This is a genomic window from Cyanobium sp. ATX 6A2, assembly GCF_024346355.1.
Classification (GTDB): Bacteria; Cyanobacteriota; Cyanobacteriia; order PCC-6307; family Cyanobiaceae; genus NIES-981.
Map to the genome: position 1 here is coordinate 1 of NZ_JAGQCU010000014.1, position 54,451 is coordinate 54,451.

Annotated in this window: 61 protein-coding genes and 1 pseudogene (1 of these 62 cut by a window edge); 38 read left to right on the forward strand and 24 right to left on the reverse strand. The window is 67.6% G+C overall.

Annotation, left to right across the window (positions count from 1 at the left end; all coding sequences use genetic code 11):
- Positions 1-568: pseudogene (locus tag KBY96_RS11985) on the reverse strand (photosystem II D2 protein (photosystem q(a) protein)); the annotation flags it as partial.
- A 176-nt stretch (positions 569-744) separates the two neighbouring features.
- On the opposite strand from KBY96_RS11985, the gene KBY96_RS11990 reads away from it, so the two are divergent.
- Together KBY96_RS11990 and KBY96_RS11995 are read left to right on the forward strand one after the other, a co-directional pair.
- Positions 745-1,296 (forward strand): photosystem I assembly protein Ycf4, encoded by a 552-nt coding sequence (locus tag KBY96_RS11990; RefSeq protein WP_254979650.1) that lies wholly within the window; start codon positions 745-747, stop codon positions 1,294-1,296.
- Positions 1,297-1,298: 2 nt separating this feature from the next.
- Positions 1,299-1,976, forward strand: coding sequence for a peptidylprolyl isomerase (locus KBY96_RS11995; protein ID WP_396122321.1), 678 nt, complete (start codon positions 1,299-1,301; stop codon positions 1,974-1,976).
- A gap of 13 nt (positions 1,977-1,989) precedes the next feature.
- Here the strand turns inward: KBY96_RS11995 and ilvN are convergent, their stop codons facing one another.
- Positions 1,990-2,520, reverse strand: coding sequence for an acetolactate synthase small subunit (gene ilvN, locus KBY96_RS12000; RefSeq protein ID WP_254979652.1), 531 nt, complete (start codon positions 2,518-2,520; stop codon positions 1,990-1,992).
- Positions 2,521-2,543: 23 nt separating this feature from the next.
- Complete coding sequence (locus KBY96_RS12005; protein ID WP_396122322.1) at positions 2,544-3,536, reverse strand: alpha/beta fold hydrolase; 993 nt, start codon at positions 3,534-3,536, stop codon at positions 2,544-2,546.
- A gap of 58 nt (positions 3,537-3,594) precedes the next feature.
- Here KBY96_RS12005 and KBY96_RS12010 point away from each other — a divergent pair, with 58 nt between their 5' ends.
- From KBY96_RS12010 to KBY96_RS12025, 4 genes are all read left to right on the forward strand, one after another.
- A complete protein-coding gene (locus KBY96_RS12010) occupies positions 3,595-4,767 on the forward strand; it encodes a N2,N2-dimethylguanosine tRNA methyltransferase (protein ID WP_254979653.1) in 1,173 nt (390 codons plus the stop codon).
- 23 nt (positions 4,768-4,790) lie between these two features.
- Positions 4,791-4,892 carry a cytochrome b6-f complex subunit PetM gene (gene petM / locus KBY96_RS12015; RefSeq protein WP_254979654.1) on the forward strand — a complete coding sequence of 34 codons (102 nt, stop codon included), beginning with the start codon at positions 4,791-4,793 and terminating at the stop codon, positions 4,890-4,892.
- 73 nt (positions 4,893-4,965) lie between these two features.
- A complete protein-coding gene (locus KBY96_RS12020) occupies positions 4,966-5,928 on the forward strand; it encodes an NAD(P)H-binding protein (RefSeq protein ID WP_254979655.1) in 963 nt (320 codons plus the stop codon).
- 46 nt (positions 5,929-5,974) lie between these two features.
- The gene (locus KBY96_RS12025) at positions 5,975-6,190 is read left to right on the forward strand and encodes a hypothetical protein (RefSeq protein ID WP_254979656.1); all 216 of its coding nucleotides are present in this window, start codon (positions 5,975-5,977) and stop codon (positions 6,188-6,190) included.
- A 24-nt stretch (positions 6,191-6,214) separates the two neighbouring features.
- Here the strand turns inward: KBY96_RS12025 and KBY96_RS12030 are convergent, their stop codons facing one another.
- Both KBY96_RS12030 and KBY96_RS12035 read right to left on the reverse strand, forming a co-directional pair.
- Positions 6,215-6,397 carry a hypothetical protein gene (locus tag KBY96_RS12030; RefSeq protein WP_254979657.1) on the reverse strand — a complete coding sequence of 61 codons (183 nt, stop codon included), beginning with the start codon at positions 6,395-6,397 and terminating at the stop codon, positions 6,215-6,217.
- 107 nt (positions 6,398-6,504) lie between these two features.
- Positions 6,505-7,200, reverse strand: a complete 696-nt coding sequence (locus tag KBY96_RS12035) for a pseudouridine synthase (protein WP_254979658.1) — start codon at positions 7,198-7,200, stop codon at positions 6,505-6,507.
- Positions 7,201-7,387: 187 nt separating this feature from the next.
- Here KBY96_RS12035 and infA point away from each other — a divergent pair, with 187 nt between their 5' ends.
- The gene (infA, locus tag KBY96_RS12040; RefSeq protein ID WP_254979659.1) at positions 7,388-7,654 is read left to right on the forward strand and encodes a translation initiation factor IF-1; all 267 of its coding nucleotides are present in this window, start codon (positions 7,388-7,390) and stop codon (positions 7,652-7,654) included.
- A 12-nt stretch (positions 7,655-7,666) separates the two neighbouring features.
- Here the strand turns inward: infA and trxB are convergent, their stop codons facing one another.
- The 3 genes from trxB to KBY96_RS12055 form a co-directional block, all read right to left on the reverse strand.
- Entirely contained in the window at positions 7,667-9,046 is a 1,380-nt protein-coding gene (trxB, locus tag KBY96_RS12045) for a thioredoxin-disulfide reductase (protein WP_254979660.1), read from the reverse strand.
- Between the two features lie 83 nt (positions 9,047-9,129).
- The gene (locus KBY96_RS12050; protein ID WP_254979661.1) at positions 9,130-9,393 is read right to left on the reverse strand and encodes a hypothetical protein; all 264 of its coding nucleotides are present in this window, start codon (positions 9,391-9,393) and stop codon (positions 9,130-9,132) included.
- Between the two features lie 126 nt (positions 9,394-9,519).
- Positions 9,520-11,052, reverse strand: coding sequence for a DEAD/DEAH box helicase (locus KBY96_RS12055; protein ID WP_254979743.1), 1,533 nt, complete (start codon positions 11,050-11,052; stop codon positions 9,520-9,522).
- A gap of 145 nt (positions 11,053-11,197) precedes the next feature.
- Between KBY96_RS12055 and KBY96_RS12060 the strand changes: the two genes are divergently transcribed.
- The 3 genes from KBY96_RS12060 to KBY96_RS12070 are packed head-to-tail and all read left to right on the forward strand — an operon-like array spanning position 11,198 to position 14,149.
- Complete coding sequence (locus KBY96_RS12060) at positions 11,198-12,376, forward strand: NAD(P) transhydrogenase subunit alpha (protein ID WP_254979662.1); 1,179 nt, start codon at positions 11,198-11,200, stop codon at positions 12,374-12,376.
- On the forward strand, positions 12,373-12,690 hold the full coding sequence (locus tag KBY96_RS12065; protein ID WP_254979664.1) for an NAD(P) transhydrogenase subunit alpha: 318 nt from the start codon (positions 12,373-12,375) through the stop codon (positions 12,688-12,690). Before KBY96_RS12060 ends, KBY96_RS12065 begins: the two co-directional genes overlap by 4 nt.
- A 1-nt stretch (position 12,691) precedes the next feature.
- Positions 12,692-14,149, forward strand: a complete 1,458-nt coding sequence (locus tag KBY96_RS12070; protein ID WP_254979665.1) for an NAD(P)(+) transhydrogenase (Re/Si-specific) subunit beta — start codon at positions 12,692-12,694, stop codon at positions 14,147-14,149.
- Between the two features lie 104 nt (positions 14,150-14,253).
- On the opposite strand, the gene KBY96_RS12075 is transcribed toward KBY96_RS12070, so the two are convergent.
- Positions 14,254-14,949 carry a hypothetical protein gene (locus KBY96_RS12075; RefSeq protein WP_254979666.1) on the reverse strand — a complete coding sequence of 232 codons (696 nt, stop codon included), beginning with the start codon at positions 14,947-14,949 and terminating at the stop codon, positions 14,254-14,256.
- A 48-nt stretch (positions 14,950-14,997) separates the two neighbouring features.
- Between KBY96_RS12075 and KBY96_RS12080 the strand changes: the two genes are divergently transcribed.
- Both KBY96_RS12080 and KBY96_RS12085 read left to right on the forward strand, forming a co-directional pair.
- On the forward strand, positions 14,998-15,189 hold the full coding sequence (locus KBY96_RS12080) for an AI-2E family transporter (protein WP_254979667.1): 192 nt from the start codon (positions 14,998-15,000) through the stop codon (positions 15,187-15,189).
- Positions 15,189-16,244, forward strand: a complete 1,056-nt coding sequence (locus tag KBY96_RS12085) for an alpha/beta fold hydrolase (RefSeq protein ID WP_254979669.1) — start codon at positions 15,189-15,191, stop codon at positions 16,242-16,244. Before KBY96_RS12080 ends, KBY96_RS12085 begins: the two co-directional genes overlap by 1 nt.
- Here the strand turns inward: KBY96_RS12085 and KBY96_RS12090 are convergent.
- On the reverse strand, positions 16,208-16,576 hold the full coding sequence (locus KBY96_RS12090) for a ferredoxin (protein WP_254979672.1): 369 nt from the start codon (positions 16,574-16,576) through the stop codon (positions 16,208-16,210). The two genes, KBY96_RS12085 and KBY96_RS12090, sit on opposite strands and share 37 nt — an antisense overlap.
- 6 nt (positions 16,577-16,582) lie before the next feature.
- Entirely contained in the window at positions 16,583-17,833 is a 1,251-nt protein-coding gene (locus tag KBY96_RS12095; RefSeq protein ID WP_254979673.1) for a 1-deoxy-D-xylulose-5-phosphate reductoisomerase, read from the reverse strand.
- A 321-nt stretch (positions 17,834-18,154) separates the two neighbouring features.
- On the opposite strand from KBY96_RS12095, the gene KBY96_RS12100 reads away from it, so the two are divergent.
- The 3 genes from KBY96_RS12100 (at position 18,155) to KBY96_RS12110 (ending at position 20,805) form a co-directional block, all read left to right on the forward strand.
- Entirely contained in the window at positions 18,155-19,111 is a 957-nt protein-coding gene (locus KBY96_RS12100) for a DUF368 domain-containing protein (protein WP_254979674.1), read from the forward strand.
- A gap of 78 nt (positions 19,112-19,189) precedes the next feature.
- A complete protein-coding gene (locus KBY96_RS12105) occupies positions 19,190-20,560 on the forward strand; it encodes a sodium-dependent transporter (RefSeq protein ID WP_254979675.1) in 1,371 nt (456 codons plus the stop codon).
- 14 nt (positions 20,561-20,574) lie between these two features.
- A complete protein-coding gene (locus tag KBY96_RS12110) occupies positions 20,575-20,805 on the forward strand; it encodes a hypothetical protein (RefSeq protein WP_254979677.1) in 231 nt (76 codons plus the stop codon).
- A 197-nt stretch (positions 20,806-21,002) separates the two neighbouring features.
- On the opposite strand, the gene cysS is transcribed toward KBY96_RS12110, so the two are convergent.
- From cysS to KBY96_RS12125, 3 genes are all read right to left on the reverse strand, one after another.
- Positions 21,003-22,487 (reverse strand): cysteine--tRNA ligase, encoded by a 1,485-nt coding sequence (gene cysS / locus KBY96_RS12115; RefSeq protein ID WP_254979678.1) that lies wholly within the window; start codon positions 22,485-22,487, stop codon positions 21,003-21,005.
- Positions 22,488-22,562: 75 nt separating this feature from the next.
- Positions 22,563-23,348, reverse strand: a complete 786-nt coding sequence (locus KBY96_RS12120) for a hypothetical protein (RefSeq protein ID WP_254979679.1) — start codon at positions 23,346-23,348, stop codon at positions 22,563-22,565.
- Between the two features lie 86 nt (positions 23,349-23,434).
- Positions 23,435-24,574, reverse strand: a complete 1,140-nt coding sequence (locus tag KBY96_RS12125; RefSeq protein ID WP_254979680.1) for a hypothetical protein — start codon at positions 24,572-24,574, stop codon at positions 23,435-23,437.
- A gap of 135 nt (positions 24,575-24,709) precedes the next feature.
- Here KBY96_RS12125 and KBY96_RS12130 point away from each other — a divergent pair, with 135 nt between their 5' ends.
- The 4 genes from KBY96_RS12130 (at position 24,710) to KBY96_RS12145 (ending at position 28,810) form a co-directional block, all read left to right on the forward strand.
- Positions 24,710-25,876, forward strand: a complete 1,167-nt coding sequence (locus KBY96_RS12130; RefSeq protein ID WP_254979684.1) for an SLBB domain-containing protein — start codon at positions 24,710-24,712, stop codon at positions 25,874-25,876.
- Positions 25,876-26,979: a GDP-mannose 4,6-dehydratase gene (gene gmd / locus KBY96_RS12135; RefSeq protein WP_254979686.1), complete on the forward strand. Its 1,104-nt coding sequence runs from the start codon at positions 25,876-25,878 to the stop codon at positions 26,977-26,979. The genes KBY96_RS12130 and gmd overlap by 1 nt, the downstream gene beginning before the upstream one ends.
- Positions 26,980-26,995: 16 nt before the next feature.
- Entirely contained in the window at positions 26,996-28,018 is a 1,023-nt protein-coding gene (locus KBY96_RS12140; protein WP_254979744.1) for a GDP-L-fucose synthase, read from the forward strand.
- Positions 28,019-28,327: 309 nt separating this feature from the next.
- Complete coding sequence (locus KBY96_RS12145) at positions 28,328-28,810, forward strand: hypothetical protein (protein ID WP_254979687.1); 483 nt, start codon at positions 28,328-28,330, stop codon at positions 28,808-28,810.
- Positions 28,811-29,162: 352 nt separating this feature from the next.
- Here KBY96_RS12145 and KBY96_RS12150 read toward each other — a convergent pair whose 3' ends face one another.
- On the reverse strand, positions 29,163-30,452 hold the full coding sequence (locus tag KBY96_RS12150) for a hypothetical protein (RefSeq protein WP_254979688.1): 1,290 nt from the start codon (positions 30,450-30,452) through the stop codon (positions 29,163-29,165).
- 451 nt (positions 30,453-30,903) lie between these two features.
- Here KBY96_RS12150 and KBY96_RS12155 point away from each other — a divergent pair, with 451 nt between their 5' ends.
- From KBY96_RS12155 to KBY96_RS12165, 3 genes are all read left to right on the forward strand, one after another.
- Positions 30,904-31,137, forward strand: a complete 234-nt coding sequence (locus KBY96_RS12155; protein WP_254979689.1) for a FitA-like ribbon-helix-helix domain-containing protein — start codon at positions 30,904-30,906, stop codon at positions 31,135-31,137.
- A 28-nt stretch (positions 31,138-31,165) separates the two neighbouring features.
- Complete coding sequence (locus KBY96_RS12160; protein ID WP_254979690.1) at positions 31,166-31,585, forward strand: PIN domain-containing protein; 420 nt, start codon at positions 31,166-31,168, stop codon at positions 31,583-31,585.
- Positions 31,586-31,714: 129 nt separating this feature from the next.
- Entirely contained in the window at positions 31,715-33,523 is a 1,809-nt protein-coding gene (locus KBY96_RS12165) for an SLC13 family permease (protein ID WP_254979691.1), read from the forward strand.
- Between the two features lie 336 nt (positions 33,524-33,859).
- Here KBY96_RS12165 and KBY96_RS12170 read toward each other — a convergent pair whose 3' ends face one another.
- Positions 33,860-34,231 carry a hypothetical protein gene (locus KBY96_RS12170; protein ID WP_254979692.1) on the reverse strand — a complete coding sequence of 124 codons (372 nt, stop codon included), beginning with the start codon at positions 34,229-34,231 and terminating at the stop codon, positions 33,860-33,862.
- Between the two features lie 56 nt (positions 34,232-34,287).
- On the opposite strand from KBY96_RS12170, the gene KBY96_RS12175 reads away from it, so the two are divergent.
- Positions 34,288-34,620 (forward strand): DUF1778 domain-containing protein, encoded by a 333-nt coding sequence (locus tag KBY96_RS12175; protein WP_254979693.1) that lies wholly within the window; start codon positions 34,288-34,290, stop codon positions 34,618-34,620.
- A complete protein-coding gene (locus tag KBY96_RS12180; protein ID WP_254979694.1) occupies positions 34,617-35,180 on the forward strand; it encodes a hypothetical protein in 564 nt (187 codons plus the stop codon). Before KBY96_RS12175 ends, KBY96_RS12180 begins: the two co-directional genes overlap by 4 nt.
- Before the next feature lie 135 nt (positions 35,181-35,315).
- Here the strand turns inward: KBY96_RS12180 and KBY96_RS12185 are convergent, their stop codons facing one another.
- The gene (locus tag KBY96_RS12185) at positions 35,316-36,233 is read right to left on the reverse strand and encodes an N-acetylmuramoyl-L-alanine amidase (protein WP_254979695.1); all 918 of its coding nucleotides are present in this window, start codon (positions 36,231-36,233) and stop codon (positions 35,316-35,318) included.
- 258 nt (positions 36,234-36,491) lie between these two features.
- On the opposite strand from KBY96_RS12185, the gene KBY96_RS12190 reads away from it, so the two are divergent.
- From KBY96_RS12190 to KBY96_RS16300, 8 genes are all read left to right on the forward strand, one after another.
- Complete coding sequence (locus KBY96_RS12190) at positions 36,492-36,875, forward strand: hypothetical protein (protein WP_254979696.1); 384 nt, start codon at positions 36,492-36,494, stop codon at positions 36,873-36,875.
- Positions 36,876-36,931: 56 nt separating this feature from the next.
- Positions 36,932-37,252, forward strand: coding sequence for a hypothetical protein (locus tag KBY96_RS12195; protein WP_254979697.1), 321 nt, complete (start codon positions 36,932-36,934; stop codon positions 37,250-37,252).
- 86 nt (positions 37,253-37,338) lie between these two features.
- Entirely contained in the window at positions 37,339-37,560 is a 222-nt protein-coding gene (locus tag KBY96_RS12200; RefSeq protein ID WP_254979700.1) for a ribbon-helix-helix protein, CopG family, read from the forward strand.
- A gap of 206 nt (positions 37,561-37,766) precedes the next feature.
- The gene (locus KBY96_RS12205; RefSeq protein WP_254979701.1) at positions 37,767-38,240 is read left to right on the forward strand and encodes a hypothetical protein; all 474 of its coding nucleotides are present in this window, start codon (positions 37,767-37,769) and stop codon (positions 38,238-38,240) included.
- 281 nt (positions 38,241-38,521) lie between these two features.
- On the forward strand, positions 38,522-38,833 hold the full coding sequence (locus tag KBY96_RS12210) for an AbrB/MazE/SpoVT family DNA-binding domain-containing protein (RefSeq protein ID WP_254979702.1): 312 nt from the start codon (positions 38,522-38,524) through the stop codon (positions 38,831-38,833).
- Positions 38,830-39,039 carry a hypothetical protein gene (locus tag KBY96_RS12215; protein WP_254979703.1) on the forward strand — a complete coding sequence of 70 codons (210 nt, stop codon included), beginning with the start codon at positions 38,830-38,832 and terminating at the stop codon, positions 39,037-39,039. Before KBY96_RS12210 ends, KBY96_RS12215 begins: the two co-directional genes overlap by 4 nt.
- Positions 39,036-39,164, forward strand: coding sequence for a hypothetical protein (locus KBY96_RS12220; protein WP_254979704.1), 129 nt, complete (start codon positions 39,036-39,038; stop codon positions 39,162-39,164). The genes KBY96_RS12215 and KBY96_RS12220 overlap by 4 nt, the downstream gene beginning before the upstream one ends.
- A 90-nt stretch (positions 39,165-39,254) precedes the next feature.
- Positions 39,255-40,940 carry an ATP-binding cassette domain-containing protein gene (locus KBY96_RS16300; RefSeq protein WP_261358410.1) on the forward strand — a complete coding sequence of 562 codons (1,686 nt, stop codon included), beginning with the start codon at positions 39,255-39,257 and terminating at the stop codon, positions 40,938-40,940.
- Between the two features lie 105 nt (positions 40,941-41,045).
- On the opposite strand, the gene KBY96_RS12235 is transcribed toward KBY96_RS16300, so the two are convergent.
- From KBY96_RS12235 to KBY96_RS12260, 6 genes are all read right to left on the reverse strand, one after another.
- Positions 41,046-41,813: a hypothetical protein gene (locus tag KBY96_RS12235; RefSeq protein ID WP_254979706.1), complete on the reverse strand. Its 768-nt coding sequence runs from the start codon at positions 41,811-41,813 to the stop codon at positions 41,046-41,048.
- A 31-nt stretch (positions 41,814-41,844) separates the two neighbouring features.
- A complete protein-coding gene (locus KBY96_RS12240; RefSeq protein WP_254979707.1) occupies positions 41,845-42,711 on the reverse strand; it encodes a hypothetical protein in 867 nt (288 codons plus the stop codon).
- A complete protein-coding gene (locus tag KBY96_RS12245) occupies positions 42,711-43,829 on the reverse strand; it encodes a 50S ribosomal protein L11 methyltransferase (protein WP_254979708.1) in 1,119 nt (372 codons plus the stop codon). The genes KBY96_RS12240 and KBY96_RS12245 overlap by 1 nt, the downstream gene beginning before the upstream one ends.
- 29 nt (positions 43,830-43,858) lie before the next feature.
- On the reverse strand, positions 43,859-44,281 hold the full coding sequence (locus KBY96_RS12250; protein WP_254979709.1) for a tail fiber domain-containing protein: 423 nt from the start codon (positions 44,279-44,281) through the stop codon (positions 43,859-43,861).
- Positions 44,282-44,365: 84 nt separating this feature from the next.
- Positions 44,366-46,291: an asparagine synthase-related protein gene (locus KBY96_RS12255; protein ID WP_254979711.1), complete on the reverse strand. Its 1,926-nt coding sequence runs from the start codon at positions 46,289-46,291 to the stop codon at positions 44,366-44,368.
- Positions 46,288-46,776, reverse strand: a complete 489-nt coding sequence (locus KBY96_RS12260) for a lasso peptide biosynthesis B2 protein (protein ID WP_254979713.1) — start codon at positions 46,774-46,776, stop codon at positions 46,288-46,290. The genes KBY96_RS12255 and KBY96_RS12260 overlap by 4 nt, the downstream gene beginning before the upstream one ends.
- Positions 46,777-46,818: 42 nt before the next feature.
- Here KBY96_RS12260 and KBY96_RS12265 point away from each other — a divergent pair, with 42 nt between their 5' ends.
- Positions 46,819-47,157: a PqqD family protein gene (locus KBY96_RS12265; protein ID WP_254979714.1), complete on the forward strand. Its 339-nt coding sequence runs from the start codon at positions 46,819-46,821 to the stop codon at positions 47,155-47,157.
- Between the two features lie 10 nt (positions 47,158-47,167).
- Here KBY96_RS12265 and KBY96_RS12270 read toward each other — a convergent pair whose 3' ends face one another.
- Positions 47,168-48,253 carry a nucleotidyltransferase family protein gene (locus KBY96_RS12270; RefSeq protein ID WP_254979715.1) on the reverse strand — a complete coding sequence of 362 codons (1,086 nt, stop codon included), beginning with the start codon at positions 48,251-48,253 and terminating at the stop codon, positions 47,168-47,170.
- Between the two features lie 365 nt (positions 48,254-48,618).
- Between KBY96_RS12270 and KBY96_RS12275 the strand changes: the two genes are divergently transcribed.
- The 5 genes from KBY96_RS12275 to KBY96_RS12295 form a co-directional block, all read left to right on the forward strand.
- On the forward strand, positions 48,619-50,520 hold the full coding sequence (locus KBY96_RS12275; RefSeq protein ID WP_254979745.1) for an ABC transporter ATP-binding protein: 1,902 nt from the start codon (positions 48,619-48,621) through the stop codon (positions 50,518-50,520).
- A gap of 23 nt (positions 50,521-50,543) precedes the next feature.
- Positions 50,544-51,605, forward strand: coding sequence for an NAD-dependent epimerase/dehydratase family protein (locus tag KBY96_RS12280; protein ID WP_254979716.1), 1,062 nt, complete (start codon positions 50,544-50,546; stop codon positions 51,603-51,605).
- A complete protein-coding gene (locus KBY96_RS12285) occupies positions 51,605-52,675 on the forward strand; it encodes an NAD-dependent epimerase/dehydratase family protein (RefSeq protein ID WP_254979717.1) in 1,071 nt (356 codons plus the stop codon). The genes KBY96_RS12280 and KBY96_RS12285 overlap by 1 nt, the downstream gene beginning before the upstream one ends.
- Positions 52,676-53,198: 523 nt before the next feature.
- A complete protein-coding gene (locus KBY96_RS12290) occupies positions 53,199-54,182 on the forward strand; it encodes a hypothetical protein (RefSeq protein WP_254979718.1) in 984 nt (327 codons plus the stop codon).
- 165 nt (positions 54,183-54,347) lie between these two features.
- Positions 54,348-54,451: the start of a hypothetical protein gene (locus KBY96_RS12295; RefSeq protein WP_254979720.1), read on the forward strand. Its footprint extends 1,072 nt past the window's final position; 104 of the gene's 1,176 nt are visible here — the first part of the coding sequence; the start codon lies at positions 54,348-54,350; its stop codon lies beyond the right edge, outside the window.

The window sequence follows — 54,451 nt, forward strand, 5'->3', positions numbered from 1 at the left end:
TGTGGAAGCCCTGCAGGAACAGCAGGAAGCGGAAGATGGCGGCCACCCCGAAGCTGGGGGCGAAGAACCAGCTGCTCTGACCCAGGGGGTACATCAGGAAGACGCTGACGAACACCGCGATCGGGCCGGAGAAGGCGATGGCGTTGTAGGGGCGGATGCCCACCAGCCGGGCGATCTCGAACTGGCGGAGCATGAAGCCGATCAAGCCGAAGGCACCGTGCAGGGCCACGAACGGCCAGAGGCCGCCGAGCTGGCACCAGCGCACGAAGTCACCCTGGGCTTCCGGACCCCAGAGCAGCAACAGGCTGTGGCCCATGGCGTCAGCAGGGGTGCTGACGGCGGCGGTGAGGAAGTTGCAGCCCTCCAGGTAGGAGCTGGCAATGCCGTGGGTGTACCAAGAGGTGACGAAGGTGGTGCCGGTGAGCCAGCCGCCCAGCGCCAGGTAGGCGCAGGGGAACAGGAGCAGCCCGGACCAGCCGACAAAAACGAAACGGTCGCGCTTGAGCCAGTCGTCGAGGACGTCGAACCATCCCCGGCCCGCTGGCGCGCGCCCTACTGCGATCGTCATGGAGAGAGCAGAACACCGTCTGATCGTAACAACGTTCCGCCGCACTGCGAGGCACTCTGCAATGGGCTGACATCCCTTGCTGGAACTGGCTTCTGCCAGCTCCCCCCACCCTGGCTGCCGTCCCCCGCGCCAAGATGGCGCCACTTCACTCCGTCCTGAGGGACGTTTCCACCAACGTGACAGACGCGACCTCCGCGATCGATGTGCTCGAGCAGTCGGTGCTGGGATCCCGCCGCCCCTCCAATGTGGCGGTGGCCGTGGTGGTGAGCCTGGGCGGGGTGGGCTTCTTTCTCACCAGCCTCTCGAGCTTTCTGCACCGCGACCTCCTGCCCGTGGGCCATCCCTCCGACCTGGTGTGGGTGCCCCAGGGCCTGGTGATGGGCTTCTACGGCGTGGCGGCCGTGCTGCTGGCCATCTATCTCTGGTCGGTGATCGGCATGGATGTGGGCGGCGGCAGCAACCGCTTTGATCGCGGCGCCGGCACGGCCACGATCACCCGGCAGGGCTTCCGCCAGCTGATCGACGTGCAGATCCCCCTGCGCGACATCCAGGCCGTGAAGGTGGAGGTGCGGGATGGTCTCAACCCCCGGCGCCGCCTGGCGCTGCGGGTGCAGGGCCGCCGTGACATGCCCCTCACCCGGGTGGGTGAGCCCATGCCCCTGGCCGACCTGGAGCTTGCCGGCGCCCAGCTGGCCCGCTTCCTCGGTGTGCCCCTGGAGGGGGTATGAGGATGGGTGCCCAAGTCGCCGCCATCGCCCTGGCCACGGCGCTGCTGCTGGGGGGCTGTGCCAGCGGCGGCGAGGGTGCTGCCGAGTTCGGCTGCGCCACCGCCGCCGCCCCCTGCCTGAGCGGCACCGCCTCGGTGGCGCTCACCACCAGCAAGGGTGAGGTGCGCCTCGACCTCGATGGGGATGCCGCCCCACTCACCGCCGGCAACTTTGTGGATCTGGTGCGACGGGGTGTGTACAACGGCACCGCCTTCCACCGGGTGGTGCGAGAGCCCACCCCCTTCGTGGTGCAAGGCGGCGACCCCCTGTCGGCCAATCCGATGACGCCCACCAGTCAGCTGGGCAGCGGCAACTTCATCGATGCCGACAGCGGCCAGGTGCGCCTGATTCCCCTGGAGCTGAAGCTCACGGCTGAGGACACCCCCCGCTACGGGGAGGTGCTCACCAGCCCCGCCGTGACCCGCCAGCTGGCCCTGGCCCACCAGCGCGGCGCCGTGGCCATGGCCCGCTCCTCCGACCCCAACTCCGCCAGTGCCCAGTTCTATGTGGCGCTTCAGGCCCTGCCCGAGCTGGATGGCCGCTACGCCGTGTTCGCTCGGGTGAGCGAGGGGATGGATGTGATCGACCGCATCCAGCAGGGCGACCGCATCATCCGGGCGACCGTGGTGGACACCGACTAGGCGGGTACCCGCTTCAGGCCGGTACCCGCTTCTCAGAGGCGGTGATCTTGAGGAGTTCGGTGTTCACGCCGGAGGCCCGCTCCAAGGCGACCTTGCCGGTGCGGGCGATCTCGAGGATGCCGTAGGGCTCCAGCAGCTGTTCGAGGGCCACCAGCTTGCCGGGATCTCCCACCACCTCCAGGGTGAGGGCGTCATCGGCCACGTCCACCACGCGGGCACGGAACACCTGCACCAGCTCGAGGATCTCACCGCGCTGGCGCACCGGGGCGGCCACCTTGAGCAGCATCAGTTCACGCTCCACCGCCGGAATCGTGGACAGGTCGATCACGCCCAGCACGTTGATCAGCTTGTCGAGCTGTTTGGTCATCTGCTGGAGGGTGCGGTCGTCGCCCTCCACCACCATCGTGAGGCGCGACATGCCGCTGTTTTCAGCCGGCCCCACCGCCAGGCTCTCGATGTTGAAACCGCGGCGGGCGAACAGTCCCGAAATCCGGCTCAAGGCTCCGGATTCGTCCTCCACCAGCACCGAAAGGGTGTGCTTCATCGCCTGCACCTGTGCTTGCCAAGCTACCGCTCCGGCAGCTGGCTGAGGTCTACCGCCGGCAAGCGGCCCAGCCAGCCCAGCAGGGCCCCGTTGAACTGGTCCGGTGTCTCGTCGTGGGGGCAATGGCCGCAGTGCTCCAGCACCTCCAGAGGCAGCCCGGGCCGCAGCGAGAGCACCTGCACGGCCACGCGCACCGGCACCAGCTGGTCGCGCTGGCCCCAGAGCAGCAGCATCGGCTGACGCAGCCGCCCCAGCAGGGCCGGTGCCGTGGCGCCGTGGGGCCGCAGGGCCATGGCGATGCTCATCGCCCGCAGGGCCCGCACCGCCCCCGGTCGCCGGGCGGGTCGGGCGATCAGGCGGCGCAGTTCGCCATCGCCGATCACCGGGCTGGCATAGGCCGACTGGATGCCCAGATCCAGCAGCGGCGAGTTGGTGAGCAGGGGCACCAGCAACTCGAGGGGCAGCAGCCGGCAGAGGGCGATCACCAGCCAGCGCTTCAGTCGCCGCCGCCAGGGGGCTCGCCGCGGCGGCCGCGCCTGGGGGGCGCTGAGCAGGGTGGGGTCGGGCAGCGGCACCGCCGCCACAGCCCGCACCCAGGCGGGAAAGAACACGGCGCAGCTGAGGGCCACCAGACCGCCGAGGGAATGGCCCACCAGCACGGCCGGCTTGCCCACCACCTCGGCCAGGAAGGCCTGCAGCTGCCGGGCCCAGAGGCGGTTGTCGAGGCGCAGGGCGGGTTGGCTGGAGGCCCCGAAGCCGATCAGGTCGATTCCATACACCTGCCAACCGGCGGCCGCCAGGGCGGCGGCGTTGCGGCGCCAGTGGCCGCTGGCGGCCCCGAAGCCGTGCACCAGCAGCAGCGGCGGGTGGCTGGGCTCGCCCAGCACGCGCCAGTGGCAGCTCTGGCCGCGCCACATCCAGCGGCTGTGCCGGCCCCAGTCGGCGTCACCGCTGTCGCTGGCAGAGCCATGGCCGCTGGTGGGGGCCCGCTTGGCAGGCTGGGGCTTGGCTCTCACGGCAGCTGATCCCCTGACATCCCACGCTGATGATCACTATTGCGAAGCTGCGGCGTGGGTGCGGCTCGGCGGCGGCTTCTTCCGGCCCCAGTCGCGCCCCAGTCGCGATCTGGGGGTGCTGCTGGCCCGCGCGCTGACCGCCAGCGGACCGCTGGCGGGCCGGCCGCTGCGGGTGCTCGATGCCATGGCCGGCTGCGGCATCCGCGGCCTGAGGCTGGGTCTTGAGGCCGGTGCGGCCGCCGTGTGGGCCAACGACGCCGACCCCGATCGCCTGCCGCTGCTGCGCGCCAACCTGGCGCCCCTGCTGACCGCCGGCTGCGAGCTGTGCACCACGGCCCTCACCGCCCAGCAGCTGCTGGCCGGGTGCCTGGAGCGTCGCCAGCGCTTCGAGCTGGTGGACCTGGACGCCTTTGGTTGCCCCACCGCCCTGCTGCCCCTGGCCCTGGAGGCGGTGGCCCTCGATGGGGCGCTCGTGCTGGCCAGCACCGATGGCCGCTCCGCCACCGGCCACGACCGCCCTGCCGCCTTGCGGCGCTTCGGGGCGGCGGCCCGGGCCCATCCCGCCAGCTGGGAGCTGGCCCTGCGCCTGCAGATCGGCAGCGTGGCGCGCTGCGCCTGGGCCCTGGGGCGGGGGGTGGAGCCGCTGCTGGCCTTCAGCGAGGGGCGCACCTTCCGCACCGCCGTGCGCCTGTGCCGCCATCCCGCCCGCAGCGAGGAGGGCCAGCTTGGCTTGATAGCGCTCTGTCACGGCTGCGGTGACCAGCAGGTGCAGCCCCTGCTCAGCCTGCGCCAGTGGCAACCCTGCCGCTGCGCGCCGGGCAGTGCGCCGCCGCTGGCGATCAGCGGTCCGCTCTGGATCGGGCCCCTGCAGCACCTGGCCACCCTGGAGGCGATGGCCCGCCAGGCGGCAGCCGTGCCCCAGAGCGCGGCGCCCGCCACCCTGAAGCTGCTGAGCGCGCTGGGGGCCGATGCGGGCTGGCCTGCCCGCTGCTGGCCCCTGGCGGAGATCGCCCGGCGCCTGGGCCGTGGCGGGCCACCGAAGCTGGCGGCCCTGGTGGATGCGGTGCGCCAGCGGGGGCACAGAGCCACGGCCAGCGGCGTGATGGCGGCTCAGCTGCGCAGCGACGCCCCCTGGCCCCTGATCCTGGAGCTGGCGGCCCAGCTCACCCGGGCCCGCGCGGAACCCGGCGGCGGTGCTGCGGGAGCCGCTGCTGAAGGCGCTGCTAAATAAGACCGATCAACGCTGCTTCGGCCATGGCCTCCGAGATCTTCGGCATCGCTGCTCTGTTCTGGGTGCTGATCCCCGTGGGTCTGGTGGGCGGCGTCCTGCTCCTGCGCGTCGCCGACAAGGACTGATCGGCCCGGGGCGCAGGGCTTCTCTCGCCGCGCAGGGCGCACCCCTAGGCTCAGGCCCGCTTGCGCGTCGTATATGCAGCTCCTGGTTGTCGGCGGAACGGGGACCCTCGGTCGGCAGATCGCTCGTCAGGCCCTCGATGCCGGCCACAGGGTGCGCTGCATGGTGCGCTCCCCCCGCCGGGCGGCGTTTCTGCAGGAGTGGGGCTGCGAGCTCACCCGTGGTGACCTGCTCGAACCCGACAGCCTCGACTACGCCCTCGAGGACCAGGACGCGGTGATCGATGCCGCCACCGCCCGCGCCACCGACTCCTGCAGCCCCTACGAGATCGACTGGAGCGGCAACCAGAATCTCTTCGCCGCCTGCCAGCGCGCGGGGGTGAAGCGGCTGGTGTTCATCTCGCTGCTGGAAGCGGCCCGGCACCGTGATGTGCCGCTGATGGACATCAAGGCCTGCACCGAGGAGTGGCTCGAAGCCTCGGATTTCGACTACACGATCCTGCAGGGTGCGGCGTTCATGCAGGGGCTGATCAGCCAGTTCGCGATTCCGGTGCTCGAGGGCCAGACGGTGTGGGTGAGCGGCACGGCCACGCCGATCGCCTACATGAACACCCAGGACATGGCCCGCTTTGCCGTGGCGGCCCTCGACCATCTCGAAACGGTGCGCCGCTCCTTCCCGGTGGTGGGGCCGCGGGCCTGGACCACCGGAGAGATCACCCAGCTGTGCGAACGCAACACGGGCAAGGACGCCCGGGTGTTCCGGGTGCCGCCCTTTCTGCTGGGGATGATGCGGGCGGTGACGGCCTTCTTCGAGGCCAGCCTCAACGTGGCCGAGCGCCTCAGATTCGAGACGGTGACCGGTGGCGGGGCCCGGCTGGATGCACCGATGGAGGAGAGCTACGCGGCCTTCGGCGTGGATCCGGCCTCCATCACCAGCCTGGAGGATTACCTCAACGAGTACTACGACAGGATCCTCAAGCGCCTGCGGGAGATGGAGGCCGACCTGGACAAGGACGCCAAGAAGAAGCTGCCGTTCTGAGGCGGCTGGTTCATCTGTACTATGGCCTCAGTGACGCCTGCCGCCCATGTCGGTTGCCCAGATCAAGAACCTGCAGCGCCGCCTGGCCAACCTGGAAAGCGAGGCCGTTGAGGCCCTCAACCAGGCCTGCGGCCATGAGCTCTGGCAGAGCTTGGGCTTCGATGCCTTCGACAGCCTCGAGGATCCCGACCGCCGCGCCCGCGCCAACTACTACTACGGCCAACTGCAGACGGTGCGCGAGCTCAAGGACGTGGTGGGCTGAGGGAGGCAAGCCGGGTTGCTCAACTCAGGGCGTGGCGGCCAGAGTTGCTGACTGTGTCACCGAAGCGTGCTGCTCAACCGCCTGAACCAGGGTTGGCTTGATCGCCTTCGAGATGATGAGCGTGTGGATCGCCGAAGCGGCCACCACCACCAGAGGGAAGCCCAGCCAGACGCCCACCAGAACCCGTTTGATGCTGAAGTCGTTCACCGACCCATCCCAATCCCTCTCGGCTCGAATCTTCGCGCCGTTGTTGGGCTGAAGGTGTCGTCACGACTACCTGCCGGGGATAACTCCTTGCCCGCTGGCAAGCCGCCCTATCCACCACCGCCGGCCCGGCCGGACTTTCCGCCGCCGGCCCGGCCGCCGCGCCCCGGGGAGAGCCGCTTGAGCCCATCCAGCCGCTGCTGCTCGGCGGCGCTGGGTGCGCGCCACTGGCCTGGCGCCAGGCCCTCCAGGCTCAGGGGGGGCTGGCCGTCCATCAGATCGATCGCCACCCGCAGCAGCCGCAGGGTGGGGTAGCCCACCGCGGCGGTCATGCGCCGCACCTGCCGGTTGCGGCCCTCGCGCAGCTCCAGCTGCAGCCAGCTGGTGGGGATGGCGCGGCGCCGGCGGATGGGCGGATCGCGCTCGGGGATCGTTGCCGCCTCCAGCTCCTCGGCCGGCAGGATCCGGGTCCGGGCCGGCAGGGTGCGGCGGCCCTGCACGCTCACACCTTCCGCGAGGCGCTCCAGGGCCTGGGGGTCGGCAGCGATGTTGCCCTCCACCTGCACCCAATACCGGCGCCAGTGCCCATGGGCCGGGTCGGTGAGCCGCCGCTGCAGCTGGCCATCACCGGTGAGCAGCAGCAGGCCTTCGCTGTCTGCGTCCAGTCGGCCGGCCGCATAGACGCCCGGCACAGGGATGAAGCTGGCCAGGCACTGCCAGGAGCTGCCGGGTTCCGGCGTGAACTGGCTCAGCACCCCGTAGGGCTTGTGGAACAGCAGCGTGCGCCCTTCAGGAGCGGCGGGCATTCCAGATGTTCACCAGACCGATCGAGATCAGCAGCATGCCCAGATCCAGCGACAGGGGTGGGAAAACCATGGCGGAGGGGAATCCGGGGATGGGAGGTGGGAGGCCCGACCCTACCGCCGCTGCAGGGGCGGCGAGGGCGACACCTAAGCTGGTGACAGCTATTTCCTGGAATGGGCGCACCGCCGCATGATTGAGACCTCTGGCGTGATCGAGAAGGAGCAGGGCAACGGGTTCTACCTGGTGACCCTGGAGCAGCCCGCCGGTCACCAGTGCCTCTGTCGCGCCGCGGGCAAGCTCACCAAGTTCCGTATCAAGCTGCTGGCCGGCGACAAGGTGCTGGTGGAGATCAGCCCCTACGACCTCACCCGCGGCCGCATCACCTACCGGGAGCGCAATGCCAACGCCGGCCCACGCCCCGGCGGCAACCGCCCCGGCGGGCCGAGGCGACGCTGAGCGCACCAGCCCTCAGGCGTGCACGCCGAGCAGGGCCTCGATGGCGTCCTTGAATGCGCTGCGCTGCTTCACCCCCTTGAACTGCTGCTTGAGTTCCTTGCGGAAGAACAGCTGCACGGTGGGTGTGCCGGTGACGCCGGCCTGCTGGGCGATCTCCTGATCGGCCTCGATGTCGATCTCCACGCCCTGGGCGGCGCCTCCGAGTTCGTCGAGCACCCGCTTGAGCTGGGGCTTGAGCACGTGGCAGGGACCACAGGTGGGTGAGGTGTACACCACCAGCAGCGGCTTGTCGCTGTCGTGGTACAGCTTGCGAAGGGCGTAACCGCCTTTCTGCCAGAGGGTTTCGGCGTTGAAGTTGGCCTCATCGCTTTCAGCGGTGCGCTGGGGCTCGCCCACCTGCTCGGGTTCCACGGCCTTGCGCTTCACCTCCACCGCCAGGTTGTGGTGGCTGAGCCAGCGCTCGGCCGCCAGGGCCGCCTGGCAGCCGCTGCCGGCGGCGGTGACACCCTGGCGCCACTCGGCATCGGCCACATCACCGGCGGCGAACACGCCCTCGATGCTGGTTTCCGGCCGGCCGGGGCGGGTGACGAGGTAGCCGTGGGGGTCGACCTCCAGCTGGTTGCGCACCAGGCGGGTGTTGGGGGTGTGGCCGATGGCATAGAAGAGCCCCTTCACGGCCAGCTCTTCGCTGGCGCCGCTGGTGACATCGCGCAGGGTGATCGCCTCCAGCCAGTCGCTGCCGCTGCAGTCGGCCACCTGGCGGTGCCAGTGCACGGTGATGGCGGGGTTGGCCAGCACCCGGTCGGCCATGGCCTTGCTGGCGCGCAGCTGGCCGGAGCGCACGATCAGGTGCACGTGGTCGCCGTATTTGGTGAGGTACACGGCCTCCTCGCAGGCGGAGTCGCCGCCGCCCACCACGGCCACGGCCTGGTTACGGAACTGGGGGGTGGCGCCGTCGCAGATGGCGCAGGCACTGATGCCGCTGCTCCAGAACCGCTCCTCCTGGGGCAGGCCGAGCCGATTGGCGCTGGCGCCGGTGGCCAGGATCACGCTGTGGGCCGCGTAGGTGGTGCCGTCGGCGCTGATCTGAAAGGGCCGCTGCGACAGGTCGATCGCGGTGGCGTCGGCGAGCACCAGGGTGGTGCCCCAGCGCTCGGCCTGGGCCTTCATCCTGTCCATCAGATCCGGACCCAGGATGCCGTCGGGAAAGCCCGGGAAGTTCTCCACGTGGGTGGTGGTCATCAACTGGCCACCGGGGATGCCACCGTCCTGGAAGCCGGTGATCATCAGGGGATTGAGATTGGCGCGGGCGGCGTAGATGGCGGCGGTGTAACCGGCGGGCCCCGAGCCCACGATCACCAGGTTTTCAACGTCCGGACGGGCAACACCCACGGCTTAAGCGGATTGAGTATGAGTTGAGCCTAGGGGATGGGGCGCCCTCTCTGCCGCCCCCGCCCCGGCGGCCCGGCTGAGGCTCAGATCTCCAGCAGCCCGTCGGTTTCCAGATCGCTGCCGGATTCCAGAGCCTCGCCCCCCCTGGTTCTGCCGAGGTTGCGGGGCACCATCAGCACGCTGTCGGCGATCAGTTCGGGATGCTCATCGAGGCAGAGCAGCCATTCCCGGAATTCCTCGGTGAGGGCGTAGCTCTCCTCAAAATGCTCCAGGCAATCGAGGGTGGCCTGGCGGGCCAGGGCCCAGCTCACGGCAACGGTGAGTCGGCGATTCCCGATGGGGTCCATGGTCCGCGTCTCCGCGAGTGGCACCACGTTGCCTGGCCGTCTGCCGAACTGGGGTAGTGGTTGACACAACGTTGTTAACGCTTGAGCGGATTCCGGTCGCGCCTTTGTTTGCCCGGTCGTTTTGTGCTATGCGCTGCGCTGGGCGCCGGGTAGGAATGGGGGCAGCTCCGGTCCCCGCACCCGCAGCAGGCTGCCGGCCCGCTCGTCGATCGCTTGCAGTGGCAGCCGGCCGCTCCTGGCCGCGCCCGCTTCCGCCTCCTCGGCGGCGCTGGCCGGGCGCGGCCGCAGCAGGTAGGGCTCGCTCAGCGACCAGCTGCGGGCGTAGGCGATCAGCAGCGGGTCGGCGGGGGCATACACGTAGGAGGGCTGGCGGGGGATCGCCTCCAGCGCCGCCCGTTCGCCATCCATGCGCACCGCCCGGGTGATCGCCTGCACGAAGCGGCTGCGGGTGACCACGGTGGTGAGGTAGGCCACCACCCGCACCCGCGGCGCATCGAAGCCCTCGGCGGCCATGTCCACGCTCACCAGCCAGTCGGCTTCGCCGCCGCGGTAGGCCGCCAGTCGGGCGGCCGCCTCGGCATCCTGCGAGTGCACCAGCAGCACCTGGTCGCCCTGCTCCTCCAGCAGCCCACTGAGGGTGCGGGCGTGGGCGATGTCGCGGGCGATCACCAGGCCGCCCGCCCGCCCATGGGCCCCCTGCAGTCGCTCCAGTCGCTGCCGGGCGCCCAGCAACACCCGCAGGGCGATGCTGCCGCCATCCCCCAGGCGGATGGCCCGCCGCAGGTTGCGGGCCCGCCAGCTCTCGCGGCTTTCGGCCGAGAGCGGTGAGGTCTCGGTGGCCCCGCTGCCCTCCCCATCGCCGCCCGGACGCCCGTGGTCCACCCAGCCGTCCTGGAAGCGGAACTCCAGCGGCCGCACATCGCCGGCGGCGATCAGCTGGCGCGGTTCCACGCTGAGATCGGCAACGATGTGCTCCACCACCTGATCCCCATCGCGCACCGCCTGGCGGCGGGCGGCGCAGAAGGCCAGGTTGTCGGCCCGGAAGGGGGTGCCGGTGAGGCCCAGGCGCAGGGAGGCGTTGGCGCAGAGGCTGGTGAAGGCCTGGCCCCAGGCCGCTGCGTCCGGCTCGTCTGGATCCACACCCAGGTGGTGCACCTCATCGGCGATGGCCAGCCAGGGCCCGGCGGCTAACGCGGGCCAGCACTGCCGCAGGCGGGGGAGATGGCGGGCGGCCGCCTGATAGCTGAGCAGCAGCCCATGCCAGGGCCCGTCGGCGGCCAGGGCCGCGGCGCCGGGCTGGGGATCCCAGCTGCGCAGCTCCAGCCCCAGGCGGGCGGCCGCCTCAACCCACTGCCCGGCGATCGAGCTGCGGTGGCAGAGCACCAGAAAGCGCTGCAGCCGTCCCTCGCGGCGCAGCTGCCGGAAACTGAGCAGGGCTCCGAGGGTTTTGCCGGCGCCGGGCCCGGCATGGATCAGCACATCGTGACCACCGCCGCCACCGCCGCCGTCGCTGCCGCCACCGCTGCTCGGCTGGGCCAGGCGGGCGCGCAGCAGCTGGATCAGCTGGCGCTGCCACTGGCGCGGCTCCACGTGGGCCCCGGACTCGGCTGCGGTGTCAGGCCATTGCGGCTGCCGGAGCTGGAAGGAAAGCGGATCCATGGCCGTGCCCATGGCGGCCATTGTGCGGCCGCGATCCAGGTGGGGCTTCAGGCCGCTGCGTGGGTAACTCCCCACAAAGGCGCCGGATCCGTTGCCGAGGCGGGGGGGTAAACCCCCAAATGGATGTACTGCGTGCGCCTCTGCGTTGACCCAGCTCCTCATCCCCAGGGAGCGCCATCCGGGCGAGGCCCGGGTGGCGGCCACCCCGGAAACCGTGCATCGCCTGGTGGCCAAGGGCCTCAGCTTCCACGTGGAGGCGGGCGCCGGCGAGGCCTCCGGCTTCAGCGATGTCGACTACGCCCGCTCGGGAGCCGCGATCAGCGAACCCGGCAACGGTTTGTGGGGGGAGGTGGATGGCGTGCTGTGTGTGCAGCAGCCCCCCACCGAACTGCTGGAACTGCTGCGCTCCGGCACCCTGGTGGCCGGCATGCTCTCCCCCTATCGGGCCCACGGGCTGGTGGAGCTGCTCAACCGCCGCCAGGTGTCGGCCCTGGCCCTGGAGCTGCTGCCGCGCATCAGCCGCGCCCAGACCATGGACGTGCTCTCCTCCCAGGCCAACATCGCCGGCTACAAGGCGGTGCTGCTGGCGGCGGCCGCCCTGGATCGCTATGTGCCGATGCTGATGACCGCCGCCGGCACGATCCAGCCGGCCCGGGCCCTGATCCTGGGCGCCGGCGTGGCGGGGCTGCAGGCCCTGGCCACCGCCCGGCGGCTCGGGGCGGTGGTCACGGTGAGCGACGTGCGCCCGGCCGCCCGTGAGCAGGTGGAATCCCTGGGCGGACGCTTCCTGGCCCCGCCCGATCAGGAGCCGGCCCCTGAGGAGCAGGGCGGCTACGCCCAGGCGGCAAGTGAGGCCTTCCTGGCGGCCCAGCGGGAGCAGCTGGCCGAGCAGCTGGCTCTGGCCGACATGGTGATCTGCACCGCCCAGGTGCCCGGCCGGCCGGCACCGCGGCTGATCAGCGAGGCGATGCTCGATCGCATGCGGCCCGGCGCGGTGCTGGTGGATCTGGCCGTGGCCCAGGGCGGCAACAGCGCCGCCACGGTGGCCGGCCAAACCGTGCTGCGCAAGGGCGTGATACTGATCGGCGCCGATGCCCTGCCCAGCAGCGTGCCCCACCACGCCAGTGCGCTCTACGCCCGCAATCTGGCGGCGCTGCTGGAGCACCTGCTGGGCCTGGCTGGCGAGGACAGCGGCCCGGGGCAGGCCCTGGGGCTGGATCTGGAGGATCCGATCGTGGCCGGCTGCCTGTTCACCCACGCCGGCAACTGCATGCGGCCGGATCTGATGGGCGTGGCTGAGGCGCCCGTGGGGGCCGGGGCATGAGCGGCTTCTCTCAGGCGCTCTGGGTGCTGCTGCTGGGCAGCCTGCTGGGGCTGGAACTGATCGGCAAGGTGCCGCCCACCCTGCACACGCCGCTGATGAGCGGCGCCAACGCCATCAGCGGCATCACCGTGCTGGCCTCGCTCACCCTGCTGGCCCGGGCCGATGGCAACCCCGCCCTGCTGCTGCTGGGGGCGGTGTCGCTGGGCTTTGCCCTGTTCAACGTGGTGGGCGGCTTTCTGGTGACCGACCGGATGCTGGCGATGTTCCGCCGCCCGGGCGGCAAGCCGGGATCCGGCACCGCTGGAGGCCGCTGAGATGGAGCCAACAGTGATCGACACGATTTCCGGGGTGTTGCCCTACGCGGTGGATCTGGTGGCGGTGCTGCTGCTGGCCCTGGGCATCAAGGGTCTGGCCAAGGTGCGCTCCGCCCGCAGTGCCAACGGGCTCGCCGCCCTGGCCCTGGGCCTGGCGGTGCTGGGCCTGCTGTTCGAGCTGCAGCCGCCGCTGCTGGCCTGGCTGGGCATCGCCGTGGGTGCGGCCGCCGGCGGCCTGGCGGGCCTGCTCACGGCGCGCCGTGTGCCGATGACGGCCATGCCCCAGACCGTGGCCCTGTTCAACGGCTGCGGCGGCATGGCCTCGCTGCTGGTGGCCCTGGGCGTGGCCCTCTACGGCGGTGTGGCGGCTGACGCCGGGGCCGTGCTGGTGGAGCGCCTTTCGATCGCCATCTCGGTGTTTGTGGGCGCCATCACCTTCACCGGCTCGCTGGTGGCGATGGCCAAGCTGCAGGGCTGGATCGACACCCCCGGCTGGACCCAGAGCCGCCTGCGCCACGCCGTGAACATCGCCCTGGCGGTGGCGGCCCTGGTGGGGGTGGTGGCCCTGCCGGCCGATCCGGGCGGCGCGGCCCTGTGGCTGCTGTTGCTGGCCTCCGGCCTGCTGGGGGTGGGCGTGACCCTGCCCATCGGTGGCGCCGACATGCCGGTGGTGATCTCGCTGCTGAACAGCTACTCGGGCGTGGCTGCGGCCGCGGCCGGTTTCGTGGTGGGCAGCCAGCTGCTGATCGTGGCTGGCGCCATGGTGGGCGCCGCCGGCCTGATCCTCACCCAGGTGATGTGCACGGCCATGAACCGCTCCCTGCTCAGCGTGCTGTTCGGCGGTGCCCTGGGGGCGGCCGGCGGCGGCAAGGTGGGTGGCGGCGGCGATGAGGCCGGCTACACAAGCATCACCAGCTGCAGCCCCGAGGAGTGCGCCCTGGCCCTGGAGTGCGCCGAGCGGGTGGTGTTCGTGCCCGGCTACGGCCTGGCGGTGGCCCAGGCCCAGCACGCCCTCAGCGAGCTGGCCAAGCTGCTGCAGGCCAACGGCACCGAGGTGAGCTATGCCATCCATCCGGTGGCCGGGCGCATGCCCGGCCACATGAACGTGCTGCTGGCCGAGGCCGATGTGCCCTACGAGCAGCTGGTGGAGATGGATGCCATCAACCCCGAGTTTCCCCGCACCGATGTGGTGATCGTGCTGGGCGCCAACGACGTGGTGAATCCCGACGCCAAGACCGACAGCAGCAGCCCCCTCTACGGCATGCCCGTGCTGGAGGTGGACCAGGCGCGGCAGGTGTTCGTGGTGAAGCGCAGCCTGGGGGCCGGCTATGCCGGCATCAAAAACGCCCTGTTTGAACTGCCGCAGACGGCGATGCTGTTTGGCGACGCCAAGGTGGTGCTCAACGGCCTGGCGAGTGAACTGCGCGAGCTGGGGGTGGGCCGGGTGAAGGCGGCCTGAGCTGGGCAGGCTGGGGCTGGCTCAGAAGGACTAGGTAATGCCGGTGGCAAACTCAAAGCGCAGCTGCGGATAATCGGGGCCAGGACGCTGTTGTTCATAGCGAACTACAAACTGATGCTTCCAATGCCAACGCGTACTGAGGGGAAGGAGAGCCCTGTGGACGACCACATTGAGACATCGCTGAGGTCACCGGGGGGAGAGACCAGGGCCAGGGTCTGGTCCCAGAAGCCAAGCCAGAGCGGGATCTGCCGGGATCGATAGACGATGCCGAGCACAGGGTCGACGTGATCCCTCACCCGCTCGAAGTTGATTTCGTCGTAGCGATACCTGGCGCCAACACCCAGTTGCAGTTCCTGAAAGGAGCGCGGATCCTTCCCCCTCCCGAGATTGAAACCAGCGCCCGTCAGGGTGGTGCTCAGGAGTGACTTGTCCTCATCATTGTTGTCCGCGGAAAAGGTATCGGTATTCAGGGATGTGAGTTGATCGAAAAATAGATTGACGTTGGCATCGAGGTGTCGCCGGGCCAGGCGCAGCAGCAGGGCGGCGCGGCGGGCCGGATCCTCGATCAGCTCGCTGGCCGCCTCCGCCTCCTCCAGCAGGGTCTCGGGGTTGTGGGGGCAGTGGGCCAGAGGGCAGCTCTCGACCAGGTCGAGCAGCAGGCTGGCCCGGGCCTCAGGGTCGTGGATGCGCCGCAGCCCTTCCAACCCCGGTGATCCCGCCGCCTGGTCAGCGGCGGCCGGCACAGCCCAGGCGCATCCCAGGAGCACAAGGGGAAGGGTGGCCTGCCGGATGGTCTGCATCAGGGCATGGTTGCAGAGGCGATGGGGTTGCCGGTTGGCGGTGGTTTCATGACCCCTGTGGTTCTCCCCAGCACCCCGATGGGCTTCATCCCCTTCGGCGCCATCGTGGTGAACCAGATCATCGAGAATGTGCTGCCACCGCGGCTGCTGGGCAAACTCACCGGCCTCAAACCGATCGTGATTCTGTTCTCGGTGATGGTGGGCGCCACCCTGGCCGACTTCGTGGGCATGATCACCTGATGCCCTCGCTGTGCTCGCCGTTCCGCCAGCGCTGGCCCTGGATCGGGCCCGACCTCCAGACCCTGCGTGACACCCTGCGGCCGCCGCGGCTGGGCCCGGACACGGCCACGGCGCTGCCGGTGCAGGTGGGCGATGGCGAACTGCTGGTGCTGCGCGACCCGCCCCTGGGGGCGGCCGCGGGGATCGGCGGCCAGGTGGTGCTGGTGCACGGCCTGGGCGGCAGCGCCGGCGGCGGCGGTGTGCGGCGCCTGGGGCGCTGCCTGCAGCAGGCCGGTTTCGGGGTGTGGCGCCTCAACCTGCGCGGTGCCGGGCCGGGGCGGCCCCTGGCGGCCGGCACCTACGCCGCCGCCTGCAACGCCGACCTGCTGCCGGTGCTGGCCGAAGCCCGGCGGCAGGCCGGCGGCTTGCCGCTGCTGGGGGTGGGTCTGTCGCTAGGGGGGGCGGTGCTGCTCAATGCCGCCCTGGCCGAGCCCGGAGTGCTCGATGGGCTGGTGGCCGTGAGCAGTCCGCTGGATCTGGCCGCCTGCGCGCAGCGCTTCGATCGGCCCCGCAACTGGCTCTACCAGCGCTGGCTGCTGCGGGGGCTGATCCGTCAGACCCTGGCCGATCCCTTCGGGCTGAATGCGGCGGAACGGGAGGCCCTCGCCGGCCCCGCTCGTCCGCGCAGCATCCGCGCCTTCGACGCGGCGATCACCGCCCCGCGCTGGGGCTATGCCGACGTGGACGCCTACTACGCCCAGGCCTCGGCCCTGACGCGGCTGCGGGCGGGCGCGGCCCCGCTCCCTCCGGCTCTGCTGCTGCATGCCCTCGACGACCCCTGGGTGCCCGCCGCCGCGGCCCAGCAGCTGGCCGACGATCCGCCGCCGGGGCTGGAGGTGCTGCTCAGTGCCCACGGCGGCCACAACGGCTTTCATTCCGTTGCTGATCGGGCGGTGGCTGATCGGGCGGTGGCGGATGGGGCCGGGAGCGCCATCGGCAGCTGGGCCGACCGGCGCACGGTGGACTGGCTCTGCACGCTTCAGGCCGGTGCGGTAGGTGCGGGACAGAGGCTGTAGCGGCGCACGATCCAGGCCTCGATCGGCGTCCCGCCGATTACGTGCTCGCGCACGATCCGTTCCATCCGCGCGGGGGTCACGCCGCCGTAGACCAGCCCCTCCGGCCAGATCAGCAGCACCGGTCCTTCGGCGCAGATGCGCAGGCAGTCGGCCTTGGTGCGCAGCACGACGCCCTGGGGGCGTGCCGGATCCTCCAGCCCCAGCTCGCGCACCAGGCCCTTGAGGGCCTCCCAGCTGGCCGCTCCCACGGCCGGATTGGGGCAGCAGAGCGCCTTGCTGGGGGTGGCGCAGAGCAGCAGGTGGTGGGAGATCGGTGGTGGGGCGCTCTGCATCGCTGCTCAGGCCGGCAGCGCCGCCGGCACCCGGGCCGAGAGGCCGGCTGCAGCCTCATGCACCGCCTGGCGGGCCCAGGCGTCCACGGCGAGCACGTCGGAGAGGGAGGGGGCGGCCATCAGATCCACCCGGTGGCGATCACACACCCGTTCGATCAGGCGCGGGATATCCAGGAAGTGCACCTGCTCGGCGAGGAACAGGGCCACGGCCTGCTCGTTGGCGGCGTTCATCACCGCCGGCATCGTGCCGCCGGCGCGGCCGGCCGCGTAGGCCAGCTGCATGCAGGGGTATTTGGCCGGGTCGGGTTTGCGGAAGCTGAGCGTTCCCACTTCGGTGAGATCCAGGCGGCGCCAGGGGGTTTCCAGCCGCTCGGGCCAGCTGAGGCAGTAGAGGATCGGCAGCTTCATATCCGGCCAGCCCAGCTGGGCCAGCACCGAGGAATCGGCCAGCTCCACCATCGAGTGGATGATCGACTGGGGGTGGATCACGATCTCGATGGCGTCGTAATCGAGGCCAAACAGGTAGTGGGCTTCGATCACCTCCAGCCCCTTGTTCATCAGCGAGGCGCTGTCGACGGTGATCTTGCGGCCCATGCTCCAGTTGGGGTGGCTGGTGGCATCGGCCACGGTGGCCTTGGCCAGATCGGCCGGGTCCCAGTCGCGGAAGGCGCCGCCGCTGGCGGTGAGCTGGATGCGGCGCAGGCCCGGGGTGGGTGTGCCGGTGGAGAGGCGGGCGGTGTCGGCCCAGGGGGTGCCCTGTAGGCACTGGAAGATCGCCGAGTGCTCCGAATCCGCCGGCAGCAGGCGCGCCCCGGATTTTTCAAGCTCCGGCAGCACCACCGGCCCGGCGGCGATCAGGGTTTCCTTGTTGGCCAGGGCCAGGTCTTTGCCGGCGCGCACGGCCGCCAGGGTGGGCAGCAGGCCGGCGCAGCCCACGATGCCCGTGACCACCAGATCGGCGCTGGGCCAGGCGGCGGCGGCGCACAGTCCTTCGTTGCCGCCCAGCAGTTCCGGCAGGCGGGCCGGCCGCACGGCGGCATCCAGGGCGCCCAGGCGTTCGCGCAGCTCCGCCACGCGGTCGGCGTTGGCCAGGGCCACCACCTCGGGGGCGTGGCGGCGGATCTGCTCGATCAGCAGGTCGAGGTTGTTGCCGGCGGTGAGGGCCACCACCTGGAAGCGATCCGGAAACTCCTCGGCCAGCTCCAGCGTCTGGGTGCCGATCGAACCGGTGGAGCCGAGCACGGCGAGGGCTTTCACGGCTGGGCTCCAGGGTGGGAGCCACCAGTGTCCCACCGGCGGTGGGGGATCGGGCGCTCTGCGCCATCTCCGCCGGTTGGGCGCTGCGATCACTGGCACCCAGTGGCGCTGGATGGCCAATGGGGTGATCTGGGCCGCCACTGCGTTGATAGCGTGATATCAGTGGCGTTCTTCCTGCTCGACCCCCTTCAGTGGGCCTGCGCCAGGCCCACCGCTGGATCCAGCCCCACCGGCGATGCGGCTGGCGGGTTGAATGGAGCGCCCGTGGCCAGCTGAGGCCATGGCGCCCGCGCGATCCACCCCTTCTGCACCATGACCCCGATGCCTGAGCTTCCCGCCAACGCCAGGCCCCGCTGGCCCTACGTGCTGGGCTGCGGCCTGGCGATGGGCTCCGCGGATGTGGTGCCGGGGGTGAGCGGCGGCACGATGGCCTTCATCCTGGGGGTGTATGGCCAGCTGCTCGAGGCGGTGGCGGGCTTCGATTTCAAGCTGCTGGCGCTGCTGCGACGGGGCCTGGGCGGCGACGCGGGGGCCTGGGGCGCGGCGGCGGCGCGGGTGCACCTGGGCTTTCTGGTGCCGCTGGTGAGCGGGCTGCTGGCCGCGGTGCTGCTGCTGGTGCGGCCGATCACCTGGATGTACGCCAACCAGCCGGTGGTGCTGTTCGCCTTCTTCTTCGGGCTGATCGTGGGTTCGATCCTGCTGATCGCCCGCCATGCCCACTGGGGGGGCAGTGGCCTGATGGCCATGACCGCGGGGGTGGTGGGGGCCCTGCTGCTGGTCACCCGGGTGCCGGTGACGATGCCCCACGACCCGCTGACGATCTTCTGGAGCGGGGCGGTGGCGATCATGGCGATGATCCTGCCGGGGGTGTCCGGGGCGTTCCTGCTGCTGGTGCTGGGCCAGTACCAGCACGTGATGGAGGCGGTGAAAACCCTGGATCTGGGCACCCTGGTGCCCTTCGCCGCCGGCTGCCTGGTGGGTCTGGCGGTGTTCGTGCGGCTGCTGCGCTGGCTGCTGCTGCGCTGGCACGGGCAGACCGTGGCCCTGCTGGTGGGCTTCATGGCCGGCTCGCTGTGGAAGATCTGGCCCTTCCGGGTGGTGCTCGAGTCCACCGTGAATGAGAAGGGCAAGTTCATCGTGTTGCGCGATGCCCTGGCGCCCCCCCCCAGTGGCGGGGCCCTGGCGCTGGTGCTGCTGATGATGGGGGTTGGGGTGGCGCTGGTGGCCGGCCTGGAGCGGCTGCAGGAACGGGCCGGCGGCGCCGAGATGGGCAGCTGAAATCCGGGCGCTTTTCGCGCTGGCTCTGGCCAGCCCTTGCCAGCACCCGGACACTGGTGCTATCCCGGCTGCGCTTCGATGCCCCCTTCGCTCGACCCTCCGCGTCTGTTCTCCCGCGGCCGTCCATCTGAGCGCTGGGGCTCGTCGTTGGGCTTCGTGCTGGCGGCGGCGGGCAGCGCCGTGGGCCTGGGCAACCTCTGGGGCTTCGCCTACCGGGCCTCCCAGGGCGGTGGCAGCGCCTTCGTGCTGCTCTATCTGCTGATCGTGGTGGTGGTGTGCCTGCCGGTGCTGGTGGCGGAGATGGTGCTGGGCCGCAGCACCGGTCACGCCCCCCTGATCGCTCCGGTCACCGCCGGCGGCCGCCGCTGGAGGCCGCTTGGCTGGATGTTCCTGGCCTCGGCGGTGGGGATCCTCTCCTATTACTCCGTGCTGATGGGCTGGACGGGCCGCAGCCTGCTGCATGCCCTCACTGGGCCCCTGCCGGCTGACATTGGCGGCGCCGAGGCCTACTTCATCGGCATCAGCACGGGCGGCGACGCCGTGCTGGGGCACCTGCTCAGCCTCGGCCTCACCGGCCTGGTGGTGGCCGCCGGGGTGCGGGCGGGCATCGAGCGCCTCACCAAGGTGGCCATGCCGCTGCTGTTTGTGATGCTGCTGGCGCTGCTGCTCTGGGCCGCCTTCCTGCCGGGGGCCGTGGAGGGCTACAGCACCTTCCTGCTGCGCTGGGATCCGGCCAAGCTCAGCGATCCGGCCACAATCCGCAACGCCTTCACCCAGGCGTTCTTCTCGATCGGCACCGGCATCGGCGCGATCCTGGCCTACGCCACTTACCTCAACCGCACCAGCCCGATCTCCGGTGAGGCCGTGGCGGTGGTGGGCATGGACACGGCCGTGGGCCTGATGGCCGGCTGCGTGACCTTCCCGGTGGTGGCCAGCTTCGGACTGGGGGATGTGGTGAGCGGCAGCACGGTGGGGGCGCTGTTCATCGCCCTGCCCACCGGCCTGGCCTCCCTGGGCCCGGCGGGCCGGGTGGTGGCGGTGGTGTTCTTCCTGCTGGCCTACCTGGCGGCGATCACCTCGGCGGTGTCGCTGCTGGAGGTGCCCGCCAGTTCGCTGATGGACCGCCTGGGCTGGAGCCGCCGCCGGGCCGTGTGGCTGAGTGTGGCCGCCATCGCCGTGCTGGGGCTGCCCTCGGCCCTGGATGTGGGCGTGCTGGAGCGCATGGACGCGGTGTTCGGCGGCGTGTTCCTGATCGCCGGCGGCCTGGCCCTGGCGCTGCTGCTGGGCTGGCGGGCGCCGGCCCGCTACCGGGCCGACCTGGAGGGTTCGGGCAGCCCACCGGCGCTGGTGGCGGCGCTGCTGTTCGCACTGCGCTGGGTGTCGCCGCCGGCGATCGCCGTGGGCCTGGTGGTGTCGATCGCCGACCTGGCCCGCAGCTGGGCGGGGTGAGCGATGCTGGGCTGATGACTTTTCTGCAGCGCTGGAACTTCATCGAGCGGGCCCGGCTGGAGCGCCAGCTCTGGGACGCCTTCGAGGGGGGGGAAGACCTGGAGGCGCTGGTGGCCAGCTGCCGCACCGCCGTGGAGGCCGGGGATCAGGGCCGGGCCTTCCAGCTGGAGGTGTGGACCACCACCCTCAAGCGCATCCGCAAGATCGAGACGCTCATGCGGGATCAGAAGCGGCCGGGGATGTAGGGGATGGAGGGGGGTGTAGGGGATGTAAGCGTGATATCAATCGTTGGTTGTGAGTCCAATTGACTCCAGATCAGCAGCAGCTCGCTCTGCCGGCGAGCCAGAGGACGCACCAGGCCTTCCAGTTGCACCAGTGGGGAGATCGCCAGGCCCTGGTTCCCTGGAGCCGCAACCCCTCAGCCCCGCACCCCCTCAGCCACTCAGCCCCGCAGCCACTCGGTGACGCCGCCGGGTTTGTCGATCAGTTCGATGCCCTGGTTCTTGAGGTCGGCGCGGATGCGGTCGGCGGTGGCGAAGTCGCGGCTGGCCTTGGCGGTGCGGCGCTGGGCGATCAGGGCTTCGATCTCGGCGTCGGGGGGTGAGGCTGCGCCGCCTTTGGCGCTGGCGGTGCTGGTGCCCTGGCCCAGGGGCTCGGCCTTGAGGCCCAGCACGGCGGCCAGCTCCCCGAGCAGGGCCCCGCGCTGGAGCAGCTCGGGGCCGGTGGCCTCGGCGGCGGCGGCCTGATCGCCGCGCTCGAGGCGGTGGGCCAGGCCGCGCAGGGGCCGGGCCAGCTCGAACAGCACCGCCAGGGCCGCCGAGGTGTTGAGGTCGTCGTCCATGGCCGCGGCGAAGCGAGCGCGGGCGGCGCCGAGATCGGGCCCCAGGCCGGCGGCATCGCTGGGCAGCTGGGCGGAGCCTTCAACGCCCTGCCCCCCCAGGGCCAGCGCCGCGTTGAGCCCCTTCCAGCCGGTGGCGGCGGCCTCCAGGGCCCCGGCGGTGAAATCCAGGGGCTTGCGGTAGTGGGCCTGGAGCACGAACAGCCGCAGCGTCATCGGGCTGACGCCCGAATCGAGCAGGGCGCGGATGGTGGTGAAGTTGCCGAGCGACTTGCTCATCTTCTCGCCGCCCACGTTCACCATGCCGTTGTGCAGCCAGGTGCGGGCCAGCTGCCGGCCGCTGGCCGCCTCCGACTGGGCGATCTCGTTCTCGTGGTGGGGAAAGATCAGGTCGGCCCCGCCCAGGTGGATGTCGATGGTGTCGCCGAGCTCCTCGCGCACCATCGCCGAGCACTCGATGTGCCAGCCCGGCCGGCCCGGCCCCCAGGGGGAGGGGAAGCTGGGCTCGCCGGGCTTGGCGCCCTTCCAGAGGGCGAAGTCGAAGGGGTGCTGCTTGCGCGCCTCCTCGGCATCACCCACCCGGCCGCTGGCCCCCTCCTGCTGTTCGGCGAGGTCGCGGCCGGAGAGCTTGCCGTAGCCGGCGTGCTTCATCACCGCGAAATACACATCGCCATCGGCCGAGTAGGCCGCCCCCTTCGCCTCCAGCTCCTCGATCAGCCGCCGGATCGCCGCCAGGGAGCCGGTGGCCCGCGGCATGCGGTCGGCCGGGAGGATGTTGAGGCGGGCCATATCGGCCACGAAGGCCTCGATGTTGCGCTCGCTCACCGCCTCCATCGAGCTGCCCTCCTCGGCGGCGCGATGGAGGATCTTGTCGTCGATGTCGGTGTAGTTCTGCACGTAGGTGACGCTGTAGCCGCTCCAGATCAGATAGCGGCGCAGCACATCCCACACGATGTAGCTGCGGGCGTGGCCCAGGTGGCAGAGGTCGTACACGGTGACCCCGCAGCAGTAGATGCTCACCTGCCCCGGCACCAGGGGCTGGAAGGGTTCGAGCCGGCGGGTGAGGGTGTTGGTGAGCTGCAGGGTCAAGGGCGGGCCGTGGCAGCGGGTGGCCCGCACGCTACGGCGGAGCGTTTCAGGCCGGCTTCACAAACCAGGCCAGCCTCACTGCGAGGAGGGGTTGCGGCCGCCTCGGCCACCACCGCTGCTGCCGGCCACCACCGCCGCGCCCACGCCCACCACCACGATGCCGATCAGGGCCGGCACCACCCAGCTCGCGGCGCCGGCGGCGGCGGCTCCGGTGGCCCCTGCGGTGGCGGCCTGGGCAGCAGCCTGGGTACCGGGCAGCGGCGTGAATGGACAGGGCGACTGCTTGCGTTCCATCGCTACGGCCGGCTGGGCCAGGGCGAAGCGCACTGGGGTTTCCGGTTCCGGCACCACCCGGGGCCCCAGCTCGAACGTCACCGTGGTGATCTCGCCGGGATTGCGATCGGTCTGCGGCTGGATGGCCATGAACTGGCGGTCCTCGGAGAGGAACACCCGCTCGGAGGGTAAGGGCACCCGCTCCACCTCACGGCCGGGTTCGCCGGGGCCGCTCAGGCCATCGGCGGGCGCCGGCGCCGCCCGCAGCACCAGCACCCCGCTGGCGTTGGCGGGCAGGGGCCGGCGGAAGCTGATCTCCAGCTCGTCGCCTGGCGAGAGCAGCCAGGTGAGATCCGTGGGCAGCGGCGCCAACGCCGCCGGGCCGGGGGCCGGTGCAGCTGCCGGAGATGGGACCTGGGCCTGCGCCTGGGCCTCGCTCAGCAGCCGGGTCACATCCGGCAGCGGCGTGATCCCCTCGGCGTCGATGCGCACCAGGTTGACCCTGGGGCCGGGGTAGGCCCGCACCGGCAGGCTGTGGACGGAGATGGCCGCCGCGGTGGCCAGGGCGAGAGGAACGGCGAAGCGCATCGTGAACCGATCCCGTGGCGGTGAACAGAATCTAGGGGGATTCCTGCACAAAAAGCCTGGGCTCAGATGGAAGCTCAGAGGTGAGCTCAGAACGACATCGAGAAGCGGGCGTAGAGACGCGGCTCGCAGGGATCGGTGGTGCAGAGCTCTTCAATGCCGCTGGGTACGTTGCCGAGGAAATCGGTGAGGTAGAAGCTCATCGTGAAGGGAACATCCGGGATGGGGCGCACCGACACCCCGGCGCCGATGCCGAAGCCGAACCACTCCAGGCCCACCGCCACCTGCGGGCCCATCTGCAGGCTCAGGGAGCCGATCGGCCCCCAGTAGCAGTCGGTGCCGCTGGGGAAGTTGCGGCTGCTGATGTTGTTGCCGCTGAGGCAGTCGGTGGAGCCGAGGATGCCGTTGTTGCCGTAGCCGTAGAAGTCGGAGCCGATGCCGGCGGTGCCCACCAGCAGCCAGGGGTCGGGCCTCTGGTTGAGGGGAATCGCCTGGGAGAGCACCAGATAGAAGTTGCGGCCCAGGTCGGTGTTGTCGTCGAGCTGGAGCACGTGCTCCCCGCCGAAGGCCAGGCCGGTGGTGGGGCCGAGGTTGATGGCGGTGCGGAAGCCCAGGCTCTGGGCGGCGAACTGGGGGGTGCCCTCGTTGCGGCCCGAGAGGCTCTGCACGGTCCACTGGAAGCCGAGGCTGGCGTTCTCCCAGCGGAAGGGGATCAGGTCGATGTAGGCCTCGAGGTCGGCGCAGTCCTTCCAGTCGCGATCGCCGCTCACATCGCAGCTGCGGGTGCGGCTGGTGGCCACCATGGCCGTGGACACGGTGTAGTGGGGATCGGCGGCGAAGGCGTTGGGCACCTTCAGGCCCGTATCGGGGTAGGCCTCGCCGTTCACGGTGATGCCCCGGGCGAGGTTGCGCAGCACCGGCTGGGTGGGGGCCTCGGGCTCCGGCAGCTCGGGCGGTTCGGGGGGGGCGCTGGCGGCGACCATCTCCGGGGTGATCACCGCCTGGGCGGGCACCGCACTCCAGCGCAGGGGCTGGGGCTCGGGCAGGGGCTGCCACTGCAGGGGCTGCCACTGACGGGGCTGGCTCGGTGGCGTAGCCGGGGCGGCGGTGGCCGGCAGGGGTTGCCAGCGCAGATCCTGCGCCCGCCCGGGCTCCCCCAGCAACTGGGGGCTGAGCGCGGCCAGCAGGGCCAGAGGTGCCAGCGCTGAGGTGGGCCCCCGAACGTGCACCAGTGGGGCGCGTAGGAACGCCGAGGGTATCCGGTGGAGCCGCGTCGGCGCCGGCCCAATCGCTACAAACCCCGCTCTGCAGGCGTGGGATCATGGCTCCGCCGTCCCGGGTCCCCAGCGCGGGCCGCGTCGCCGATGCCCCCTCCCTGCCTGCCGCGGTCGACCCTCTGGGCCGTCGGTTCGGTCGCTCTGGTTCTGACTGCGCCGCTGGGGAGCCCCCTGGCCGCCTCGCTGCTGCCCCCGGCCCGGGCCCAGCTGCAGATCATCGAGCCGCCCGCCCGTCCCGCCACCCGGCCCGGTGCCGCCGCGCCGGCGCCGCTGCCGGCGGAGGAGCCGCTGATGCAGGAGGACGTGTACATCCTCGGCGCCGGCGACGGCCTCAACCTGCGCTTTCTGGCCGTGCCGGAGTTTTCCGGCCCGGTGTCCATCCTCAACGACGGCACCGTTTCACTGCCGCTGGTGGGCAACGTGATCCTCGCCGGCCTCACCCTGTCGCAGGCCAGCCAGTGGCTGGAAACCCTCTACCGGGCCCAGCTGCAGCGCCCCAACCTGCAGCTGAGCGTGGTGCGGCCGCGGCCGCTGCGGGTGGCGCTGGTGGGGGAGGTGGAGCGTCCCGGGCTCTACACCCTCAGCACCACCGGCGACACGACCAGGACGGAAGACGCCACCGGATTCAGCGGTCCGCCCACCCTGGTGGACGCGATCCAGAAGGCCGGCGGCCTCACCTCCACCGCCAACCTGCGCCGGGTGTGGGTGCAGCGCCGCCTGCCGGGCAGCGACCGCCGCTTCAAGCAGGCCCAGGTGGATCTGCTGGCGCTGGTGAGGGTGGGGGATCAGTTTCAGAACCCGCTGCTGTTCGATGGCGACACGATCCGCATCGAGCGGGTGGAGGAATCGGCCGAGCTGAGTGCCGAGCTGGCCTCCAGCACCCTCTCGCCCACCGCCATCACCGTGAACATCGTGGGAGAGGTGCAGTCGCCGGGGCGGTTGCAGGTGCCGGCGAACACGCCGCTGATGAAGGCCATCCTGGCCGCGGGCGGCCCCCAGACCTGGCGGGCGAACACGTCGAAGGTGGAGGTGGTGCGCATCTTCCGCAACGGCAGCGCCCAGCGGCGCACCTATGCGTACGATCCCAGCCAGGACGTGTCGATGGACAAGAATCCACCGCTGGTGGAGGGCGACACGGTGATCGTGAACCGCACCCGTTATGCGGTGAGTGCCGACGCCATCGGTGCCGTGAGTCAGCCCCTCACCGGTCTGGTGAACGTGCTCACCCTGTTCCGCCTGCTCGACAACGACTGATGACCAAAACAGCCCTGATCACCGGCATCACGGGGCAGGACGGCAGCTATCTGGCTGAACTGCTGCTGGAGAAGGGCTACGTGGTGCACGGCATCAAGCGCCGGGCCAGCAGCTTCAACACCAGCCGCATCGATCACCTCTACCAGGACCCCCACGAGCGCGGGCCGGGCGGGGAGCTGCCCCACTTCCAGCTGCACTATGGCGATTTAACGGACAGCACCAACCTGATCCGCATCGTGCAGGATGTGCAGCCCGATGAGATCTACAACCTCGGCGCCCAGAGCCACGTGGCGGTGAGCTTCGAGAGTCCGGAATACACCGCCAACAGCGACGCTTTGGGCACGCTGCGGATCCTGGAAGCGGTGCGCATCCTGGGCCTCACCCAGAAGACGCGCATCTACCAGGCCAGCACCAGCGAGCTCTACGGCCTGGTGCAGGAGATTCCCCAGACGGAGAGCACGCCGTTCTATCCCCGCAGCCCCTACGGGGTGGCCAAGCTCTATGCCTACTGGATCACGGTGAACTACCGCGAGGCCTATGGCATGTATGCCTGCAACGGCATTCTCTTCAACCACGAATCGCCGCGGCGGGGGGAAACGTTCGTGACCCGCAAGATCACCCGCGGCCTGGCGCGCATCGACGCCGGCCTCGACGACTGCCTGTTCATGGGCAACCTCGACTCCCTGCGCGACTGGGGCCACGCCCGCGACTACGTGGAGATGCAGTGGCGGATGCTGCAGCAGGAGAGCCCGGAGGATTTCGTGATCGCCACCGGCCGCCAGGAGAGCGTGCGCCGGTTCATCGAGCTGGCGGCCGTTGAGCTGGGCTGGGGCGCGCTGGAGTGGCAGGGGGACGGGCTGGAGGAGATCGGCCGGCGCCACACCGGCGAGGTGGTGGTGCGCATCGACCCGCGCTATTTCCGCCCCGCCGAGGTGGACACCCTGCTGGGGGATCCCAGCAGGGCCCACCTGAAGCTGGGCTGGACCCCCACCACCACCCTGGAAGAGCTGGTGGCGGAGATGGTGTCCGCCGACAAGGAGGAGGCCCGCAAGGAGGCGCTGCTGCGGCTCAAGGGCTTCCAGGTGGTGGGCAGCCGTGAGTGAGGCGCTGCGTGAGGTCGTGGCGCCCCTGATCACCCCGGCCGACCGGATCTTTGTGGCCGGTCACCGCGGCATGGCCGGCGGGGCGATCTGCCGGGCGCTGGCGCGGGCCGGCTATGGCGAGTTGCTCACGGCCCCCAGCAGCACGCTCGACCTGCGCGACGCCACGGCGGTGGAGAACTGGTTTGCTGAGCACCGGCCCACGGTGGTGGTGCTGGCGGCGGCGAAGGTGGGCGGCATCCACGCCAACGCCACCTACCCGGCCGATTTCCTGCTCGACAACCTCAAGATCGAAACCCAGGTGATCGAGAACGCCTGGCGCCATGGGGCCCGCCGGTTGCTGTTTTTGGGCAGCAGCTGCATCTATCCCAAGTTCGCGGCGCAGCCGATCCGCGAGGAGGCCCTGCTCACCGGCGAGCTGGAGCCCACGAACGCGTGGTACGCCATCGCCAAGATCGCCGGCATCAAGCTCTGCGAGGCACTGCGCCGCCAGCACGGCTTCGACGCCATCAGCCTGATGCCCACCAATCTCTACGGCCCGGGCGACAACTACCACCCCACCAACAGCCACGTGCTGCCGGCCCTGATCCGTCGCTTCCACGAGGCCGCCGAGCGCCCCGAGCGGGGGCTGGGCACCAGCGTGAGCTGCTGGGGCACCGGCACCCCCTTGCGCGAGTTTCTGCATGTGGACGACCTCGGCGAGGCCTGCGTGTTCGCCCTGGAGCACTGGCAGCCGGGGCCGGAGGATCTGCAGTTTCTGAATGTGGGCACGGGGCTCGACCTGAGCATCCGCGAGCTGGCCGAAGCGGTGGCGGCGGCCACGGGCTTCGCCGGCACGATCGAGTGGGACACCAGTAAGCCCGACGGCACCCCCAAGAAACAGCTGGACGTGAGCCGCCTGGCGGCGCTGGGCTGGCGCGCCCGCATCCCCCTGGCCGAAGGCCTCACCGCCACCGTGGCCGACTTCCGCGCGCGGCTGGCGAGCGGCCGTCGATCAGCTGGATCAGGCCGCGGCCTCACGCTGCACCCCCACACCCTCTGAAGGCCTGAGGTGGGGCACCCATCCCCCGGCCAGCAGTCGCACCCCAGGCCCATGCCAGATCCCCCCAGCAAGAACAATGGTTGGAACTTGATGTTGAGTTTCAAATGCAAGAAATGACGTAAAGATATGCGGCGAATGCTGTGGGCTTCGCCAGGGATGATCAAGATATGATTGCATGAAGGTTCAGTCATGAAAGCTGTTTCTGCCCATCCATCTGTCTCTGCTCATCGATCCACGGGTTGTGAATTCCGACAATCTCGGGGTCGGCGTTTGCAGCGGCTCTGCAGCTTCACTGCTCTAATGCTGCCCATGGCTGCACTCTCGCCTGCAATGGCCCAGATGCCAACGCCGCAATTCGTGCGCCCAGACATGATCAAGCCCGACCCATCGATCAAAGATCGGATCCAGGAGAAGGTGACGGCACCCGTGGTGATGGGAACGGTTTCCGCACCAGATGCGATGCCATCACTCACGGGATCGTGCTCCGCAATTGCCATGTACCTGGTGAGCAAGGCCGGCAAGTATGAGGGCATGAAGTTTGTGCCGAATTTCAGGAGAGAAGCCAAAGCTACCGGCACCCTCGCCAGTGGCTGCACGTACAAATTTGACCTCTCCGGCATGCCTGGAGGAGCGGTTCAGATTCTCGGAGAACTGATGGTGACGGCCCTCTATCAGGGAACCTACGGAGGGCCTGCCCCCAACATCACCAGTGCCGAGAGCCCCTACTTCAAGCTGTCCCTCCAGGGACCCACCAAGGTTGATCTCAAGCTGAACCACCAGTTTGTGAAGTAGGAATCGGGGGGTGGGCATCAACTGAGCAGTGCACACCACTGTTCACATCTGTTGCACCCTGGGCCGGTCACCATCGCGGTAGCCGCGGCAGGGGCGTAGTAATCAGTGGTGCCAGCCGGTGCTATCGTGATATCACAGGCTGGCGCTGCCGCACAGCGTGCTGAAGGCGGCGCCGAGCGGTGCAGAGCAACGACCAGCCGCCGCCGCGGTCCATGGCTTTGGGCGGCCAATCGCTGAGCTGGAGCAGTCAATCGCCGAGCTGGAGCAGCCAATCGCCGAGCGGAGGTGGCCAATCCCGCCTGATCCGAGCCCGCCGACACCGCCCCAGGCCTGCCGCGATCCTGCTCGAGGCTTAATCGAACACATGGCCGTGGGCGTAGCGCTCTTCGTTGCCGGCGGCTTCGGTGAGTGAGGCTACGTTTTCGCGGGTGAAGAAGCCATCGTAGCCCTGGCATCTCTGCACGTATTCGGTGATCAACAGGGAATAATCTGAGCTCTTCGAAAAGATCTGCTTGAGATTCGGCTGGTCGCTGCATTCGCCCACCACATCGGCCAGGAAGGGAATGCCGGACTCCTGCAGCTTGCGCACCACGACATCCACATTCTGCTCGCCATCCACCTTGCCGTCTGCCACTTCGAGGGCGAGGTGGTGCATGCGCCGGCCGAAGTTGCGCACGAACTCCTCGGTGGGCATCGGCAGGTTCACCAGGGAGTTGAGATAGGAAGGGGTGTTGTTGGCCGTGAACACGCGAGCTGGGGACAGCTTGTCGTCGTTGACTTTGGGGTTGCGGGTGACATTGGTGGAGGAATTCATCTCGTTGATATTGTATGCTCCCCAGAAGTAATAAGGCACCATGGTGAGATATTCCAGAATCGCATCTTCCCTGTCTCCTGCCAGCACGCGTGTGGCCATATGATCGAGGCCCAGGATCTTGTTGTCGAGGCCCAGGGCTGTGTGTTGCTCGGCCGCCTCGACCATGGGCCGCTCCGTATCATCGTCGAGCAGGACGCGGTCGCCGAGGTCGAGGGGTGCGAGCGAGTCGAGCGGCAGGTCGACATAGCCCACTCGGTTGTAGGTGTGATCCGAGAGGAAGCTGAAGATCAGGTGGTTGTAGGCGTAATGCTCATGGGCGTAGAAGGGGTTCTGCGTTTCCCCGGGATACACAAAGCGGATGTTCTGAGCTTCCAGGATCTCCCGCACAGACCGTGCCGATTCGGTGTAGAACACCTCTCCCACGTAGCGTGCGTTCGGCCTTCTTGCCGAAAGGGGATACATCGTGTTCCAGCGTGTGGTTTCGTCTTCGAATCCTGGATTCAGGGGCTCCAGCACGATCATCCGCGGCCAGGCTGGGTTGGCGGCCAGCAGGTAGATGCGGTGGGTGCGCATCAGCCAGCACTCCCGGAATCGGTAGGGCCCCATCAAGCTGAGTTCGGCCATGTAAGACACGGCATGGCCATGGTCCACCTGGATCACCACAGCCGCCATCGAACCCACGAGGTCGTTGATGCCCGTTTGTTGGCGTCGCTCGTAAACCCGGGGCAGAAACTCTTCGAAGAAGGCGGTGTTGCGCTTGTCTCCCCTGGGCTTGTAAGTTGCCAGATCGAGCTGCGAATTCAAGGGCAAATCCAAGTGCGAATTCAAGTGCGAATGCAAGGGATGGATGCAGAGTGATTAGCATGGTTCGCCGCTCCGTGGCGTCGTTCCGGCGACAACGTCCTCCCCGCCACTCCAGCAGCGTGAACGGCTCGAAGCTCAGGCTGTAGCCAGAGCCTTCGCCTGGTGTGGGCGGTATGTGTGGGCGGCAGTTATGGGCGGTGAGATCGATGCTGCAGGCGTCAGCCTTCTGCGCAGCAAGTTGGTCTTGCGATTGAGCCCGGAGCCCGGAGCGCGCCCAGCTGCAGGGGGTGGCGGCCCAGTGCAGCCAGTGCAGGTCGATCGTGGCGCGTTGATGGCCCTGGCGGGAGCGTGGTGATCGGCGGTGCACGCCGCTGCTATCGTGATATCACGAGCTGGCACTGCCGCACAACCTGTTGCCGGCGGCCCCGAAGATCTCGCTCCCGCTCCCGCTCCCGCTGCTGATCGTTCTGCATCTATGGCTCAGCTGCTTGTGCGCAACCTGGATCTGGCGGTGAAGGAGGCGCTGCGTCGCCGGGCCCTGCGGCATGGCCACAGCATGGAGGAGGAGGCCCGGCAGATCCTGCGCCGGGCGGTGGAGAGCGACGACCAGCCGCCGCGGTCGATGGGTCTGGGCAGCCGCATCGCCGCCCTGTTCGCGGATGCCGAGCTGGACCAGCCCATCGCCGAGCTGCAGCAGCCGATCACCTGAATCCGCCGATTCCGCGCCGAGGCCTGCCGTGATCCTGCTTGACACCAACGTGGTTGCCGCGCTGATGCAGAAGCGGCCGGATCCGGCTGTGGTGCGCTGGCTCGATCGCCAGCCCAGTCGCACGGTGTGGCTGCCGATCGTGGTGGTGTTCGAGTTGCGCTATGGCGTGGCCATTCACCCCGATGCCACCTGCCGGCGGCGGCTGGAATGCGGGCTGGAGGCGCTGCTGGAGCAGCTGTTCCAGGAGCGCGTCGCCCCGCTCGATGGGGTGGCGGTGCAGCAGGCCGCGCGGCTGGCGGCCCAGCGCCAGGCCCTGGGCCGGCCGGTGGACCTGCGCGCCACCCTGATCGCCGGCATCGCCCTGGCCCGCGGTGCGCTGCTGGCCACGCGCCACACGCACCACTTCCGCGGCACCGCCATCGGCCTGATCGATCCGTCTTCGTTCTGACGGCGGCCCAGCGGTGTGACGCGGGCTCCACCATCGGGGCTATCGTGATATCACCACCTCAACCGTGGGCAGCTGCCTCAGGCTCACCGTTCTGTGCTTCAGGATGCCCCCCGGACCTGAGTAGCAGCGTTGATCACCCTCTCCGGCTGGATCACCCTGGTGGTGCTGGCGGCCTCCATCGTGGTGTTTGTGGGCGGCTGGCTGGCGCCGGAGATCGTGGCCGTGAGCGCCGCCGGGCTGCTGATCGCCACCGGCGTGCTCGAGCCCAGCCAGGCCCTGGCGGGTTTCGGCAGCCCGGCGCTGATCACCCTGCTGGGGATGTTCGTGCTCTCCCAGGGGCTGCTGCACAGCGGCGCCCTCGACCGCCTGCGCGAACTGCTGAGCTCCCCGCGCATCCGCGGCCAGCAGCAACTGGTGGTCCTGCTCGGTGCGGTGGTGGCGCCGCTCTCGGCGGTGATTCCCAACACCCCGATCGTGGCCATCCTGCTGCCGGTGATCGAGGGCTGGTGCCGCCGCCGCGGGGTGAGCCCCTCACGGGTGCTGATCCCCCTCTCGGTGGCCACGATCACCGGCGGCACCCTCACCCTGATCGGCACCTCCACCAGCCTGCTGGCCAGTGATGTGTCCGCCGGCCTGGGCTACGGCGGCTTCCAGCTGTTCTCCTTCACCGCCATCGGCATCCCGGTGTGGCTGATCGGCAGCCTCTACCTGCTGCTCGCCTCCCGCTGGCTGCCCGACCGCGGCCTCAATGCCAGCGGCACCCTCACCGAGCTCACCCGCCAGGGCTACCTCACCGAGGTGGTGCTGCCCAGGCGCTCGCCCCTCACCGGCACCACCCTGCACGCCAGCCGGCTGCAGCGCCGCTTCGATGTGGACGTGCTCTCGGTGCACCGGCGCGGCCAGAGGCTGCAGCCTCCGCTGGCCGAGCTGCGCCTCAAGGCCGGCGACCGCCTGCTGCTGCGCTGCACCAGAGGCGAGCTGCTGCGCCTGCAGCAGGATGAGATGGTGGCCCTGGCCGGCACGCTCCTGGAAGCCGACGAGGAGCCGGCGACCAACGGCACCCCGGCTGCCGAGCCCACGCCGATCCGCCTCACCGAGGTGCTGCTGCCCACCGGTTCGATGCTGGCCGGCTCCTCGCTGCGGGAGCTGCGCTTCCGCCAGCGCTTCAACGCCACCGTGCTGGCCGTGAAGCGCGCCAACACCACCCTGCACGACCGCCTCGGCCGGCTGCCGCTCAAGGCCGGCGACCTGCTGCTGCTGCAGGCCCCGCTCGACGCCATCCGCGGCCTGCAGGAGAACAGCGAGCTGGTGGTGCTCGACGAACTCGAGAGCGACCTGCCCACCACCCACCGCAAGTGGCTGGCGGTGCTCACCATGGCCCTGGTGCTGCTGGTGTCTGGCCTCAACCTGATCCCGCTGGTGGCGGCGGTGCTGCTGGGGGTGGGGGTGCTGGTGGTGGGCGGCTGCCTCGATGCCAGCAGCGCCCTGCGCTCGATCCGCTGGGATGTGTTCCTGCTGCTGGGGGGGCTGTTCAGCTTCAGTGCGGCGCTGCAGCAGAGCGGCCTGGCCCAGCTGGCGGCCGACGGCCTGCAGGGCTGGCTGCAGGGCTGGCCGGTGTACCTGGCCCTGGTGGCGGTGTACGCCGTGACCATGGTGGGCACCGAACTGCTCAGCAACGGCGCCACCGTGGTGCTGCTGCTGCCGGTGGTGGCCAAGCTCGCCGAAGGCCTGGGCCAGCCGCCGCTGCTGTTCATCTACGCCGTGGTGTTCGCCGCCAGCCAGAGCTTCCTCTCACCCATCGGCTACCAGACCAACCTGATGGTGTTCTCCCCCGGCAACTACCGCTTCCTCGATTTCCTGCGCTTCGGCTGGCCGCTGACAGCGACCTACGCCCTGGTGATCCCGGCGGTGATCCTGCACGTGATGGGCGGTGGCTGATCTGCAGCAGGATGGCGCCCCAGTGCAGGTCGATGGTGGGCCAGGGGTGGGTGTTGTGGGCCGCGTTTCCGCGTTGCTATCACGATAGCGACGCCGTAAACGACCGTTCCATGGCCCAGCTGCTGGTGCTGCCGGAGCCAGCGCGGGCAGGCCCTGCTGCAGGCGCTCAGCGGCTTTGATCCCGACTTCGTGGAAGCACTGGAGCAACAGCAGGCTGACAAGCTGCCGGTGCAGGACCGGGAAGCCCGGTGCTTTATCCCCAGGGATCGGGAATCTGTGAGCATTACGCCGTTCAGGCCACCGCCTTGAAGCGCCGTGCCACACCGATCGGCGCGTTCAGCCGGGTGGATGGGCTGCAGCTGGCGGACTGGGCCGCCTGAATTCGGCCCGCCGCTCCAGCAGGATCACCGGCGCGTTGCCGCTCTGGAGGGTCATCTCGAACAGGCGCCAGCCCACCGAGGGCTGCACCTGGTCGTCGCGGAAGGTGGGCACCACATCGAGGCTGCCGATGAGGATGCGGCGGCGGCTGGCCTCCCAGGCATAGGGGATCTCGTAGAGGGCGAGCAGATCGGCGGCCAGGGCCCAGGAGCTGCCGTTGGTGTCGAGCTCCACCGCCAGGGTTTCGCCGCGGGCGCTGATGGTGGTGGCGCGGCGGAATTCGAGGCGGCCGGATGCGGCGGGCTTCGGGTTGCAGCCGTGTTCTGCCATCCGACTGCCTTGTACGCCGATGTGGCGTACGATAAGCAGGTGCATGCGGGCGATCCATGGCTCATTCCGCCCGCTCTGAGGCTGCTACCAGCGAATCCGAGCCCTGCGGCTCTGAAGAGCGCGCGCTGGTGCGCATGAATTTCCGCACCAAGCCGCGGATCAAGGCCACCATCCAGAGGGCCGCCGCCTTGGCTGGGCTCGACGACTCCGCCTTCACGATGCAGGCGGCTTACCAGGCCGCCCGTGCCGTGATCAATTCCCATGAGCGCACGGAACTGGAGGGGATTGACCATGCCGCCTTCTTCGCGGCCCTGGATCAGCCGGCGCCAGCCACCCCGGCCTTGAAAGCAGCCTTTGAGCGGCATCAGCGCACTGTCGTCTCCCGTTGAGCGACTCAGCTCAGGCTGGTCTGCTGCAGCCGCCTTACTCGATAGAGCCCTTTGATCCGGTTCGCCATGACCGTGCCGGCTTCAGTTGTGGTGTGGCGGCAGTAGACAACTATTTCAAGAAAACAGCCAACAAGCTGGCGGAAGCTGGCAATGTGCGGCTGTTTGTGATGGTGAGCACGAATGGGAACTTGATCGGCTTCTACACGATCAATGCCCATGCCGTCGACTATCGCGATCTGCCCAGGCGCTTTGCCCGCACAAGGCCGGGCCACGGGTCCATCCCTGCCGCGTTCATCGCCATGATCGGCCGCGATCAGCGCTACAGCGGTGCCGGCTTTGGCGGCGACCTGCTGGTGGATGCACTTCGGCGGATCGCACAGGCTGCCGATGTGCTCGGCATTGCCATTGCTCTCCTGGATGTGCTCGATTGCGGCGATCCCGACCGTACAGTGCGCCGTAAGGCGCTGTACGAGAGCTATGGCTTTCAACCTTTACCGTCGAAACCAAGCAGGCTCTTCCTGCCGCTCACGTCCATTCGCGAACTGATGACGGAGCTGTGATCCATCTGAGTCACCAGCTACCCGCACACCTGCCACGTCCTGCCGCAAAACCCCAGGCGATGTCGCCTCCGGTGCGCTACCCCTGAGTGCTCTCATCTCCCGTGGCTCGTGAAACCGTCCACATTCGGGTCTCCGTCACCCCCCACGCCGCTCCAGCAGGGTGAAGGGCTCGAAGCTGGTGCTGATGCCGAACTCCTCGGCGAATTCGAGCACCCGGCACCAGGCGCGGTTGTCGCGCAGGATGCCGCGCAGGATCACCGGTGCATTGCCGTGCTGGAGGGTCATCTCGAACAGGGGCCAGCCGACGCTGGGCTGCACCTGGTCGGCGCGGAAGGTGGGCACCACATCGAGGCTGCCGATGAGGATGCGGCGGCGGCTGGCCTCCCAGGCGTAGGGGATCTCGTAGCGATCGAGCAGGTCGGCGGCCAGGGCCCAGGAGCTGCCGTTGGCGTCGAGTTCCACCGCCAGCTCCTGGCCGCGGGCGCTGATGGCGGTGGCGCGGCGGAACTCCAGACGGGCGGGTGAACCGCCGGGCCCCGGCTTGGTGGTGACGCCGGGCCCGGCATCGGGAGTGGCCAGAAACCGCCGGATGCGCGCGCGCAGCTCGTCGCCGCCGGTGGGCGGGCCGCCCTTGCTGAGCTGCAGGAAATCCCAGCGCTCGCCGGTGCCGCCCCAGATCACCGGGCCGTAGTTGTCGTGCAGCCAGCGGCCGTCGCGGTTGGAGGCGGCCTCGGCGTGGGTCATCACGCGCTCGATGGTGATGTCGGCCTCGCGCCAGCCCCAGCTGCGGGCCACGCTGGCAGCCTCGCGGCACAGCGCATCGAGCTGCACCTCGCTGGGCGGGATCGTCCAGGGATCGGGGCGGCCGCCCATGCAGGCGCAGGAGAGGGCCACGGCATTGCCGTTGCGGCGCCAGGTGTGGGCCGGCAGGTCGACGCTGTAGGCGTGCAGGCGGTGCAGGGTGCCGTCGCCGCCCACGATCGTGTGATAGAGCCCGGAGCGCACCCAGGAGTAGGGGGTGGCGGCCCAGTGCAGGTAGATCGTGGCCGGCATCGACGGGTGCGGGCTTCGGCCTGCAGGATGCCTGAATTCCGTTCCTTCCGGAACCGTGTGCCCCGGAACCTGGGCAAGCTGCTTGAATCGTGCGCGCGGATCCGAGATGCTCGAGCCCCGCTCGCGTCCGGCCCGCTGCATCAGGTGCATGGTGTGTGCATGCAGTCGTGCGCCGGAGGCCGCCGATGGCAACCGATGGTCGAGCAACGGGGGGCGGGCGCCCCTACGATCACTTCCAGCCCCTGGTGTGCGGTTGCCATGCCGGCCTTCACCTACGAGCGTGATCTCGACCATCCGGTAGCGCCGGCGGTGGAGGAGGCCATCCGCGGAGCTGTGGAGCCGCTGTTGAACAGCCAGGGCCTCGAGAGCATCCGGGTGATCCCGGGTCTGGATCACGACGGCGATCCCGTTCTCTATGTGGAGCTGCAGTTCCGGTTGGTGCAGCCGGGCGTGGACCCCAGGGTGCTGAGCCAGGCCGGCCCGGCCCTGCGCCGGGCGCTCTGGGCGATCGGTGAACGCCGCTTCCCCCACCTCCGCTACGACTTCCACCCGGACCAGCAGGTGCTGAGCACGCCACGGCCCGTCAGCTGGCCCAGTTGCATGAACGCCGGCCCCGGCAGGCTGACCTCAGACGTGCCCTGAGCACGGCCTACTACGGGCTCTTTCATGGCCTTGCCGAAACGGCCGCCGATCGTCTGGTGGGCGTCACCCCCCAGGCTCGACGCTCTCTGGCCTGGAGCCGTGTGTACCGCGATCTCGACCACAACAACGCCAAAAAAGCCTGCTTCAGAGTGGAAAATTCCAATGTTTCCTCCGATTTATTGCTCTTTACCACCACATTTCCAGGCCTCCAGGAGCTCCGCCATCAGGCCGACTACGACCCGAATGTGCGCTTCCAGCACAACTTCGTGGTGACCCGAATCGATGAAGCCGACCAAGCCCTTGCCGCTCTCCAGCGTGTGCCCAAACCCGATCAGCTTGACTTCGTGACGCTTGCCCTGGGGATGACGCGCAGCTGACGCTGCGGCCGCACTGGCGGCACGGCCCTGGCCCGCGCACCCAGCACCGCTAGCCTGATGTCACTGACATTGCAGTGAAGTCGTCCATGGTCCAGGTCACGGCCCGGTTGCCTGATGCGCTCGGAGTGGAGCTGGATGCTGCTGCTGCACAACTTCAGCGCTCACGGGCCGACATCATCCGGCAGGCTATTGAGTACTACCTGGATGACATCGAGGATCTGCGCTGCGGCGTTGCGGCTCTGAAGGATCCAGCTGACCCCGTGCTGGAGTGGTCTGAGGTGCGCGATGCGCTGCTCGCTGCGGATTAAGCGTTCGGCGGCCAAGAATCTGGCAGCTCTTCCGAGGCAGGATCGGCGCTGAAAGGGGAGTTCGAGGGACTGCGACGGCTCCGCGTGGGGCCTGGTGCTGGTGCTGCGGATTGGTCACCGCAAGGATGTGTACCGATAGCAGCCACCGGCCTTCCTGGATAGGGCAAAGGCAGCGCGTCTGCAGATCCTCGATGAGGGCCCCAGCCATGCCCATGCGCTCACCTGAGCCCCTGGAGAACATCCGGGTGATTCCGGGCCTCGATCACGTCGGCGATTCCGTGCTCACTGTGGAGCTGCAGTTCCGGGTGGTGCATCTGGGGGTCGACCCCAATGTGCTGAGCCAGGCCGGCCCGGCCGTGCGCCGGGCGCTCTGGGCGATCGGTGAACGCCGCTTCCCCCACCTCCGCTACGACGTCCACCCCGACCAGCACGCCACAGCTCGCCAGCTGGCCCAGTGGCATGAACGCAGGCCCCGGCAGGCCCACCTCAGGCGTGACCTGAGCACGGCCTACGACGCGCTCTTGCATGGCCTGGCGTCGCATGTACCGCGATCTCGTCCACAACGACGCCATCAGGCCGACGACGACCCGAATGTGCGCTTCCGGCACAACGTCGTGACGCTTGCCCTGGGGCTGCCGGCGCGCGCGGAAGTGTTGCGGGCCGCAGTTCAGCGTTGCTAGCACGATAGCGAGGCTGAAACGGTGCGCTGCATGGCTCAGCTGCTGGCTTCGGCCTGCAGGATGCCTGATTTCTGTGCCTCCCGGAACCGGGAGCCCCAGAACCTGCGCGCGGCTGCTTGAACCAGCACCGTGGTCCCGAGACGCTCGAGCCCCGCTCGCGTCCGGCCCGATGACCCAGGGGCATGGTGTGTGCGACAACCCAGTGTGTGCGACATCCGGTGGCCCCAGTCCCTGTGCAAGGAAAAATTGCCTTACGCTGCGGCCAGCGGTGATGCCAGGCGATGCCGAGCTCTGCCGGTCGCAGGTCTGCCGGTCCCAAAGCCCGCTCGCTCACCGTCACCAGCAAGGGCCAGCTGACCCTGCGCAAGGAGTTGCTGGCTCATCTCGGGGTGCAGACCGGCCAGCGCATCGATGTGGAGGTGTTGCCGGGAGGGCGGCTGGAGCTCCATGCCGAGCAGGCCACCGGCACGATCGACGGCTTCATCAGCCTGCTGGCGGGCCGCAGCAGCCATCGGGCCACGTTGGCCGAACTCGATGAGGCCGCCGCCGCCGGCTGGGCGGGATTCCCAACGCCTGATGCTGGACAGCCGTGAAGATCACGGCCGCCACCAATCTGCTGGTGCGTGCCCTGGTGCAGGACGATCCGGAGCAGGCCAGGGCGGCGAGTGCCCTGCTGTCGCAGGCGGAGCTGGTGGCCATCCCCCTGCCGGTGCTGTGCGAACTGGTGTGGGTGCTGCGGCGGGTGTATCGCTTCCCCTCCACCGACTGCGTCAGGGCGTTGGAGGTGCTGATGGCGTGATCGCCTTCGGTGGGCGCCAGCTGGGCAGCGAGCAACTGGCCACATTCGACCGTGATGCCGCACGGCTGCTGGCGGACGCCGGTGAGCCCGTGCTGCTGCTCGGAAGTGGCGAAGCCGGCGGCTGATCGATCCGCTCCGGCTGGAGCTCAGCCCGGCCGCCCTGGACCTACCCTCGGCCCCGCGCCACCTGGAGTGGATCAAGGCAAGTCCAGCTGATGGAGCGTTCCCCTGCAGGAGGCCGCCTGAGCCTGTGGCTTGCCCTGGCCCGCGAGGCGGGACGGGGGCACACGCTGCTGCTGGCCGCCCTGGCCCTGCTCAGCAGCCTGGTGGAGGTGGCGGGTCTGGGCCTGGCGGTGGGGGTGCTGCTGGGCAGTGGCGCCAGCAGCGCCCCGCCCTTGCCCGCTCCGGCGCTGGATCTGCGTCAGCTGCTGGGGCTGCTGGTGGGGCTGATGGCGGTGCGCGGGCTGCTGCAGGTGGGCATCGCCGTGCTTCGGGAATGGCTGAACAGCGCGCTCACCGACCGGCTGCGCAGCGACCTGCTCAGCCGCGTGCTGCACGCCTCCAGCCTGCGTCTGGAGCGGGTGGGCCGCGGCGAGCTGCTGGGCCTGCTGATGGACGACATCGACACCAGCGTGTACGCGCTGGACGAGGGTCTGCGCGTGCTGCAGAACCTGATCGCCCTGCTGATCTATGGCGGCGGCGTGCTGGTGGCTGGGCGCGGGCAGGCCGGGCCGCTGCTGCTGGGGTTGCTGGCGGCGGCGCTGGCGGGACTGCTGCAGCGCTCCGGCGCCTGGAGCCTGGGCACGCTGCACACCCGCCTGAATGCAGCCTTGCAGAGCATCGTGGGCGATGGCTTGCATGGCCTCAAGGCGGTGCGGGCGGCGGCCGCCGAGCCCTGGCTGCTGGCTCGTTTCGCTGCGGCGGCGCGCGACTACCGCCGCAACGCCCGCCGCACGCTGCGGCGTCAGGCGGTGTTCGCCGCCCTGCGCGACTGGCTGGTGGTGCTGGTGGTGGCGCTCTGGCTGGGGGTGGGCGGCACGGCGCTGGAGCCGGCGGCGGTGGCCACGGTGCTGCTGCTGGCCTACCGGGCGGCCGGGGCTCTGGGGGGCGTGATCAGCAGCCGGCGGTCGTGCCTGTGGGCGCTGCCGGGCTACGAGGCCCTGCGACAGTTGCGCGGCCGGCTGGGGGCTCCGGTGCTGGCGGCCGCCGCGCCCCGGCCGCTGCCGGCGGGGGCGGTGCTCCTGGAGGCCACCTGGCGGGGCCGCGGCCAGCCGGGCGTGACGCTCCGGCGCGGTGCCCTGGTGGCGGTGGTGGGACCTTCGGGCACGGGCAAGAGCACCCTGCTCGACCGGGTGGCGGGCCTGCTGGCTGAGGAGAGCAGCTCCTGGCAACTGCAGGCGGCTGGCCAGAGCGAGCCATTGGAGCTGGCGGGCAGCCAGGGGGCCGCGGCCTGGCGCACGCTGGTGGCCTACGCGCCCCAGGGGGCGGTGCTGTTCGAGGGCAGCCTGGCGGACAACCTGCTGCTGGGCCGGCTGCCGGACCGGCGTGAACGCGAGGCCCTGCTGGGGCCGTGGCTGGAGCAGCTGGGGCTGGAGCCGGTGCTGCAGCGGCCCGAGGGGCTCCACGAGCCGCTCAACCTGGCGGTGGACTGTTTCTCGGGGGGCGAGATCCACCGGCTGGGGCTGCTGCGGGCCTGGCTGCTGGACCACCGGGTGGAGCTGCTGGATGAACCCACGGCGTTTCTGGATGCGCAGGCGGCGGCGCGGGTAAGGCAGCTGGTGCTGGAGCGCAGCCAGGAACGCCTGGTGCTGGTGGCCACCCACGACCCGGAGCTGGTGGCGCAGGCGGCAGTGGTGATTCAGCCGGCGCGGTTTGAGCGGCAGGGGGGGGCGGTGCAATGACGTGCCCCTGAGGACCGCTTGAGCTAGTCGACCTGGTTCTGGCTGGTTCGGTTTTCCAACACCTCCAGCAGAGGGATTGATGTTGCAGCCCTGATGACTGGTTGCTTACTGCCAACGGGTTATCGCTTGGCAACTATGACGCCGAATCTCTGGTAGCTCGGCCAGCTCTGGAAGGCAAAAGATCTCAGGCCACTGGGCAGGATTCACCAGCTTGCCAGTGCCAAGGGGAATGTAGTGAAAAAAGAGCAGATCACAGAACTCATCTCTGGCCGGCGAGGGAATGGGATCGCGGTAATGCCATTGGCTGCTCCCCGAGAACAGAATGGCATCCCCGGGCTTCAGCGCATAACTCTTGAAACTGAGTTCGGGATCATTGCGGATTGTATCGTCCCAGCTTCCTCCTTCAATGCCAGCCTCTGGCCAGGGCACGATCTGGCTGAGATGAATATCCCAGGGTTGGCTTTGCTGAATGCAGACATCAAGGGTGTACTTCGCCTGGGGGGCATCCATATGGATCGGGCAGCGCCCCAACCGAGAATACAAGCTTAGAAAGTTATAAGAAGGCTCTAGCGGTTCACCGGCAAGCTCTGACACGAAGCTGGTCAACCCCGTCTGAACTTCAGTGAGCCGAGGGTGATCGTGGAGTACCCAGCGACCGAAACTTGCGGCCTCATGCAATTCGATCTCCTCATGCGACAGGGAGCGCGAGATGCGTCGAATTTCTTCCAGGAGTTCCTGGGGTAGAAAGCCCCATAGGTGTTGCACCTGGAAATCCTCACGTGTGCGAAGGATGTCCATCGCCAGCTGGAATTCAGCCAACCGCTCTGGATGGCGACTGCTGAGGAAGGCACTTGCTGCTGCATAGGCTGCCAACCATGAGGAGTCGTACCATGGATAGCTCGGGCTACGTGATGCCATCACCAAGGCCAGTATGGGTAAGGATCGCCTGGCGGACATCGGCCAAGGCCGTGTAGTTCCTAGGATAATCCAGGCGGAAGTGGATCGGTAGGGCGGCGAGGTTGGTTACCTGATTGAAATGGGAGGCCAGGCGGAGGTGTGCCTCAATGTCCAGCAAAAAGGAGTTCTTCACCCACTCGATCAGGGCTTGGGCAGGGCTGAGTGGCTCGATGGTTACTGCCTCGGCAATGCCCTCACCGAGGAAATACACATGGCGTAGGGGCTGGGGGCAGTCGCAGAAGCGCACCTGCTCTCCGGCCAGGAATCGGGATTTTGAGGTATAGCACACAACTGGAGCGGTGGGGGTATCTGACCCGATCAGCGCCTCGCTGGAGTCGGCCCAAAGGCGGATCGAGGGATGGCTGGGTAAAACGGTGTAGCCAGTGGCTGAGCGGTTGAGCACCAGGCCATCATCGGTGAGGAAGGGATAGCCGTTGACGGCAAAGCTGGCCGCCAGGGTTGACTTGCCGCGACCTGATTCGCCGGCGAACACTGCGACACCGGAATCGATCGCCACGGCGCTGGCGTGGAACACCAGCTGGCCCTGAGTGCTGAGCATCAGCGGCAGCACCTGGTTGAGATAGAGATGCTCAACCGTGCCCACGGACACTCCGGGTACCGGATGGGCCACCGAGGCATGTCCATCGCCGCTGATCTCGAAATCGGCCAGATCAGGAAAGCGCAGGAGGAAGCCTGCTTCCAGGCGATAGAACTCGGTCCACAGGGTGCCGTCTGGAAAGGCCCAGGTGTGGAAGGGGGCACGAGCGATGGGCGCCTGTACTTTCGCCTGCTGCAGATCAAGAGCGCTGGGCATCACTCGGAATCCTTGCCGAGAACCTGCATCACAAAGCGGGAGATCTCCTGAGCTGATGGAAACAGATCGGGGTGTTCACGCAGCACGAGCTGCTCGATCTCATGCACACTGCGCTCCCCATCGCAGTAGTGCAACACAGTCATCCGAGCCTGGCCTTCTCGGCTGAGTTGCGGAACTCTGTCCGGTTGAGCACGGACCAGGTCTTCAGGTGTCAATACCAGGCCCTGCCAGGTGGAGTGACTGAAGCGTTTGCCGGAGGCGGGAAACTCCACCACCCACGCAATCAGGTGATCGGCAGGCCGCGCCATCACAGTGGCTTTGATCACGTCACCGGCGCAGACCGGCACGGCTTCATCGATGGGCAGGAACGCCTGGGGGCGGTCGATGGCATCGTCCACTAGTGGTGAGTTGGTCATCCAGACCCCTTCGACCAGTTTGCAGTCGAACCAGCCGGCTAGGCCATGCACCACCCCGTCGCGTTCGATGGGCAGCTCTGCTGACCAGGAGAAAAACTCGGGTTGATCGAGATGAAGATCGAGGTCATCGAGCATGGCTGGTTGGCCCAGAACGCACGTCGCGGGAAGCTTTAACCCATGCTTTTCATTCACCGTAAGATTGCGCACCCAGTGGAACTCCGGCGGGATGCCTGCTTCCTGCCAGCCGTGGGCCTTTGCTTGGGCAGTTTCTGATTCGACTGCACCAAGGTAGAGCCGAAGGCCGGCAGGGATCAGATGGCCACCGCGCTTGAGGAGGCGTGTGCGTGCATCCTGAAGGGTGTGGATGATTCCGTAATCGAATCCGAAGTAGCCCACATGATCGCAGATCACTAGATCGACCGGATCGGACAGTTCGACGCGCTGTGAAGGACTGCGGATGAATGTGCTCTTCCCATCAAGACCGGCCCGCTGAAAGGTTTCGCGGGCGACTTCGATGATGTCTGTCGAGTCGATGGCGAGCACGTGAGATGCACCCGCTTCACAACAGAGCAGGCCCAAGATACCGGATCCACAGCCTAGATCTACAACAGTATCGGCACTATCAACAACTTTGGCAATCGCTGACCTGAAGCGTTCTAGCCGGGTGCTGTCCTTGAGGTAGTCAAGATGCTCGCTGAGCACGAGTGATCAGAGAAGGGGGGTAGCCGCGCTCAGCGTGGATGACGAGATATCCCGAGCATGCCATAGTCAACCATCTTGTAACCACTTGGATGCTTGATTACAGCAGCTGGCATCACCTGTTCGACTTCCTGAGCGATCACGCCGAACTGGCGACCGTAGCCACAGGTTTCACGGTATTCAGGCAAGTAATCAAACAAGTACAATCCGATGCCGATAGGGTGCTGATCGATTCTGATCACTCCGGTCTTGATGCGCCGGTCGGAACCCACAGTCATTTGTAGGGTTATAACGTTCATAGTAGATTGCCCTTCATTCATAGTCCCAGCGCCACCCTGCGTCAATGAACTAACACTCCCATAAACTTGCAATTGGGGTCGTTCGTAGCGTTTTTGGGTGGCAATGTCCTGCAGGTCAGTATGTCTTTGCTCGTCAGTGAAATCTTGTTGGTTCATTTTTGGGTTGTTTGAGCTAATTTGAGCTGAGTTAAAATGGTGTTCCCTCTTTGGGTGAAACCGCAGCCGGAAAGTCCAGCGGACTTAGGCAGTAACTTTGACACGGCTCAGCCACTCGGTCAAGGAGGTCGCGGCGTAGGCATCATAGGTCGCATCGTCGCTCGTGCCCGCCTCGGCGCGAGGCAGCAAGGTGTGCAGTGCCTGACGATCCACGAACTCGCTGATCATGCGGTCGTGACGTTGCAGTGTGCTACGAACATGGGCGTGGTTCTGGGCCATCAAGCGGTGAACCAGGGTCATGCCTAGGTGGGCTTTGCCTCGGTGCCAGGCCACGCGGCTGCCGAGCAGTGATGCCGTGGCCTGCCGGACCACTGATTTTGTCCAGCCATTGTGCGCTTTGTTACTGAGCGGCAAGCGAAGGTAGAACTCCACCAGACGCCGATCCGACCAGGGATGGCGGGACTCGACGCCATAACGGGCCGCCACGGCGTTGAAGCCCTCCATCCCACTGACGAGCCCCGAGGGGACGAGGGCATGGATGTGGCGTTCCTGGTAGCTGAGCAGGCTGATCTTTCTCGCCTGCTCTTGTTGTTCCGCGATGCGTTCGCGGAGGTGAAGCTTCCTGGCGAAGTCGCGATTGATCAAACTGCCGCGAAACGGATCACGAATGCGAAGCTTTCCGGCGCGATATTTCAGTGATTTGGCGGCAGCTGGCGCATACACTCTCCAGAGGGCTCTAGCGAACAGAACCTCTGCGGAGTGGCCCTTGAGGTAAATATTGTTGTTGCTGGCTTGCCTGGCATGTGCCCATGCATGTCGCCAGCCGGATGAGTGAAGAATGCCAGCCACATAGCATCCAGGCGTGTGAGTTACCAGATCGCCATCGATGCCGTCGAACATCACGCGATGGCCTGCACGGCTGGCGGCCAGGTACATCATCGCGGGCAGAAGAATCGAGTTGCCAACTGGATGTGCATGCGTCCAGGCAGCGTCCTTGAGATCGTCGTCTGTGATCGTTCCGCGCAGGCTCGGCACACAGACCCAGTGTGCCTGCTGCTCGAATCCCATGCATACCGTCTGGATGTTCCGGCTTTCCTCGCATGAGGCTGGATCGTCTGCCACCACCGAATAGGTGTGCAGTTCACGGGAGGGCATCTCCGGCAGGATCTCGCGGGCCATGGCCGCGACACTGGCCGAGTCGATACCACCGCTCAGCATCAAGGCTGGGTGGCCCAGCGTTCGCATGCGACACTGAACCGCTTCACCGAACACCAACCAGAACGCTTCCACGCACTCCTGCTGAGAGGCGAACTGAAGTTCCTCCTGGGGCTCCAGTTGCCAGTAGGTTCGCATCACCCTGTGGCCGGAACGTTGCGCTGTGAGGGTGCTGCCGGCGGGGAGCTTGAGGATGTCAGCGAGCCAGCCGCGGTTGAAATCACCACCATCGAACGCGGGCAACAGGTTGGCAGCGATGAAGTCTTCGTTGAGTCTGCGAGATACTCCAGGGATGCCCAGCAATGCCTCTTCGTCTGAAGCAAAGGCTAGACCGTCTTTGTTGGCAAAAAAGTAGAAGGGTTTGACTCCGAGATGGTCGCGCGCCAGGACAAACCGTTGCTGCTTGCTGTCCCAGATCGCCACTGCAAACTCCCCGAGCAGCTGGAGAGGGAAGTCCTCCCCCCACGTTTCGTAGGCCCGCAGCACCAGTTCGGCATCGGAACGATTGCGTAGCACCGCGCCTCGCCCCAGCAGTTCGCGCCGCAGTTCCTCCCCGTTGTCCACCCGTCCATCCATCACCAGCACCAGGCTTTCGCCTTCGTTGGTGAGCGGCTGGGATTCCTCCAGCGATTCCGGCGTGGTGCGCAACATGCAGTGGCCCAGGGCCACCGAACCCCTGCGCCAATGGTGGATACCGTCCGGGCCGCGATGGGCCATGGCCGAAGTCATCCCCTCGATCAGCCCGTGCTCCACGGGCTTGCCATCGAACTGGATGATCCCCGCGATCCCGCTCATGCCGGAACGATGATCTGATCGGCCGATGCCCGTTCAACCGGTTCAACCCGTTCCAGGGGCAGAAACCGCTCAGCCACATCCGCGCCGTCGTTGAGGGGGTGGCCGTGGCTTTCGATCCAGGCGTGGGCCTGCAGCTGGCCGTTGATCAGCTGCACGCCCAGGCGCAGATCGGTGGGCACTCCGCGCCGGTTCAGCAGCCATTGCAGCACCAGCGAACGGGTGAGGCAGTTGTCGGGGGGAAGCAGGGTGTGGGCTGCGGCGTTGACGAGCTTGCCCAAGTGCCTCAGCGCTTCAAGGGAGGCGGGGCTGCCGGCACTGGCAGCATCGATTGCGGCTCCATTGCGGCAGCTCAGCTCCCAGCGGCCCAGCAGTTTCACGCGCACCCAGAACACTGGCAGCAGCAACACGCTGCCCAGCACCACACGTCTGGAGTCGGCGTCGAGGGCTCTGAAGCGCCGTGCCTTGCGTCGCCAGGAGCTGATCATCTGCGTAGTTTATCGGGGTTGATGCTCGCCTCATCGGCAGCCATGTCCACAAACCCCAAGACAGACGCGGCCCCAGACCAAGCGGCAGCCCCGGAGCCGCTCACGCTTGCGGCCCGCCTCACGGTGCCCGCCGAGGTGATGGACCGCAGCGTGGGGGATGAAACGGTGATCCTGCACCTGGCCACGGGCACCTACTACGGCCTGGATCCGGTGGGAGCACGGATCTGGGAGCTGATCGGCGCCGGGCAGTCCCTGGCCGACATCCGCGATCAGATGCTGCAGGAGTATGCGGTGGAGGCTGAGCAGCTCGAAGCGGATCTGCTCAAGCTGGTGCACGACCTGCTCGCCCAGGGCCTGGTGGGGATCGACGCTGAGGCGTGAGCGAGGAGCTTCAGCGTTGCCGGCGCACACGCTCGCGCCATCCCTCAACACCACGCCGGATGTAGAGCCAGGGCAGCCCCCAGCTGCTGGCGTCTGGGTATTTGCTCAGCATGTAGCGCCTGGACGGCACGATCTGGCCCCGCAGGTAGCGGAGGCGTGCCCTCCAGCCCTGCATCCCCCGCAGGATCAGGATCTGGGCGGCCAGCGGCCGGCCATCGATGCGGGTGATCGCGCTGCGCCACTGGTCTTGTCCGGCCTGGTGCAGTTCGGCGAGCACGGCCGGGGGGATGCCGGTGTGAAAGCGGGTGTTGGCACGCTCGAGAAAGGCGCCCACAACGCCAGCCACCTCCAGATCGATCGCTCGGGCCACGGCGCTCCGCCTGTCGGCAGCGTTCATCCGCTGCCAGAGCAGGTCGCCATCCAGCAGCCACTGGGCCGGCCGGTCGCCTTCATCGTGGTGGGCGAAATAGTGCAGCGCTGAGTGCAACAAGGCGTCCACGGGGCCGAGGCCAAAGGTGTGGTGGCCGGCGATCGTGATGGCCTGGCGCCGGCGCCAGAGGGCCTCGAAGCTGAACAGGGGTGCGAAGGCCGGATGGCTGAACAGGTGCCAGTGCAGATCGATCAGCACCGGATGTCGGTGGATGGAGCCCTGCCAGCCATCCTGCGCCTCCATGGTGAGCACCATCGGAGCCCGGTTGGGCGTCAAGCCAAGGCGCTCCAGCACCGCCTGGGCCGCCTGGCGCTGGTGGGGGGCCACCAGCAGATCGGTGTCGCTGCGCAGACGCTGGGCCTGGGTGTCGTACACCGTGTGGGCCAGCAGGGTGCCCTTCAGCACCAGCACCCGCAGGCCGGCCCGCTCGAGGGCCTCGATCACCACCCGGTCCGCCGCCGGGTGATTGCCGCCCTGGTGCTCAGCCCCACCCCAGGCTGCCAGGTCTGCCAGCTCCGGGGGCACCAGCCCACGGCGTTCCAGGATCGGCAGGGCCGGCAGCAGCCGGTCGCCGGCCAGCTGGGTGAGTTCCCCGATCAGGCGAGCAGCCTGCGATGGCGTCGCGGCGTTCAGAGCACCAAGGCCTGGATTGAGCCCCATGAGCATGGCCGATCCACCCACACCGCGCCCCAATCAGCCTGCACTGCTGCTTGAATCGGGCAGCACTGAGACGCTGGAGCCCCGCTCGCGTCCGGGGCGGCTGCCACGGTTGTGGTGTGCCTGCCCATAGATGGCTTGCCACTTCCCGCGATGGAACTCGTGATATCACCAAGGGGTTGGGGGCTGTAGACCCTGGGCTGCAGGGGCTTCGGCACCATGCCGGGCAGTTTGAGCCGTTCGCCTGGTGACCTTGGCCGAGCCGCGCCCGTCACGCCCACGCCCACGACTCCGCCCTTGCCCCACATGCCCATGCCCGCACCGCACCGCACCAGCAGCCACCCGCGGCTGCAGGAGGACGCCCCGGTTTGACCGTGAAGCCTTTGCCCGCCACTCCCCTGCGCCGGCTCTTGACGCGCCTGTTCGGGCCGATGCTGGACCCGTGGCTGAGCCAGCAGCCCGCGGCGCGCCTGATCCGGGGCACGGCCCGACAGCAGTGGCGGCTGATCGCCGTGAACCTGGCCAGCGGCGTGGTGGAGGCCTTCAGCGAGGGGGCCACGCTGGCGGTGATCTTCCTGGCGGTGGAGGTGCTCTCGGCGCCGGTGGGCCAGGCGTTCAACTGGGCCAGCAACCCGATCGTGAGCCGCTGGCCGGCGGCGGCGGCCTGGCTGAACGGACTGCCGGCCACCCAGGTGTTCATGAGCCTGCTGGCGCTGGCGCTGCTGCTGCAGGCGCTGCAGAGCGCCAGCCGCTTTCTCAACCTGGTGAGCGTGAGCTACTTCGCCGCTCGCTGCAGGGCGTTGGTGACGGCGCGCATCCACAGCCAGGTGCTGCGCTGGAGCTATCCCTGCGCCAGCGGCTACAAGGTGGGCGACCTCAGCGACTACGCCGCCCAGGGCCCGGAGGCACTGCGCATCCAGGTGGAGAGGAGCGCCGGCCTGGTGGTGGGGCTGCTGCTGAGCACCACCTATCTGGTGGTGCTGGTGGGGCTGTCGCCCTGGCTGCTGCTGGCGGCGGCCGTGCTGGCGCTGGTGATCGTGCTGGTGCAGAAGCGACTGCTGCCCCGCATCCGGGCCGGTTCGCGGGCGGTGGCCCAGATCCAGGCGGCGATCAGCGCCCGGGTGACGGAAGACTTCCAGGGCCTGCGGCTGCTGCACAGCAGCGGCCAGCTGGAGGCAGCCGATACCCAGCTGCAGCAGCGCATGGGTGATCTGGAGCAGGCCCTGCGGGGCCAGGGCCGGCGGCTCTCGGTGGTGCAGCCCCTGGCCGGCTTCCTGCCGGTGCTGGCGATGGTGCTGATCGCGGCGCTGAGCCTGGCGCTGTTCGGGGGCAGAAGCACCGGCGTGCTGCCGAGCCTGGTGACGTTCGTGCTGGCGCTGCAGCGCCTGAATGTGCGCCTGGCCAGCATCGCCACCACCGTCAACGAACTGGCCGACAACAGCGGCCGGCTGGAGCGGCTCAACCAGATCCTCTCGCCGGCGGGCAAGCAGTTCCGGCGGCTGGGCGGCACGCCGTTCACGGCCCTGGAGCGCGACATCCGCTTCGAGGGGGTGGGGTTGCGCTATGCCCCCGAGCTGCCGCCGGCCTTGAGCGATGTGAGCTTCACGCTGCCGAAGGGCCGGATGCTGGCGCTGGTGGGGCCGAGCGGCGCCGGCAAGAGTTCGATCGCCGATCTGCTCACCGGGCTGTATGAACCCACGGCAGGGCGGATTCTGGTGGACGGGGTGCCGCTGGAGCAGCTGGAGCTGGCCAGCTGGCAGCAGCGGCTGGGGGTGGTGAGCCAGGACACGTTTCTGTTCAATGCCACCATCGCCGAGAACATCGCCTTCGGCACGCCGGGGGCCACGCCGGAGCAGATCGCGGCGGCATGTGCGGCGGCCCAGGCGGCGGGGTTCATCGAGGGCCTGCCGCAGGGCTACGCCACGCTGGTGGGGGAGCGGGGCTTCCGGCTAAGCGGCGGGCAGCGGCAGCGGCTGAGCCTGGCGCGGGCGATCCTGCGGGATCCGGAGTTGCTGATCCTGGATGAGGCCACCAGCGCCCTGGATTCCCAGAGCGAACGGCTGGTGCAGGAGGCGATCGAGCGCTTCGAGCGCAACCACACGGTGCTGGTGATCGCCCACCGGTTGAGCACGATCGTGAGGGCCGATGAACTCCTGGTGCTGGATGGCGGCCAGGTGGTGCAGCGCGGCCGCCACAACACCCTGCTGGCCGAAGCCGGGCTCTATGGGCAGCTGTGGCGGCAGCAGGCAGAGGCGACTCTGCCGGTGCCTTCCTGACTTCTGATTCTTCCCTTGCCTTGATGAACAAGCTCCTGGTCACCGGTTCCTCGGGCCTGATCGGCTCGGAGGTGTGCAGCCATTTCGCCGCGCTCGGCTGGCAGGTGTTCGGGCTCGACAACAACCAGCGGGCGGTGTTCTTCGGCGACGCCGGCGACACGCGCTGGAACCAGCGGCGCCTGCAGGAGCAGCTCGGTGATCGCTTCGTGCATCAGGAGCTCGACATCCGAAACCGCGCCGGCGTGCTGGCGATGATGGAGGAGCTGAGGCCCGATGCCATCGTGCACACGGCGGCCCAGCCCTCGCACGACCGGGCCGCTGCGATCCCGTTCGACGACTTCGACACCAACGCGGTGGGCACCCTCAACCTGCTGGAGGCGGTGCGGCGCAGCTGCCCGGAGAGCCCCTTCGTGCACCTCTCCACCAACAAGGTGTATGGCGATCGGCCCAACACCCTTGCCTTGCAGGAGCTGGACACCCGCTGGGACTACGCCGATCCGGCCTACGTCGATGGCATCGATGAGAGCTTCTCCATCGATCAGAGCAAGCACTCGTTGTTCGGTGCCTCCAAGGTGGCGGCCGATGTGATGGTGCAGGAATACGGCCGTTACTTCGGCATCCCCAGCTGTTGCCTGCGGGGGGGCTGCCTCACCGGGCCCAACCATTCAGGGGTGGAGCTGCACGGGTTCTTGAGCTATCTGGTGAAGTGCAACCTGGAAGGGCGGCTCTACACGGTGTTCGGCTACAAGGGCAAGCAGGTGCGTGACAACATCCACTCCCACGATGTGGCGCGCTTCATCGAGGCTTTTCTGGGCGCGCCACGGGTGGCTGAGGTGTACAACCTGGGTGGGGGCCGCGCCAACTCCTGCTCGATCCTGGAAGCCTTCCAGATTGCTGAGCAGCATTCCGGCAAGGCCCAGGTGTATGAGTATGTGGATGAAAACCGGATCGGCGATCACATCTGCTACATCAGTGATCTCAGCAAGATGCGTGGCCACTATCCCGGCTGGGGTATCTCCATCTCTCTTGGTGAAACAATTGGGCAGATCGTGCGCAGCTGGCAGACACGGGAGATGATGTCTTGATGCGGATCCTGATCACCGGTGCCTGCGGCTTCGTGGGGTCCGAGGTGGCCCTGGCGCTGCAGGAGCACCTGAGCGGCGTAGCGATCACCGGCCTTGACAACCTCAGTCGTCGGGGCAGCTGGCGCAACCTAGAGCGCCTGGAGCAACGGGGCATCCGCGTGCTCCATGGCGACATCCGCCAGGCAGCCGACCTGGAGGGCCTAGAGCCGCATGATTGGTTGATTGATGCAGCCGCCAACCCGAGCGTGCTGGCGGGAGTGGATGGCAAGGCCAGCAGCCGGCAGCTGGTGGAGCACAACCTGCTGGGAACCGTGCAAATGCTGGAGGCCTGCAAGCGCTGGGGGGCGGGCTTCGTGCTGCTCTCCACCAGCCGGGTGTATTCAATCCCTCCCCTGGCGGCCATGGACGTGAAGACACGCCATGGGGCGTTTACGCCCACACCCTACGCAGTGGCCGCCACACCGGGCTTGAGCGAGGCAGGCATCAGTGAAGCCTTCTCAACCGCCGCGCCGGTGTCGCTCTACGGCGCCACCAAGCTGGCATCAGAGGCTCTGGCGCTGGAATACGGCGAGGCGTTCGGGTTGCCGGTGTGGATCAACCGCTGCGGCGTGCTGGCGGGAGCTGGGCAGTTCGGCAAGGCGGATCAGGGGATCTTTGCCTATTGGCTGCACAGCTGGCGGGAGCAGCGGCCACTCCGGTACATCGGTTTTGATGGGCAGGGCCATCAGGTTCGCGATTGTCTACATCCGCAAGATCTGGCACGGCTGTTGGCGCTCCAGGTGCAGGCCGGCGACGATCAACGCAAACCACGCCTGCTTAACGTTGCGGGTGGCATTGAGACTGCTTGTTCACTGCAACAGTTGAGCTGCTGGTGCAGCGAGCGCTGGGGAGTACGGGCTGTGGCTCAGAGCCCAGAGCCCCGCCCCTACGACCTGCCCTGGGTGGTGCTGGATCAAAGGGCCTGCCGAGACGCGTGGGGCTGGCAGCCCCAGATTAGTCGCGAACTAGTGCTCGAAGAGATCGCTGTTTTTGCCGATGGCAATCCCAACTGGATTGCTCTTTCTGCATGACCATATTCCCGGCACTGAGCCCAGCTACTCTGCATACTCGGTTCGATCAATTGACAGGCCATGACCACGCGACGACTGCTGGTAGTAAGCAAAGTTGAACGGATGGCCGAGATATTGACAAGTGGAATTATGATATATTGATTCTACTCGCAATCAGCGGGCTCTTGTTCGACTATAGCACGTTACTATGGCTGGAATTGTAGATTACCACCTGGCAGCAGTTTCGGGGTCAGGAAACTGGGATCACCCACCTAATCCCTGAGGAGGAGATGACGGCTTTTGCATACCCCAATTTTATGGTACATTTAAGGCAGCGACAAGATCATTACTCGCTGTCTTCAATTGTAGACTTTTTCAAGCGATGCATCACGATAATTGAGATTAGAACTTATGACCAAGAGCAGGGCATTATAACTTGCGAGATCTTGAATTGAAGCAGGAAATGCAATGCCACTTCTGAACTCCTAATGGATGACACACCTCCCCTTGCCTCTGGGCGACGTTCACTTCATCTCCAACCTGTATGAAATACATCGGAAGATATGCTTGCAGTACATCTACGAGCAGAATACTGCCGGGCTTAAGCGAGAAATATCCAACACTTTCATACCTCAAAGAGGACATATCAGGCGAGCCAGCCTCCGCTTTGATGTATGAGAAGCTTCTAGATTGTAAGCCATGCCTAATTGCGAAGATTGGCTCAAATGAGCTTGGATGCGTAGCCACATATATCTCGGTCCTACGCCGCAGAAATTTCTATGATTATGTTGGGCAAAGATATTTGCGATTCTGCCATCGGCGATTCTGGCGGCTTGATTGGAACCATGATCTCGCCTATCGGATGGAATATCAGGCTGGGTTCTTTTCATCGGCGACATCCAATCTAGAATTATGTGCCGCCTTGCATGTAAATGCGATCAAGGACGTTGATATCTATGGTTCTTGGAGGCATGAAGAGGGATATTTTCCCCACCTGTTTCGTAATGCGACGATCGTTCCACTAAACGATTTGGCCCCTTTCAGGCATCTAAACCCTTGGAGCAGTGCACTGCAAGGCCAAAAGGTTCTTGTTGTTCACCCTTTCTCAGAATCAATACTAAGAAACTATCGAGAACGGAGAGAAGTTCTATGGGATCATCCTGACATCCTTCCAGATATGGACCTCAAGGTCGTCAAATCTATTCAGACAAGTGGAGGAGCCTTTAGACCTCATCAAGACTGGATTTCTTGCCTCCGAACCATGGAGGATAAAATAGCTCGTACTGATTTTGAGGTTGCAATAATTGGCGCTGGTGCATATAGTCTTCCCTTGGGAATGCACGTGAAGCGTCTAGGCAAGAAGGCTGTTGTGCTGGGCGGGCTAACACAGATAATGTTTGGGGTATGGGGATCGCGCTGGGATACTGACAGCGACCTTGTTAAGAGAAAGAATAGATGGTGGACGAGGCCACTTCCTTCTGAGAGGCCACCTAGGGTAGATCTTGTTGAGAATGCTTGCTACTGGTAAGCATTGCAGTCTATCTAAGAGATCCGTGATAAAACCATCTCAGTCATATCAAGAGACCCTAGCATTACGTCATATGCTTATTATTAGTCTGATCATCACTTTCGGCACATCACGCTAACATCTGTCCTGTAATTCCTTGCTGATGTTCAGACGGATTTCAAGATTATGAAACGACATAAGATACTCCTGATAACAATTGCACCGCCTGAAAATGTTCATGGTGTGCGCATTGTCCTGTATCGCCACTTGGTTGAACATAGGACTTTTGA

Coding starts and splice junctions, on each gene's coding strand:
- KBY96_RS11995 (WP_396122321.1), top strand. CDS start 1,299: ATGGGTGCCCAAGTCGCCGCCATCGCCCTGGCCACGGCGCTGCTGCTG.
- ilvN (WP_254979652.1), bottom strand. CDS start 2,520: ATGAAGCACACCCTTTCGGTGCTGGTGGAGGACGAATCCGGAGCCTTG.
- petM (WP_254979654.1), top strand. CDS start 4,791: ATGGCCTCCGAGATCTTCGGCATCGCTGCTCTGTTCTGGGTGCTGATC.
- KBY96_RS12020 (WP_254979655.1), top strand. CDS start 4,966: ATGCAGCTCCTGGTTGTCGGCGGAACGGGGACCCTCGGTCGGCAGATC.
- KBY96_RS12025 (WP_254979656.1), top strand. CDS start 5,975: ATGTCGGTTGCCCAGATCAAGAACCTGCAGCGCCGCCTGGCCAACCTG.
- KBY96_RS12035 (WP_254979658.1), bottom strand. CDS start 7,200: ATGCCCGCCGCTCCTGAAGGGCGCACGCTGCTGTTCCACAAGCCCTAC.
- infA (WP_254979659.1), top strand. CDS start 7,388: ATGATTGAGACCTCTGGCGTGATCGAGAAGGAGCAGGGCAACGGGTTC.
- KBY96_RS12050 (WP_254979661.1), bottom strand. CDS start 9,393: ATGGACCCCATCGGGAATCGCCGACTCACCGTTGCCGTGAGCTGGGCC.
- KBY96_RS12055 (WP_254979743.1), bottom strand. CDS start 11,052: ATGGATCCGCTTTCCTTCCAGCTCCGGCAGCCGCAATGGCCTGACACC.
- KBY96_RS12065 (WP_254979664.1), top strand. CDS start 12,373: ATGAGCGGCTTCTCTCAGGCGCTCTGGGTGCTGCTGCTGGGCAGCCTG.
- KBY96_RS12070 (WP_254979665.1), top strand. CDS start 12,692: ATGGAGCCAACAGTGATCGACACGATTTCCGGGGTGTTGCCCTACGCG.
- KBY96_RS12075 (WP_254979666.1), bottom strand. CDS start 14,949: ATGCAGACCATCCGGCAGGCCACCCTTCCCCTTGTGCTCCTGGGATGC.
- KBY96_RS12080 (WP_254979667.1), top strand. CDS start 14,998: ATGACCCCTGTGGTTCTCCCCAGCACCCCGATGGGCTTCATCCCCTTC.
- KBY96_RS12085 (WP_254979669.1), top strand. CDS start 15,189: ATGCCCTCGCTGTGCTCGCCGTTCCGCCAGCGCTGGCCCTGGATCGGG.
- KBY96_RS12090 (WP_254979672.1), bottom strand. CDS start 16,576: ATGCAGAGCGCCCCACCACCGATCTCCCACCACCTGCTGCTCTGCGCC.
- KBY96_RS12100 (WP_254979674.1), top strand. CDS start 18,155: ATGCCTGAGCTTCCCGCCAACGCCAGGCCCCGCTGGCCCTACGTGCTG.
- KBY96_RS12105 (WP_254979675.1), top strand. CDS start 19,190: ATGCCCCCTTCGCTCGACCCTCCGCGTCTGTTCTCCCGCGGCCGTCCA.
- KBY96_RS12110 (WP_254979677.1), top strand. CDS start 20,575: ATGACTTTTCTGCAGCGCTGGAACTTCATCGAGCGGGCCCGGCTGGAG.
- KBY96_RS12120 (WP_254979679.1), bottom strand. CDS start 23,348: ATGCGCTTCGCCGTTCCTCTCGCCCTGGCCACCGCGGCGGCCATCTCC.
- KBY96_RS12130 (WP_254979684.1), top strand. CDS start 24,710: ATGCCCCCTCCCTGCCTGCCGCGGTCGACCCTCTGGGCCGTCGGTTCG.
- gmd (WP_254979686.1), top strand. CDS start 25,876: ATGACCAAAACAGCCCTGATCACCGGCATCACGGGGCAGGACGGCAGC.
- KBY96_RS12145 (WP_254979687.1), top strand. CDS start 28,328: ATGGCTGCACTCTCGCCTGCAATGGCCCAGATGCCAACGCCGCAATTC.
- KBY96_RS12155 (WP_254979689.1), top strand. CDS start 30,904: ATGGCTCAGCTGCTTGTGCGCAACCTGGATCTGGCGGTGAAGGAGGCG.
- KBY96_RS12170 (WP_254979692.1), bottom strand. CDS start 34,231: ATGGCAGAACACGGCTGCAACCCGAAGCCCGCCGCATCCGGCCGCCTC.
- KBY96_RS12175 (WP_254979693.1), top strand. CDS start 34,288: ATGGCTCATTCCGCCCGCTCTGAGGCTGCTACCAGCGAATCCGAGCCC.
- KBY96_RS12185 (WP_254979695.1), bottom strand. CDS start 36,233: ATGCCGGCCACGATCTACCTGCACTGGGCCGCCACCCCCTACTCCTGG.
- KBY96_RS12190 (WP_254979696.1), top strand. CDS start 36,492: ATGCCGGCCTTCACCTACGAGCGTGATCTCGACCATCCGGTAGCGCCG.
- KBY96_RS12200 (WP_254979700.1), top strand. CDS start 37,339: ATGGTCCAGGTCACGGCCCGGTTGCCTGATGCGCTCGGAGTGGAGCTG.
- KBY96_RS12205 (WP_254979701.1), top strand. CDS start 37,767: ATGCCCATGCGCTCACCTGAGCCCCTGGAGAACATCCGGGTGATTCCG.
- KBY96_RS12210 (WP_254979702.1), top strand. CDS start 38,522: ATGCCGAGCTCTGCCGGTCGCAGGTCTGCCGGTCCCAAAGCCCGCTCG.
- KBY96_RS16300 (WP_261358410.1), top strand. CDS start 39,255: ATGGAGCGTTCCCCTGCAGGAGGCCGCCTGAGCCTGTGGCTTGCCCTG.
- KBY96_RS12240 (WP_254979707.1), bottom strand. CDS start 42,711: ATGCCCAGCGCTCTTGATCTGCAGCAGGCGAAAGTACAGGCGCCCATC.
- KBY96_RS12250 (WP_254979709.1), bottom strand. CDS start 44,281: ATGAACCAACAAGATTTCACTGACGAGCAAAGACATACTGACCTGCAG.
- KBY96_RS12255 (WP_254979711.1), bottom strand. CDS start 46,291: ATGAGCGGGATCGCGGGGATCATCCAGTTCGATGGCAAGCCCGTGGAG.
- KBY96_RS12260 (WP_254979713.1), bottom strand. CDS start 46,776: ATGATCAGCTCCTGGCGACGCAAGGCACGGCGCTTCAGAGCCCTCGAC.
- KBY96_RS12265 (WP_254979714.1), top strand. CDS start 46,819: ATGTCCACAAACCCCAAGACAGACGCGGCCCCAGACCAAGCGGCAGCC.
- KBY96_RS12270 (WP_254979715.1), bottom strand. CDS start 48,253: ATGCTCATGGGGCTCAATCCAGGCCTTGGTGCTCTGAACGCCGCGACG.
- KBY96_RS12280 (WP_254979716.1), top strand. CDS start 50,544: ATGAACAAGCTCCTGGTCACCGGTTCCTCGGGCCTGATCGGCTCGGAG.
- KBY96_RS12285 (WP_254979717.1), top strand. CDS start 51,605: ATGCGGATCCTGATCACCGGTGCCTGCGGCTTCGTGGGGTCCGAGGTG.
- KBY96_RS12290 (WP_254979718.1), top strand. CDS start 53,199: ATGAAATACATCGGAAGATATGCTTGCAGTACATCTACGAGCAGAATA.